At 48.8% G+C, this 54,976-nt stretch carries 59 protein-coding genes and 4 pseudogenes (2 of these 63 running past the window's edge); 26 read left to right on the forward strand and 37 right to left on the reverse strand.

Annotation, left to right across the window (positions count from 1 at the left end; translation table 11 throughout):
* From mobH to ACH5Y9_RS09725, 4 genes are all read left to right on the forward strand, one after another.
* A protein-coding gene (gene mobH, locus ACH5Y9_RS09710; protein ID WP_445369459.1) for a MobH family relaxase crosses the window boundary here: on the forward strand, positions 1-447 show its final stretch. Its footprint begins 1,959 nt before the window's first position; 447 of the gene's 2,406 nt are visible here — the last part of the coding sequence; the start codon falls outside the window, past its left edge; its stop codon occupies positions 445-447.
* Positions 444-2,288, forward strand: a complete 1,845-nt coding sequence (traD, locus tag ACH5Y9_RS09715) for a conjugative transfer system coupling protein TraD (RefSeq protein WP_445369460.1) — start codon at positions 444-446, stop codon at positions 2,286-2,288. The genes mobH and traD overlap by 4 nt, the downstream gene beginning before the upstream one ends.
* Positions 2,285-2,917, forward strand: a complete 633-nt coding sequence (locus ACH5Y9_RS09720; RefSeq protein ID WP_445369461.1) for a DUF4400 domain-containing protein — start codon at positions 2,285-2,287, stop codon at positions 2,915-2,917. Before traD ends, ACH5Y9_RS09720 begins: the two co-directional genes overlap by 4 nt.
* A gap of 128 nt (positions 2,918-3,045) precedes the next feature.
* Positions 3,046-4,185, forward strand: coding sequence for a hypothetical protein (locus ACH5Y9_RS09725; RefSeq protein WP_445369462.1), 1,140 nt, complete (start codon positions 3,046-3,048; stop codon positions 4,183-4,185).
* Between the two features lie 231 nt (positions 4,186-4,416).
* Here the strand turns inward: ACH5Y9_RS09725 and ACH5Y9_RS09730 are convergent, their stop codons facing one another.
* Both ACH5Y9_RS09730 and ACH5Y9_RS09735 read right to left on the reverse strand, forming a co-directional pair.
* On the reverse strand, positions 4,417-5,160 hold the full coding sequence (locus ACH5Y9_RS09730) for a hypothetical protein (RefSeq protein WP_445369463.1): 744 nt from the start codon (positions 5,158-5,160) through the stop codon (positions 4,417-4,419).
* Positions 5,161-5,276: 116 nt separating this feature from the next.
* Positions 5,277-5,930: an SOS response-associated peptidase gene (locus ACH5Y9_RS09735; RefSeq protein WP_445369464.1), complete on the reverse strand. Its 654-nt coding sequence runs from the start codon at positions 5,928-5,930 to the stop codon at positions 5,277-5,279.
* A 152-nt stretch (positions 5,931-6,082) separates the two neighbouring features.
* On the opposite strand from ACH5Y9_RS09735, the gene ACH5Y9_RS09740 reads away from it, so the two are divergent.
* From ACH5Y9_RS09740 to ACH5Y9_RS09750, 3 genes are all read left to right on the forward strand, one after another.
* A complete protein-coding gene (locus tag ACH5Y9_RS09740) occupies positions 6,083-6,592 on the forward strand; it encodes a LexA family protein (protein ID WP_445369465.1) in 510 nt (169 codons plus the stop codon).
* Positions 6,593-7,873: a Y-family DNA polymerase gene (locus ACH5Y9_RS09745; protein WP_445369466.1), complete on the forward strand. Its 1,281-nt coding sequence runs from the start codon at positions 6,593-6,595 to the stop codon at positions 7,871-7,873.
* A gap of 558 nt (positions 7,874-8,431) precedes the next feature.
* Complete coding sequence (locus tag ACH5Y9_RS09750) at positions 8,432-8,785, forward strand: hypothetical protein (RefSeq protein ID WP_445369467.1); 354 nt, start codon at positions 8,432-8,434, stop codon at positions 8,783-8,785.
* A gap of 234 nt (positions 8,786-9,019) precedes the next feature.
* Here the strand turns inward: ACH5Y9_RS09750 and ACH5Y9_RS09755 are convergent, their stop codons facing one another.
* The 3 genes and pseudogenes from ACH5Y9_RS09755 to ACH5Y9_RS09765 all read right to left on the reverse strand — a co-directional run bounded on the left by ACH5Y9_RS09755 (position 9,020) and on the right by ACH5Y9_RS09765 (position 10,673).
* The gene (locus ACH5Y9_RS09755; protein ID WP_445369468.1) at positions 9,020-9,451 is read right to left on the reverse strand and encodes a putative iron-sulfur cluster-binding metallochaperone; all 432 of its coding nucleotides are present in this window, start codon (positions 9,449-9,451) and stop codon (positions 9,020-9,022) included.
* A gap of 17 nt (positions 9,452-9,468) precedes the next feature.
* Positions 9,469-10,178, reverse strand: a pseudogene (locus tag ACH5Y9_RS09760) (MerT/CopZ fusion-like heavy metal transport selenoprotein).
* 87 nt (positions 10,179-10,265) lie between these two features.
* Complete coding sequence (locus ACH5Y9_RS09765) at positions 10,266-10,673, reverse strand: MerR family transcriptional regulator (protein ID WP_445369469.1); 408 nt, start codon at positions 10,671-10,673, stop codon at positions 10,266-10,268.
* 612 nt (positions 10,674-11,285) lie between these two features.
* On the opposite strand from ACH5Y9_RS09765, the gene ACH5Y9_RS09770 reads away from it, so the two are divergent.
* Positions 11,286-11,864, forward strand: coding sequence for a TMEM175 family protein (locus tag ACH5Y9_RS09770; protein ID WP_036276723.1), 579 nt, complete (start codon positions 11,286-11,288; stop codon positions 11,862-11,864).
* Positions 11,865-12,142: 278 nt separating this feature from the next.
* Here the strand turns inward: ACH5Y9_RS09770 and ACH5Y9_RS09775 are convergent.
* Positions 12,143-13,019 (reverse strand): annotated as a pseudogene (locus ACH5Y9_RS09775) (LysR family transcriptional regulator).
* Between the two features lie 117 nt (positions 13,020-13,136).
* On the opposite strand from ACH5Y9_RS09775, the gene ACH5Y9_RS09780 reads away from it, so the two are divergent.
* The 3 genes from ACH5Y9_RS09780 to ACH5Y9_RS09790 are packed head-to-tail and all read left to right on the forward strand — an operon-like array spanning position 13,137 to position 15,030.
* Positions 13,137-13,463 carry an EthD family reductase gene (locus tag ACH5Y9_RS09780; protein ID WP_033159460.1) on the forward strand — a complete coding sequence of 109 codons (327 nt, stop codon included), beginning with the start codon at positions 13,137-13,139 and terminating at the stop codon, positions 13,461-13,463.
* Between the two features lie 42 nt (positions 13,464-13,505).
* Positions 13,506-14,111 (forward strand): hypothetical protein, encoded by a 606-nt coding sequence (locus tag ACH5Y9_RS09785; protein ID WP_445369470.1) that lies wholly within the window; start codon positions 13,506-13,508, stop codon positions 14,109-14,111.
* A 34-nt stretch (positions 14,112-14,145) separates the two neighbouring features.
* Positions 14,146-15,030, forward strand: a complete 885-nt coding sequence (locus tag ACH5Y9_RS09790; RefSeq protein ID WP_020485763.1) for an alpha/beta hydrolase family esterase — start codon at positions 14,146-14,148, stop codon at positions 15,028-15,030.
* Positions 15,031-15,079: 49 nt separating this feature from the next.
* On the opposite strand, the gene ACH5Y9_RS09795 is transcribed toward ACH5Y9_RS09790, so the two are convergent.
* From ACH5Y9_RS09795 to ACH5Y9_RS09810, 4 genes are all read right to left on the reverse strand, one after another.
* The gene (locus ACH5Y9_RS09795) at positions 15,080-15,427 is read right to left on the reverse strand and encodes a Y-family DNA polymerase (RefSeq protein WP_081608005.1); all 348 of its coding nucleotides are present in this window, start codon (positions 15,425-15,427) and stop codon (positions 15,080-15,082) included.
* Between the two features lie 254 nt (positions 15,428-15,681).
* Positions 15,682-17,481: a hypothetical protein gene (locus tag ACH5Y9_RS09800; protein WP_445369471.1), complete on the reverse strand. Its 1,800-nt coding sequence runs from the start codon at positions 17,479-17,481 to the stop codon at positions 15,682-15,684.
* Between the two features lie 388 nt (positions 17,482-17,869).
* A complete protein-coding gene (locus tag ACH5Y9_RS09805; RefSeq protein WP_020485759.1) occupies positions 17,870-18,052 on the reverse strand; it encodes a hypothetical protein in 183 nt (60 codons plus the stop codon).
* 147 nt (positions 18,053-18,199) lie between these two features.
* Complete coding sequence (locus ACH5Y9_RS09810) at positions 18,200-18,817, reverse strand: recombinase family protein (RefSeq protein WP_292928321.1); 618 nt, start codon at positions 18,815-18,817, stop codon at positions 18,200-18,202.
* Between the two features lie 573 nt (positions 18,818-19,390).
* On the opposite strand from ACH5Y9_RS09810, the gene ACH5Y9_RS09815 reads away from it, so the two are divergent.
* The 7 genes and pseudogenes from ACH5Y9_RS09815 to ACH5Y9_RS09845 all read left to right on the forward strand — a co-directional run bounded on the left by ACH5Y9_RS09815 (position 19,391) and on the right by ACH5Y9_RS09845 (position 24,569).
* The gene (locus ACH5Y9_RS09815) at positions 19,391-19,828 is read left to right on the forward strand and encodes a MerR family transcriptional regulator (RefSeq protein WP_205454594.1); all 438 of its coding nucleotides are present in this window, start codon (positions 19,391-19,393) and stop codon (positions 19,826-19,828) included.
* 68 nt (positions 19,829-19,896) lie between these two features.
* Positions 19,897-20,602, forward strand: a pseudogene (locus ACH5Y9_RS09820) (MerT/CopZ fusion-like heavy metal transport selenoprotein).
* 17 nt (positions 20,603-20,619) lie between these two features.
* On the forward strand, positions 20,620-21,072 hold the full coding sequence (locus ACH5Y9_RS09825; RefSeq protein WP_205454527.1) for a putative iron-sulfur cluster-binding metallochaperone: 453 nt from the start codon (positions 20,620-20,622) through the stop codon (positions 21,070-21,072).
* A gap of 162 nt (positions 21,073-21,234) precedes the next feature.
* Complete coding sequence (locus ACH5Y9_RS09830; protein ID WP_445369472.1) at positions 21,235-22,176, forward strand: chromate resistance protein ChrB domain-containing protein; 942 nt, start codon at positions 21,235-21,237, stop codon at positions 22,174-22,176.
* On the forward strand, positions 22,173-23,564 hold the full coding sequence (gene chrA, locus ACH5Y9_RS09835) for a chromate efflux transporter (RefSeq protein ID WP_205454529.1): 1,392 nt from the start codon (positions 22,173-22,175) through the stop codon (positions 23,562-23,564). The genes ACH5Y9_RS09830 and chrA overlap by 4 nt, the downstream gene beginning before the upstream one ends.
* On the forward strand, positions 23,561-24,475 hold the full coding sequence (locus ACH5Y9_RS09840; RefSeq protein ID WP_205454530.1) for a DUF1259 domain-containing protein: 915 nt from the start codon (positions 23,561-23,563) through the stop codon (positions 24,473-24,475). Before chrA ends, ACH5Y9_RS09840 begins: the two co-directional genes overlap by 4 nt.
* A gap of 10 nt (positions 24,476-24,485) precedes the next feature.
* The gene (locus ACH5Y9_RS09845; RefSeq protein ID WP_445369881.1) at positions 24,486-24,569 is read left to right on the forward strand and encodes a chromate resistance protein ChrB domain-containing protein; all 84 of its coding nucleotides are present in this window, start codon (positions 24,486-24,488) and stop codon (positions 24,567-24,569) included.
* A gap of 74 nt (positions 24,570-24,643) precedes the next feature.
* On the opposite strand, the gene ACH5Y9_RS09850 is transcribed toward ACH5Y9_RS09845, so the two are convergent.
* The 12 genes and pseudogenes from ACH5Y9_RS09850 to ACH5Y9_RS09905 all read right to left on the reverse strand — a co-directional run bounded on the left by ACH5Y9_RS09850 (position 24,644) and on the right by ACH5Y9_RS09905 (position 39,564).
* Positions 24,644-24,982 (reverse strand): hypothetical protein, encoded by a 339-nt coding sequence (locus tag ACH5Y9_RS09850; protein ID WP_205454531.1) that lies wholly within the window; start codon positions 24,980-24,982, stop codon positions 24,644-24,646.
* Positions 24,983-25,217: 235 nt separating this feature from the next.
* Positions 25,218-26,591 (reverse strand): HD-GYP domain-containing protein, encoded by a 1,374-nt coding sequence (locus ACH5Y9_RS09855; RefSeq protein ID WP_205454532.1) that lies wholly within the window; start codon positions 26,589-26,591, stop codon positions 25,218-25,220.
* A 22-nt stretch (positions 26,592-26,613) separates the two neighbouring features.
* A complete protein-coding gene (locus ACH5Y9_RS09860; protein WP_205454533.1) occupies positions 26,614-27,222 on the reverse strand; it encodes a cation transporter in 609 nt (202 codons plus the stop codon).
* A gap of 56 nt (positions 27,223-27,278) precedes the next feature.
* A complete protein-coding gene (locus ACH5Y9_RS09865) occupies positions 27,279-30,422 on the reverse strand; it encodes an efflux RND transporter permease subunit (protein WP_205454534.1) in 3,144 nt (1,047 codons plus the stop codon).
* The gene (locus ACH5Y9_RS09870; RefSeq protein ID WP_445369473.1) at positions 30,415-31,410 is read right to left on the reverse strand and encodes an efflux RND transporter periplasmic adaptor subunit; all 996 of its coding nucleotides are present in this window, start codon (positions 31,408-31,410) and stop codon (positions 30,415-30,417) included. The genes ACH5Y9_RS09865 and ACH5Y9_RS09870 overlap by 8 nt, the downstream gene beginning before the upstream one ends.
* The gene (locus ACH5Y9_RS09875) at positions 31,376-31,852 is read right to left on the reverse strand and encodes a hypothetical protein (RefSeq protein ID WP_445369474.1); all 477 of its coding nucleotides are present in this window, start codon (positions 31,850-31,852) and stop codon (positions 31,376-31,378) included. The genes ACH5Y9_RS09870 and ACH5Y9_RS09875 overlap by 35 nt, the downstream gene beginning before the upstream one ends.
* The gene (locus tag ACH5Y9_RS09880; protein WP_445369475.1) at positions 31,845-33,128 is read right to left on the reverse strand and encodes a TolC family protein; all 1,284 of its coding nucleotides are present in this window, start codon (positions 33,126-33,128) and stop codon (positions 31,845-31,847) included. Before ACH5Y9_RS09880 ends, ACH5Y9_RS09875 begins: the two co-directional genes overlap by 8 nt.
* A 1,047-nt stretch (positions 33,129-34,175) precedes the next feature.
* Complete coding sequence (locus tag ACH5Y9_RS09885; RefSeq protein ID WP_445369476.1) at positions 34,176-35,486, reverse strand: Y-family DNA polymerase; 1,311 nt, start codon at positions 35,484-35,486, stop codon at positions 34,176-34,178.
* 50 nt (positions 35,487-35,536) lie between these two features.
* Complete coding sequence (locus tag ACH5Y9_RS09890; RefSeq protein ID WP_445369477.1) at positions 35,537-37,720, reverse strand: hypothetical protein; 2,184 nt, start codon at positions 37,718-37,720, stop codon at positions 35,537-35,539.
* A gap of 6 nt (positions 37,721-37,726) precedes the next feature.
* The gene (locus ACH5Y9_RS09895) at positions 37,727-38,755 is read right to left on the reverse strand and encodes a tyrosine-type recombinase/integrase (protein WP_096876916.1); all 1,029 of its coding nucleotides are present in this window, start codon (positions 38,753-38,755) and stop codon (positions 37,727-37,729) included.
* Between the two features lie 78 nt (positions 38,756-38,833).
* Positions 38,834-39,076, reverse strand: a pseudogene (locus ACH5Y9_RS09900) (Y-family DNA polymerase); the annotation flags it as partial.
* A gap of 2 nt (positions 39,077-39,078) precedes the next feature.
* Positions 39,079-39,564, reverse strand: a complete 486-nt coding sequence (locus tag ACH5Y9_RS09905) for a LexA family protein (RefSeq protein WP_445369478.1) — start codon at positions 39,562-39,564, stop codon at positions 39,079-39,081.
* A 104-nt stretch (positions 39,565-39,668) separates the two neighbouring features.
* On the opposite strand from ACH5Y9_RS09905, the gene lexA reads away from it, so the two are divergent.
* The 5 genes from lexA to ACH5Y9_RS09930 all read left to right on the forward strand — a co-directional run bounded on the left by lexA (position 39,669) and on the right by ACH5Y9_RS09930 (position 43,043).
* A complete protein-coding gene (gene lexA / locus ACH5Y9_RS09910) occupies positions 39,669-40,295 on the forward strand; it encodes a transcriptional repressor LexA (RefSeq protein ID WP_445369479.1) in 627 nt (208 codons plus the stop codon).
* Between the two features lie 9 nt (positions 40,296-40,304).
* On the forward strand, positions 40,305-41,711 hold the full coding sequence (locus ACH5Y9_RS09915) for an exonuclease domain-containing protein (protein ID WP_445369480.1): 1,407 nt from the start codon (positions 40,305-40,307) through the stop codon (positions 41,709-41,711).
* The gene (locus ACH5Y9_RS09920) at positions 41,704-41,940 is read left to right on the forward strand and encodes a TIGR02450 family Trp-rich protein (protein WP_445369481.1); all 237 of its coding nucleotides are present in this window, start codon (positions 41,704-41,706) and stop codon (positions 41,938-41,940) included. Before ACH5Y9_RS09915 ends, ACH5Y9_RS09920 begins: the two co-directional genes overlap by 8 nt.
* A gap of 20 nt (positions 41,941-41,960) precedes the next feature.
* Positions 41,961-42,626 carry an SOS response-associated peptidase gene (locus ACH5Y9_RS09925; protein ID WP_445369482.1) on the forward strand — a complete coding sequence of 222 codons (666 nt, stop codon included), beginning with the start codon at positions 41,961-41,963 and terminating at the stop codon, positions 42,624-42,626.
* 108 nt (positions 42,627-42,734) lie between these two features.
* On the forward strand, positions 42,735-43,043 hold the full coding sequence (locus ACH5Y9_RS09930) for a hypothetical protein (RefSeq protein ID WP_445369483.1): 309 nt from the start codon (positions 42,735-42,737) through the stop codon (positions 43,041-43,043).
* Positions 43,044-43,211: 168 nt separating this feature from the next.
* On the opposite strand, the gene ACH5Y9_RS09935 is transcribed toward ACH5Y9_RS09930, so the two are convergent.
* The 11 genes from ACH5Y9_RS09935 to ACH5Y9_RS09985 form a co-directional block, all read right to left on the reverse strand.
* The gene (locus tag ACH5Y9_RS09935; protein WP_064028467.1) at positions 43,212-43,802 is read right to left on the reverse strand and encodes an isochorismatase family protein; all 591 of its coding nucleotides are present in this window, start codon (positions 43,800-43,802) and stop codon (positions 43,212-43,214) included.
* Between the two features lie 69 nt (positions 43,803-43,871).
* Positions 43,872-44,573: an SDR family NAD(P)-dependent oxidoreductase gene (locus ACH5Y9_RS09940; RefSeq protein ID WP_064028469.1), complete on the reverse strand. Its 702-nt coding sequence runs from the start codon at positions 44,571-44,573 to the stop codon at positions 43,872-43,874.
* 99 nt (positions 44,574-44,672) lie between these two features.
* Positions 44,673-44,924: a putative hemolysin gene (locus ACH5Y9_RS09945; protein ID WP_064028471.1), complete on the reverse strand. Its 252-nt coding sequence runs from the start codon at positions 44,922-44,924 to the stop codon at positions 44,673-44,675.
* Positions 44,925-45,034: 110 nt separating this feature from the next.
* A complete protein-coding gene (locus ACH5Y9_RS09950) occupies positions 45,035-45,379 on the reverse strand; it encodes a hypothetical protein (RefSeq protein ID WP_445369484.1) in 345 nt (114 codons plus the stop codon).
* 71 nt (positions 45,380-45,450) lie between these two features.
* Complete coding sequence (locus tag ACH5Y9_RS09955; RefSeq protein WP_445369485.1) at positions 45,451-45,972, reverse strand: L,D-transpeptidase family protein; 522 nt, start codon at positions 45,970-45,972, stop codon at positions 45,451-45,453.
* An 85-nt stretch (positions 45,973-46,057) separates the two neighbouring features.
* Positions 46,058-46,312, reverse strand: a complete 255-nt coding sequence (locus tag ACH5Y9_RS09960) for a hypothetical protein (protein WP_445369486.1) — start codon at positions 46,310-46,312, stop codon at positions 46,058-46,060.
* A gap of 84 nt (positions 46,313-46,396) precedes the next feature.
* A complete protein-coding gene (locus ACH5Y9_RS09965; protein WP_445369487.1) occupies positions 46,397-46,786 on the reverse strand; it encodes a GFA family protein in 390 nt (129 codons plus the stop codon).
* A 28-nt stretch (positions 46,787-46,814) separates the two neighbouring features.
* Positions 46,815-46,985, reverse strand: coding sequence for a hypothetical protein (locus tag ACH5Y9_RS09970; protein ID WP_445369488.1), 171 nt, complete (start codon positions 46,983-46,985; stop codon positions 46,815-46,817).
* Positions 46,986-46,989: 4 nt separating this feature from the next.
* A complete protein-coding gene (locus ACH5Y9_RS09975) occupies positions 46,990-47,484 on the reverse strand; it encodes a GNAT family N-acetyltransferase (RefSeq protein ID WP_445369489.1) in 495 nt (164 codons plus the stop codon).
* Positions 47,485-47,493: 9 nt separating this feature from the next.
* A complete protein-coding gene (locus ACH5Y9_RS09980; protein ID WP_445369490.1) occupies positions 47,494-48,153 on the reverse strand; it encodes an HAD-IA family hydrolase in 660 nt (219 codons plus the stop codon).
* Between the two features lie 89 nt (positions 48,154-48,242).
* Positions 48,243-48,572 (reverse strand): hypothetical protein, encoded by a 330-nt coding sequence (locus ACH5Y9_RS09985; protein WP_445369491.1) that lies wholly within the window; start codon positions 48,570-48,572, stop codon positions 48,243-48,245.
* Positions 48,573-48,722: 150 nt separating this feature from the next.
* Between ACH5Y9_RS09985 and ACH5Y9_RS09990 the strand changes: the two genes are divergently transcribed.
* Positions 48,723-50,111, forward strand: a complete 1,389-nt coding sequence (locus tag ACH5Y9_RS09990) for an integron integrase (protein ID WP_064028493.1) — start codon at positions 48,723-48,725, stop codon at positions 50,109-50,111.
* A gap of 101 nt (positions 50,112-50,212) precedes the next feature.
* Here ACH5Y9_RS09990 and recD2 read toward each other — a convergent pair whose 3' ends face one another.
* Positions 50,213-52,408 carry an SF1B family DNA helicase RecD2 gene (gene recD2, locus ACH5Y9_RS09995; protein WP_445369492.1) on the reverse strand — a complete coding sequence of 732 codons (2,196 nt, stop codon included), beginning with the start codon at positions 52,406-52,408 and terminating at the stop codon, positions 50,213-50,215.
* A 6-nt stretch (positions 52,409-52,414) separates the two neighbouring features.
* Positions 52,415-52,963 (reverse strand): hypothetical protein, encoded by a 549-nt coding sequence (locus tag ACH5Y9_RS10000; protein WP_445369493.1) that lies wholly within the window; start codon positions 52,961-52,963, stop codon positions 52,415-52,417.
* 170 nt (positions 52,964-53,133) lie between these two features.
* On the opposite strand from ACH5Y9_RS10000, the gene ACH5Y9_RS10005 reads away from it, so the two are divergent.
* Together ACH5Y9_RS10005 and ACH5Y9_RS10010 are read left to right on the forward strand one after the other, a co-directional pair.
* Positions 53,134-53,673 (forward strand): hypothetical protein, encoded by a 540-nt coding sequence (locus ACH5Y9_RS10005; RefSeq protein WP_445369494.1) that lies wholly within the window; start codon positions 53,134-53,136, stop codon positions 53,671-53,673.
* Positions 53,674-53,711: 38 nt separating this feature from the next.
* Positions 53,712-54,020, forward strand: coding sequence for an integration host factor subunit beta (locus ACH5Y9_RS10010; protein ID WP_445369495.1), 309 nt, complete (start codon positions 53,712-53,714; stop codon positions 54,018-54,020).
* A gap of 199 nt (positions 54,021-54,219) precedes the next feature.
* On the opposite strand, the gene ACH5Y9_RS10015 is transcribed toward ACH5Y9_RS10010, so the two are convergent.
* Positions 54,220-54,876, reverse strand: a complete 657-nt coding sequence (locus ACH5Y9_RS10015; RefSeq protein WP_445369496.1) for a response regulator — start codon at positions 54,874-54,876, stop codon at positions 54,220-54,222.
* Positions 54,873-54,976 carry the end of a sensor histidine kinase gene (locus ACH5Y9_RS10020; protein WP_445369497.1) on the reverse strand. Its footprint extends 1,258 nt past the window's final position, so the window shows 104 of its 1,362 coding nt (coding positions 1,259-1,362); its start codon lies beyond the right edge, outside the window; its stop codon occupies positions 54,873-54,875. The genes ACH5Y9_RS10015 and ACH5Y9_RS10020 overlap by 4 nt, the downstream gene beginning before the upstream one ends.

A 54,976-nucleotide genomic window follows, 5' to 3' on the forward strand; every position in this document is an offset into this window, starting at 1 on the left:
ACACGGGAACAGAATGCCGAGCGCACGTCAAAAAACACTCCAAAGCCATCAGCGCTATCACCCAGTCCCCCAGGAATCAGCCAGGAAATTCCTCTCGATGCCAAACCCTTGCTGGACAACGCCACACCCAAGTCAGCTTCAGTGGTACCCCACAACCCAGAACACGTGACTGCCAAGTCGTCCAAAGCGAAATCGGACACGGGCACCCACAAAAAGCAGCACTACCGGCAAGCCATCAGACACTGGATGGACGAATTGCAACAAGCACCCGCGCGAATGGCAGTTACTGGGGATGACTCAACATGGCTTGAAGTGGACGAACAGTCGATATCGACTTTTCTGAGTAACACACCCGGCTTGACCCGCACCCAGTTAATGCGAGAACTTGCCAGTCATGGTGATTTCCGAAGTGTCGGTACCTGTTTACAACTGCGGCGTACGCCATGAAATCCGATTACGACTATCAGTTTCCCTGGCGGCCCATCTTCGAGGTCTATGCCATCTCGGGCTGGCTAGGCGGTGCCGGATTGGCGCATTTCACCAGTCGCTGGTCGGGCTTGCCGCGTGAGCCTTTCGATTGGTTGATGACGGCGTGCGGAGTCATGGCGTGTTGGCGGCTGTCGCCGGCAATCAGTCTCTGGTACCGCAAACGCCGGTTGCGGCAGTTTCGGTTTCAATACCTGGATGCCGAAAAGCTGGTAGCGATGGTGAAACAGCATCCCGAGGCCTTGTGGTTCGGCTGGGGATTCGATTGGGTGCAAAAGCATGCTCAGTTGGCCTATGAGATCTTGAAACGCGATGTCTCGACGCTGATTCCCAGCGATCATCAACGCATGGGATCGGCCTGGATACACGGTCTGGAAGTGTCCGAAAGCGATATTCGTCAGCCCTTGCAGCATACCGCCGGCCATACGTTGCTGGTCGGTACCACCGGCGCCGGTAAAACCCGCGCCTTTGACGTGTTGGTGACGCAAGCCGTGTTGCGCGGTGAAGCGGTGATCATCATCGATCCCAAAGGCGACAAGGATTTGATGGCCTGCGCCAAACGGGCTTGCGCCTTGGCCAAGCATCCGGATCGTTTCGTGTATTTCCACCCGGCGTTTCCGGAAGACAGCGTCCGACTCGATCCCTTGCACAATTTCAACCGGCCTTCTGAGATTGCCAGTCGCATCAGCGCCATTTCGCCCAGCGAAAGCAGTAACGATCCGTTCAAAGCCTTTGGCCAAAAATCGCTGGATAACGTCATCCAAGGCTTGATGGTCATCGAGGAGCGACCAACATTGGTCAAGCTGCGCCGTTATTTGGAAGGTGGTCCTTCGACGCTGGTGATTCAGGCCTTGGAACGCTATTTCGATAATAGCCTGGGGCAGTGGCGACACGAGGCGCGATCCTTTTTCAAAAAAGCAGAGGACATTGACTCCAAAGCGGCATGCTTGGTGCGATTTTACCGTGAGGTCGTCCAATACCGAGTGCCAAACCTGGATTTGGAAGGCCTGTTGTCCTTGTTCGAACATGACCGGGCACATTTCAGCAAGATGGTCGCCTCCTTGATTCCGATCATGAACATGCTGACCTCGGGTTCTTTAGGCCCCCTGCTCTCCCCTAACCCTCATGATATAGACGATCTTAGGCCGATCACCAATACCGGCCACATCATCGAAAAAGCTCAGGTCGCTTACATCGGTCTGGATTCATTATCGGACGGCATGGTGGGCAGTGCCATTGGCTCGATTCTGTTGGCCGATTTGGCCGCCGTCGCGGGTGATCGCTACAACTACGGCGTCTCGGATAGACCGGTGAACGTGTTCGTCGACGAGGCGGCCGAAGTCATTAACGATCCCTTCATTCAGGTGTTGAACAAAGGCCGAGGAGCCAAAATTCGCTTGTTCATTGCTACCCAGACTTTTGCCGACTTTGCCGCCCGTACTGGTTCTCAGGACAAAGCCCGCCAGGTACTGGGCAACGTCAACAACCTGATCGCGCTCAGGATCATGGACAGCGAGACCCAGCAGTACATCACCGACAATCTGCCGAAAACGCGATTGAAATACATCATGCGCACCCAAGGCGTCGCCACCAGTGCGACCAATCCCACCGTGTTTTCCGGCAATGTCGGCGAACGGCTAATGGAAGAAGAAGGCGATTTGTTTGCGCCCCAGCTATTGGGGCAACTGCCTGACTTGCATTACATCGCCAAGTTATCCGGCGGCCGCATCGTCAAAGGTCGCTTGCCGATACTGCGGTCGGCACTGGACCGACAACAGAATCGCCAAGGTGCGAGCTCATGACCCGCAATCTGTTGTTCAGTCTGATGCTTTGGTTACTGGAAGTGATCCTGGTGGCCAGTTTCGTGTCCGACCGCTGGACGCGGGAACTGCAGCGTGCCGAAGATCAGATGATGATCGGCTATTTTGGCGCCGATAAAGAATCACAGATCAGCCATACCGCGCAACACTGGTTTGACCGTTTATTCGTCAGCACCGGTATTCGAGACAGCGTCTTCCGCTATTTCATCCCCACCGAGCGCGAGCGGCAGATGTCCAAAGGCTTCGAGGATGTGGGGCGTAACGATTTGTTTCCCTTTATCGAAAGCCGGCTCAACGTACTGTGGGACACGATCTTTCAAATGATCAAGCGCCTGACCACGGCCTGCATCTGGTTACCGTACCTGGCAGCTGCCTTGCTGCCGTTTGTCGTCGACGGACTGGTGCGGCGCAAGATCAGCCAGACCAACTTCGATTACCCCAGCCCCATGGCGCATCGCTACAGTCTTTATTTGATTCTGGGCGCGCTGTATCTGTTGTTGGTCAGCTTGACCTTGCCGTTTCCAATGCCACCGCAAGCCATCCCGGTAGGAATATTTGTCGTGGCTTACGCCGTCAACGTGCTGTTGGCCAATACGCAAAAGCGGGTGTAGGTGTTCCATGAATGTCATCTGTTTTCTGCACGGCATGATCAACACACATCCGGCGCATAACCCCAGGCTCAGGCAAAACCTGAAACTTGTTTTACCCCTCAACCTCAACACAACCCAGGAGCATTATCATGTTAAACCGTTCTATTAACGACACCGCTACGTCGGATCCTTTCGTTGAATTCATTACGTTAACCGCCAAGAAAGTCGCCCTGAACCCAACGTCGCCTGAGCTCGATTCACTTTTTCGAGCGTTTATTGAGTCCTGTATTGCAAATGGCCAGGACGATATTTTGGTAAGCGCTTTACGACAATCGGAAGGTTTGCACGTATTTTCGGTATTAAATGAGCGTATTGTTTCGCTCGCCGAACGGATTCGGGTGAGATTGCCGTCTATGCCGAATGCAGAGTCGATCGTATTCGCCATGCCGATGGTCATCGAGCCCTATCATGGAAAGGCTTTACCTAAGCGTATTGAAGACCCCGAACGCATTAGACAATTGCTTCAAAGCCATGGGCTGATCAACGATAGACAAGCCCTCGCCATTCACGACGAATTATTCACCCTTGAAGACATCAACTGGTTACCAAGCCAAATTCGCCAGCTCAACCAGCAGTTGATCGAGCAAGCCGAAGGCGAAATTCCAACATCGGAATCACGCCGTTCTTTTGTTATGAAGCCCTCGGAGAGTCCGGAGGGGGACCTCATTTTGCGATTCCTGGTGGGTGTAGTGATTAGCGATCAGGCATTAACGCCTCTTTTTTGTGAACAGCCCAAATCGGATGACTTTGGGGGATTTGCCGAAGAATGGTCAGAGGCCTTTAAAGAGGAGATGGATGAACAAACCGGTCACAACGTCTGGGAGATTGAAAAACCCAATCCGCTCAGTATTGCCGCCTCGCGCGGGATTCATTTACTCAATGAGCTTGATATCTTCTATAAGCTAAATATGAAAGCCCAAGAATATCCCGTGTCAAAAGTCCTGCTCAGTAAACACGGTGTCGATGGCATACCCACGGAAATACGGGCGGCTTTTTTTGATCGTGAAAAAGAATTGTCAACCGTTTACGTTTGGCCGCTCTTGACAACCGATGACGCTAAGTCAGTATTCGAAGACATCAACGGGCTACTGACCAATCTCAATATTCCTCACGTGATTGACAACAATCTTCTTCCTGCCATCGAATTCACGGGGAATTTCCAACACTATTGTGAATCGATGTCCAGGCAATTGGAACCAGAGGAGCCTCAAACGTTCTTTATATGCTGAGTCATTTGGGTTGAACATGATGATGGCAGCCTGATGGCCTTGGAAGAAGGTCAGATGTAGCGCCCAGAATTTACATGAAATGGCTTGAATCAGCTGGCATACCCTCGAGGTCATGGTCAAAAGCCGGGCTGCGAGGATTATTGCTTGTTAAAAAGTCACTCAGTGGTGCGATTAGTGCGCCTTCGAGAGACTGCAGCCACAAGCATCATGATTGACTAGTCGGAAAAACAACTAAAGATCGCATTCCCAAAGCAAAAAACCATCGACAACATCCTGCGTTGATTGATGACGCTTGGCGTTAATCAGCGACATGAAGGACTCATTCAGAATCTGCAATGCTGCCGGATCGTCGGCATTAACGTATCGGCTTGATCTTCCCTGTCCGTTCTCGCAACTCTCAGGCTGCCAATTTTGCGGATAGGAATTAACTTGATAGCCATGGCTAGCCAGTATCTCGGCAACAAAGGGTTCTCCGCTTTTGACCGTCCACTTAACCTTTTTCAATGTGTGCAGCCCACCCAGCAAAACCAATATCGGCTTTTCGCGCGAGAACTCGGACAACCGATTGGCCATGTTTACGTCGCGGTCTTGATCGGCGTCAATGGCCTCGATGCCCAAGCATGGAAATTTCGATTTGAGCGTGACCAGAAAATCAATCAGTTTTCGCATGCCAGGATGATCGATGGCATACGGTATTTTAATCTCCGCTACCTGTGCTTCGCCCTGGGTTACAGCATCGATGACGGGTTGTTGATTGCGGTTAATTTCGAGTCCGACAGTCAGGCATTGATGTCTTTCCAGCGCCGCATCAACCAGTAGAGCGAAAAGCTGTGTTGATTCCGGTTTCTGGTGGCTTTCGCCGATGATGACGATGTTGCCGGGTTTGATATTGTCATGGATAGTCGAGAAATCATTCGACCATCCAAGACTGGGTAGCAATACAACATAAATACCAAACCAGCATCTTTTCAGCATCTAAATGGCTCCTAAGATATAAAAATTAGCCTCTTCGTCCTTTAACTCCTCCGCTAATTACAACAGGGTATAACTATAAAGTTCAGCTTTGAACGGCCAAACTACATGACCAGAAGCTATTCCATACACCGCTCATCATCATGTCTTGGATTGTTTACATAATCGCTGATCGGTGTTGTAGTCATATCAGCGTACGCCTGATTATCCAGTAATTGAAACACGTCATTGTCAGTGGCGGATTTATCCAACCAATCCCGGTAATGGTTTACAGGCATGATCACCGGCATACGTTCATGAATCGGTTGCATCAGTTGCGTTGCAGCGGTCGTGATGATGGTACAGGAATAGAGTGTTTGCGCTTCGTGCTCCCAATGTTCCCAAAGTCCAGCAAAGGCAAATAACTGATTGTCTTGCCGGTGGATATGAAACGCTTGTTTATGCGTTTCCAATTTCTGCCACTCATAAAAACCTCTTGCGACGACTAAGCTGCGTCGCTTATGTAAGGCAGCACGAAAACTGGGTTTCTCTCTAATGGTTTCAGCACGGGCGTTGATCAGATGATGGCTGTGTTTATCATCTTTTGACCATGACGGCACTAACCCCCAAAACAGGTTTACCGATTTTAGTGATTTATCGTCTAGCTCAACGATGCACAGGATTTTTTGCGCAGGGGTAATGTTGTAGCTAGCTTGAAAGCGAGGCAAGCGTGGCAACTCAAAATGTTCAGCAATGCTTTCAGGGGTTGCTGTGAGCTGATAACGACCGCACATTGCCCATGCCTCCGTGATAAATGACTGACGTTATTAAACGTCAGAAATGCGTAACAACCAAACTCATTGAGCAACAAGAACAAATACAAAACAATTCCGTTTTTGAGGTACACTGCTTGCCCTCATCAGAACCACGAATTTGGGATATAAGCATGAGCGTCATTTCTATATCAAGCTATCAACCACGCAATACGAAGCCATTGAATAGTGCTGCACTATGGTCTGACGATCTGGAACTGCCGATTCTGGAACCTCAACAGCAACTGAGTACGCTTGAATTACCGTTATTCACGTCTAAAGTGCCTGCGGGTTTTCCATCACCGGCTGATGATCATTTGGAATCGACGATAGACCTCAATCAACATTGCATCAGTAATCCACCAGCCACCTTCTTCGTTAAAGTAAAAGGTCATTCCATGACCGGTGCAGGCATCAACGATGGTGATATGTTGGTCGTTGATCGTTCATTACGTCCTAACAACAATAGTATCGTGGTTGCGGTGATAGACGGTGAAGTGACCGTTAAAGCGTTGGATACTTCTACCGATGAAATTTGGTTACGCTCAAGAAATTCTGACTATCCCGATTTCCAAATCAAAGAAGGCATGGAGTTGCATATTTGGGGTGTCGTCAAAAACGTGATTCGTTCGCTACCGGTATAGATGACTCCAGCACCCATATTCGCGATTGCGGATTGCAACAATTTTTACGCAAGCTGTGAAAGGGTTTTTCAGCCCAAATTAAACGGTAAACCGGTTGTAGTGCTATCCAATAATGACGGTTGCGTGATTGCCAGAAGTAACGAGGCCAAAGCGCTTGGCATCAAAATGGGTGCCGCTTATTTCAAAATTGAGCCGTATGCAAAACAAGAAGGCATTGCCGTATTTTCTAGCAATTATGCGTTATACGGAGACTTTTCTCAGCGAGTCGTTCAAACCTTATCACGCTATGCGCCAAGAATTGAAGTCTATTCCATTGACGAATGCTTTTTGGATTTTACCGGACTACCACAAAACCTGACGGAGTATAGTTTAGAGATTTGTGCGATTGTAAAGCAATGGACAGGTATACCGATTTCCATTGGCATTGCGCCAACTAAGACCTTAGCGAAGTTAGCCAATCGGTTAGCGAAAAAAGGTCATTCCAAACATGGGCCCGCTCTGGACTGGCGCGATATTGCTGATCCCGATGCAGTGTTAAAAACCATTGCGCTGGATGACCTTTGGGGTATTTCCAGACGTTGGAAAGACAAACTCAACCAAATTGGTATTCATCATGCATTAGCACTCAAGCAATCTGATCCAAAACAGCTACGTCAACATTTTGGTGTGGTGATGGAACGCATCGTTACCGAGCTAAACGGTATTTCCTGCATTGCCTTAGAAGAAATGCCCGCACAAAAAAAACAGATTCTGACTTCGCGCAGCTTTGGTGAACGATTGACTGACTATGATGATTTACGCGCAGCGGTGACACACTTTGCTTCTCGTTCTGCGGAAAAATGCCGACAACAGCGATTGACCACGCACGTATTGACGGTGTTTATTCATACCAGTCCGTTTGATACTCGCAATCCGCAATATTCCAACAGTGCGACCATAGCGTTTGATCGTCCAACCAATGATACCGCGCAATTGATTGCAGCCGCTCAACAAGGTTTGAAGCGGATTTTTAGACGCGGCTTTTCTTATCAACGTGCCGGTATTCTATTGCCTGACTTATGGTCAGCAAATGTCGCGCAGCTGTCGTTATTTGACAGTGGTGAAAACAACCTGCGATCTGATCAGCTGATGACCGCACTGGACGACATTAACCGCAAACATGGTAAGCGCAGTGTTTGCTATGCGAGTGAAATGCTTAGCAAGCGCTGGCAGATGCGGCAGCAATTCAAATCGCCTTCTTACACCACCAATATCAAGGAATTGCTGACGGTTCAAATTTGAAGAAAACCTTATGCTTTTGTAAGCGCTATTTCGATCCTCACCCGACATACGTTTTTCGCCAATGCAGACGCAAGCCCAAGCATCTTAGAGTCTCGCTTCTTCGAAGACGACTTTCGAGGCCTCCGGCAGCAGGCCAAGACTAGCCGAAGAATAATCTATGATCACTGACTGCAAACTAGCTCATTGTCACCAATGATTTGGCTTGGTGTTGGGTCAAAAATCTAACCTATTATTGAGAGTCCAAGCGTTAAGTACGGAATATTACGTAAGATTAAGATGACTCGAACGCCTGACCTAGGGATGTGGTGACAGTCAACATGTTAGCTTTACGTTGGGCGTCACACACGGACATGAGACATCGAACAATCATGACTCTGGTTGTTGTAGTGGTGACGCTGCACATGGTCGTCGCTATCGGTACCTATGTTCTAACCTTTGATCAGCTGCGATTCTCCATTAACGATCATTGATAGCACGTAAACATAGCCTGAGTTGGGTTACGCTATCCTTATTTATGCCTTTGAAAAAACCCGATCAAAATAAGTTGGAGGAAATATTATGTCCCGTGAAATTTTACAGGCGATAGCTGATATTTATAAAAGGCATGATCCGGAAGACGCCGATTTTTATACGTTGGAATGGGTGCAAGACAAGTGTTCTTATTTTTACAAGTCGCCAAAAGAATTGCTGGCAATTTTGCAAATGAGCCAAGACCGGGGGATCAACACTGAAGGTGCGCTGTGGTCAAAAGAGGACGGTTTAGCAGCCCATCGCGAGATGAAGTATAGCGGACCAGTTGATGCATATTCTTACGAGCTAATGGAGAAAAGCGGTGAACTGGCTAGACTAGAGGCTGCTTGTAAGGCTGAGGAAATTGCGAGGAAGCTAGCCATTGAAAGCTTGCAGTACTAATGCGGGTAGTAGCGAAAGCCCACTCCGGACCTTGCTAGCCGAAATGTAATTCTCCGCTTTATGGTCGGCAGCAGCCTCTCGCACCTCTCCAAAGCAGCCAGTCGGTCGAAGTTAGACTCTGTGAGCCGTAGAGCCACAAAGCCGCCGTTGGCGATCTCAACCTATCGGCCATAAGCGGTCTTTGAAAAAAACAAAAATTAGTTTTCTCAATGGCCGGTTTATAGCGGTTAGCAGTCAGTTGTTTTGCCCAGTTTCTAAATTCTTGAAATTCGCCAAACAGCACTGGCCTGACGGATTCCTGATTTCGCAGGCGCATTCGCCGGCTTTGGTACGTTGCATGACAAAAGCTTTGATCGGTTCTGCCCGTCGATCTTTTAACGCCGATAGATACTGTTCGGCGTCTATGTCAAAGCAGTAACAAAGCTCATCGTTCTGAATCGCTTGATAGTTTCGTAAGTGCTGTTTGGGAATGGTGTTGCCTGCGTTGGCAAAGTAAGCAATCGGACAGGTTTTTGCCGGACAAAAATAATAGCTGTCAATGACGATTGACTGATTCTCGGGAAACCGTACCTGATGGTACAGCGTCGGCATGTCGACACTTTTGCACGAGGAGCCGCATTCAGGACAAATCTGTTTGGTACTACTGGAACTGCAGCAATCAGACATAGACGCTATCCTCTGCCTTATTGGCTAATAGGTGTGACCAGGGAACCCGGATAACCGGCATCCGTCGTGGCTTTGATCAAGGCGGCGCTATTGGTTTTTTGGCCGTCGAAAGTAACCTCGGCGGTTTTGGTATCGTAATCGACAACCACTTTTTGTACGCCTTCGACTTGCTGCAAGGCTTTTTTGATAGTGACGGTACACATGCTACAAGTCATATTCTCTAACTTCAGCGTTACCGTTTGTTGTTGGTTTGGCAGTGCTTCTGTGATTTCAGCATAGGCCACTGGCATCCACAAAGTGGCCGGTAACAACAAACTTATCAGTAATAATCCAGATTTAATGGTCATATCGAATCCTCTCAAGCTATGAAAAAAGGCGCTACCCAGGGAAAAGCTAGCAACATCAAAATGAATGTGGAACCCAGCCAAAACAGCAGGCGCTGTCGGCGTTGGTTGTCGGTTGTGGAGCAGATTTCACCTACCGCACAGCGATCAGGCGTTAGATAGAGTTTTCGATAGCCTAGTCCTACAAAAATCAGGGTCAGGATAATGAAAAATGGTCGGGCCGGTTCCATAGCCGTCAATGTGCTGATCCACGCACCGCCAATACCCAACGACAACAGCAAAAATGGGCCGACACAACAGGCCGAAGCCCCTACAGCGGCCAATATGGCGCTGATACCCAACCATGACGGGGTGTTAGTGGGGGTTTCTGGGTCTGTATTCATAGCAATCTCCTAAGCCAAACCATGCTCAATGTTGGTATGGAGTCTAAACCCTGTTGTTTAGAACAGAGTCAAGTGCGTGATTTAGAATCAAGGTTGGGATGATGCATCATCGCTAAACGCATCGAGAATAGCGCAACGAGCGGCTGGAGCTGTCTGCTGACAGTCGTTGACCAGGCTTTCCAATACCTGACGGAGAGTGGTTAAATCCCTGATTTGTTGATCGATCTGCTGGCATTTTTGCTCGGCGACTTGTCGAACATCAGCACAGTGCGCCCCATCAAGCGATAGCAAGGTGGCGATTTCTTTCAAGGTAAATCCAGCCTGTTGAGCGCGTTTGATAAAACGTATTCGGGCAATCGCATCAGCTGAATAAACTCGATAACCGCCATCGGGTTTCGCTGGCTCTGTCAGTAAACCAATGCGTTGATAGTGACGGATGGTTTCAATGGTGACTTCGGTTTGTTTGGCAAGTTTGCCGATGGTTAAAGGCGACATCTCATTGAACCAAATGTTAAAGGGATTTTATTGTCCCTCAGTTTTTCCACTTATCAGCTATTAACAAATAACTATGAATATTATCTTGAATGGCGGCTAATTGTCAGATGCCTGCCTATGGGGTAATTGGGGTCACATGGACAGCTTAGGGTCGCCTGGCGACCATCAGCTCTTCAGATTCATCGCCCGAAAGCCGTCATTGAATTCCGATACCCGAAAGCGGTCGTTCGTCACTGATTCCTAACGACCCAAACTTGACGGTCGCACTTCTCCAAACCAGTCAGTCAGCTAAATCCAGCGCCTGGGAACTGGAGATCTACAAAGCGGCCATTGGCGACCGCATCCAACGGCCAATTTTGCGACATCCACATATAGAGGGTGCCTGCCAATATCGAGCCCTCGCCATTTCGGCAAACACAGAGTGAGAAATCAATAAACACCTTTCCTTCGGTTTTACTTACACCCATTTTTTGCGGGACAAGTGATTACTGAAGGTGGACATGATAGCGATTATGTAAGAGCCCAATTGAATTTTGTATTTTAAAAAACTGTGCGTAACCATAGGCTGTAATAATAGCTACCCATCACTACAGTACGTTAACGAGGTAAGACATGGGTAAAGGTCGGCTGGAGGCATTCAGTGATGGGGTACTGGCCATCATTATCACCATCATGGTATTGGAATTGAAAGTACCCCATACTGCGGACATCAATGCGCTGATTCCTTTGATTCCTGTGCTTTTAAGCTATGTGTTGAGCTTCGTCTATGTAGGCATTTACTGGAATAACCATCACCATTTACTGCATACATGCCAAAAAGTCACTGGTTCGATATTGTGGGCAAACCTGCATTTATTGTTCTGGTTATCGTTATTTCCGTTCACAACTGCCTGGATGGGGGAAAATCACTTTGCGGCTATACCAACGATGGCTTACGGCGTGGTTCTATTGATGGCAGCAATCGCTTACATATTATTACAATACCTCATCATCGGTTCACAAGGGACAAATTCGCTATTAAAAAGAGCTGTCGGTAGCGACTGGAAGGGTAAATCCTCACCATTGATTTACTTAATAGCGACACTAAGCACGTTTTGGTCGCCATGGTTAGCTCAAGGGCTTTATGTGCTGGTCGCATTGCTATGGTTAGTGCCAGATCGCCGTATTGAGAACGTGATGTATGAATATTAAAAGGATTTTGATTTGCCAAGCAATTGACCAAATAAAACTGGGCTTTTCATTGTAACCTTCAACAATAAATTGAGTTGGTGAAGGTCTGCTCAAGCCTATTTGCAGGTCAGCTATTGAGAAACATGTATGACGGCTTTCTGGCCGATTGCTTCAGCACCCATTAAAACAATGGCTTGCGCGTCAATTTTTCTTGAAAAACTGCAATAATCAGAGGTTTCCTAACCCCTTTAAACGCCATAATCGGACTTTTGATTTAGTTTTGCCTAACCAGTGATTTTTTAAAAACTCATCCGCAGACTTTTCAATACTTCTGCCACTTCGGGTTTTGCGGCCGATGTGGGTGGGAATATAGCGCAGATGGTGCGACGAATTTCCGGATCTGACAGATAACGAACTCGAATCTGATCTGCATTTTTGGTGATGGTGAATTCCGGCATTAGCGCAACACCGATGCCGGCGCGTACCATACTCAGTATCCACTCTTCGCTATTACTTCTATAGGCAGCATAAAGATTGACCTGCCGTCCCTGGCACACACTCCTCAGTGTTTCACGCAATTCACAGTTCAGGCGATCCAAGTAAGGTTCAGCTTGTATGGTCGCTAAATCAATTTGTTGCATTTGATTGAAACGGTGTTTGTCGTTGAAGACAACGACATAGCGTTCTTCGTAAAGCTTTAAAGACTGGTAATGCTCTGCCAGTAAGGATGTTGGTGCGCTGATAACTAAATCCAGGCCATCTTCATCAAGTTGATTCAATAGATTGCATTCACTGTCGACAATTAATTCCAGTTCTACATGGGGTCGTTCTTGCTGAAAGTTAGTGAAGAATGGACTTAAATGGTGTGCGGCAATGGTCGTCATCACGCCGATGCGAAGTGGCACAGTATTTAAGCGGTCTGAAACGCACAGCCTCAGCTTTGAGAGCTTGCGTCTTGCGCACTATTTCACGTATAGAAGGTTCGACCAAACGTCCTAAAGCCGTCAACCGACATCCGCTGCGGTCTCGGCTAAATAGCTCACCGCCAAGTTCTTCTTCCAATTTCTTAATTGCTTGGGTCAGCGAGGGTTGGGCCACATAGGTTGCTTGTGCAGCGCGAGTGAACGAACCTTTATCGCAGACGGCGAGAAAATAGCGAATTTGTTGCATTTCCACAGTTTGCCCCTTTTTGAATAGGAAAAACCTATTGTTTCATAGAAAATTGGTATTTTACTATTTTCCTAACTCATTATTTAATATAAACGTCCAATCAAATAAATATTCAATATTCCTATGAAAACTGCAAAATTAATCGTAATGTACCCTACGCCAACAGATTTAAAAACTTTTGAACGTCGTTATGCTGATGAGCATGTGCCGATGGCTGTCGAAAAGCTGGCCGGCAAAACACGATTTGTCGCCTCATTGATTCTTTCCAATGTAGACAAATCTGCAGCGCAGTTTCATCGAATTGCCGAGGTTTATTTTCCATCGCTCGCCGAATTAAAGGCTTGTCTGAATTCACCAGGCGGTCAAGAAACAGCTCAGCATGCCGTTGAGATTTCTAGCGGTGGTGAGCCGTTGTTTCTGATCTCCGAGGTGGAAACCTTTGATTTCTAATCCGACCATCGGATTTAACATAATCACAGTGGAGGCAAATCAATGTCTAACTCAATCAACAAACTAAAAAAGGTGGCTTATAAGCGCATTAGGTGGCTGGGTCTGCTGCCTGTTGTCTTTTGGGTCGGATTAATGCCAACTATTGCCCAAGCGCATCGAGGTGCGCCTGACGAGGCCGATGCTTGCGTTACGAGGGTTGGTTTTGAACGAGTCCATTTCACGGCCTATACCCCGACTCTGTCAGGGGATCGGGAATATTGCAGCATCATTCCCGAAATCGGCCCAACTAATTTGGTGTTCGACTACGAAGGTAAAAGTCTGCGCAATGTCAGCGTGGAATTCGAAATCACCAAAGAACCTGAAGGGCAAAGGGTTTTTTATCAGCAGCCGAAAAAAGTTAAAAACGGTACTTTCGATAGTATGGTCGATTTTAGTCAATATGGTGCTGGTAATTATTTGGCACACATCGCTATTGTCGACAAGGATAAGCGCCTGGATACCCATATTCCGTTCTCCGTCGGGCTGGAGTCGGTGCCGGGTAAAAACTATACGCCGCTGCTGATAACGATAGCCAGCCTGTCTTTGCTGGCTTACGGCTTGTTCCGGGCCGCGTTAAAGCATACGCCCGAGCAAAATCCGGAAGCCTAAACCCAGCGCCGAACCCATCAAGGGAGCCATCAAAATGAATATTGCACAGTTAAAGTCCTATCTTCTTGAAAGCAATCGTTGGCAAAAAGTCTTGTTCGGATTGCCGGTAATAGCGCTGGCCGGCATGCTTTGGCTGGATCATAGCGGCGTTCCGGTGGAACTAGGGCAAACCGTTTACCGACCGGATATGCCGCGCGGCACTTGCCAGCCTGACCTATTGAGTGGCGATACCGGAGAAACGTACGGAGAAGAAACCGAAAACGGCATAAATTACAACGTCCGCACCCCTAAGAATTATGATGCATCGATAGCCCATCCTTTATTACTGGTATTTTCACCGGCGGGTGCGAATCGCGCCAAAACGGAGAAGATGACAGGATTCACCTTACCCGCAACCCGCTCCGGTTTTATCGTTGCTTATGCCGATCATCCCGAGCTTTCGCCGAGCACCACCGTGGAACTGGGTACGATCCCCCATGCGATGGCTAAAAAATGGTGTATCGATGAAAAACAGGTCTATGTAACCGGTCATTCCGATGGCGGCACCTCGGCAATGGCTTTAGCTTTTATGACCGGCACCCGGCACATTCCTACAGCAATCGCCCCCAGTGCCGCCGGCGTAACCTATGAGGACTTACGCGACCGCAAATGCCCGGAACCCTTGCCGGTTATGATTATACACAGCAGCAAGGACCGGCTGTTTCCGGGTTACGGACAGCAAACAGCCGGCTGGTGGGCGGCCTGTAACAAATGCGAGCCGATTCCCGATACGATCGGCAACGGTTGCGTGGCTTATTCCGGTTGCGCCAATGGCGTAAAAACCGTGTATTGCGAAGGCGACAAACCGCATGCGCAATGGCCGGAACAGCGTAGCGATGCCATCATCGATTTTTTCTTGCATCACCATACCAATATGTAACCGGCGGCTGCGAGACAATGAACACTATCAATTCTGATGGCTTACTGTATCAAAAAATCAGCTGTTGCGGGCCAATCCCCCAGACCTCGTTGACCGGTACGATACGCATTAGCTTTTCCCTGCGCAACTGGTCCGATACATCCAATACGCCGTGAGTTTTGGGCCATTTCTTGGCGGCGAAGTTAGCCAGTTTGGCCAAGGTCTTGGTCGGCCCCATGCCGACACAGACTGGAATGCCGGTCGCGCGGAACACCGCTTGCTTGATGCGCTGTCCGTAAGCAATCGGGTCGGATTGACACGGATAGACGCCGGTCAAATCAAGAAACGCTTCGTCAATTGAATAGATTTCCATGCAGGGGGTAAAGGTCCCCAGGGTCGCCATGACCCTGGTTGACATGTCCGCATTTATGTGAAATTAAAAAGCAAGCTATTTTTGAAAACAAACAGTTATCATTTTGACGAACGTCAAAAATTGGTTAAAATTTTAATAAAACCGACTTTTCAACAGAATCGGCCATTATGCCGCCAGACGAATCAAAAGCGCCAATGGCAAATGTCCAGCCAAAAGCAGCTGTAGGGGGGTGAATTTACGAGTCGCGCCAATCGCTAAAGTGCGGTGCATGCTGTTAACCGCCTACGGGCTAGAGACATTCACAAAGGGCTACGGGCAACTATTTTGTCACCTTCAACTTTGAGAAGGAATTTTGTTGCGCCGTGTTTATCCTGTACCAACGATTCTACAGAACGGATATTCGCGTCAATTTCACTTCTAGTATATGTAATTTCTTCTATCAATTTGTCTTGCCACTTTAATAAATCCAGTTTTCGTTCATTAAGCGTTTGCGCAGTATTGGTAATTGCTGAAAGGCTGCGGATTTTTTTATCCATTTCAGCAATGGTCTGCTTCACCAATTCGCCATCAACATTTAGCACTGCAAGTGATTCATCAATATTCTGTTTACGGCTTTTTGCAATTTCTTCAGTTCTAGGAAATGCAAGCAAAAGCTGCCAACCACATGCGCGTGCTCGAATGCAAAGGAACAGTTGCTGATATAGGTTGAAAAGTTCATTCTGATGCTTCTTTATCAACGCCTTTATCCCTTCCGTACCAAATATATGACCATCTTTTAGATTTTCGATTTCATGATTTTGATTTTTAATATCCTTCAACAAATGATTTCTAATAGAAAGCAACTCACCTTCATATTTTTCAATTTGGTGTTCATAAGAATCTCTTAACTCACCAGCCAAAATTGAAGGGGCTATTTGTTTGAAATAATCGACCGCTCCTGTTATATCTGTTTCTCGTTTATCTTTCTGATGCTTATGAATATCATCAACTGTTTTTTTAATTTCAGTCAATTTTTGGCTTATATCTGCCAAATGTTTTTGAGCGACAATTACAGATGCAACCTGAAATAATGCGCCCGCATTAACAATTTTCTCGAGGTTCTCTGGAGAGAGTAGTTTCGCCTGCTCTGTAATACGACCGTTAGAACCTATAACATAGCCTCTTAATTCATCGGTGCTATTTTTTACTGGTGTCAAAGAGTCCAGCCGAATATTCACCTCTACATATTGCGTCGTAGCAATATGCATCTTGGTGACCATGCTGGGAACTGCTTGCAATAGTGGATTAAAACTGCTAATTCCTGTGCCGTCAGATTCTGAAACAGGTTGCCAATTTACGGGAGAGTGTTTTGAAATTTTAGCCAAGGCAAATGTCAGAACAGGTTTATCAGCATCTTCCCCGATAATAAGCGGTGAATCACGATTTACGACTAATTGACTATTGGTTGACGCACTGACATTAGCGATTTGTAACGTTTTCTTCCTGTGGTTTTCGATGTAGTTGAGCACTTTCCACCGAAGATATGCAATGTGTAAAACACAGGGAATAGTCACTTCAAATGCCGGGTCAGCAACACCTTTAGCAATTAAGCCTACGCCAACTGGTACAGCGATTGTTCTAATAGCAGTTGCAAAAATTGTTGCAGTTCCTACACCAGTTGTAACTATGCCGCCCGTAGTTGCGTATGTATCCCTAGCCTTCTTTACAGCGGCTTGTTGATTAACCGGACTAAGAGCTTCCCAACCATAAGGAAGGCAAATTCTTAATAAATTTGATTCATTATCAAGAATTCTTCCTTTAGTTGATGGAATGCCTATCTTCTGACAAACATCAAATAAAACCTCATCATAATCAGGCCCCACCCCTCCGCGAGCTATATTGCTTACCGAATTTCCGCCATAAAGTCGAATTTCGCTCGCGATTAATTTGGTATATTTTGTGTGATCTGGACTATGCCTTTTGTAGATATCATCAGTTACAAGATAATTCGAAAGCTTATCGGTTATATAGCTAACCAGAGGAGCCAAATCCTCGTTACTGCAACTTGCTAGTAAGCTATATAAGTCGCCTGATTTGATTTTTGAAAACACGTCATTCATTGAATTTTTCTTATCCCATTTAAACCAGAAGTCGATAGCCTGCTTTGATTAGCGATAGCGTATCCGGAGGAATTGTTGGCTTCGAAATGTGCTGTTACGCAAGCTAATCTACATTTTGAAGGGCAGCTTATTTGCCTTTTCCTGTCACCGCAAATTAAATCTTATCTGACAGCTCATAGGGGTCGATCGCGACATTTCGCCACTTTCAAAAGCTATCATTCACTACTGACGTAATCGTCTCGGAATCGGTGGCTGGATTGGGGTGGAATATGCAGGGCGCCCCAGAATTCGGAAAAAATCGTCCGCCAAGGGGATGAGGTGTCCGGTTGTGCGAATAGACGTTGAGCCGGAATCGGCAAGAAATGCACGAACCCAGCTAACTCTGACGCTATTTCTCCGTTCGTACAGACACCAAGTCGATGTGTGCTCCAATCTGACACCCTCTGATTGGCGTTAGACACAGTTCGTCGAATTTGCGCATGGTACGCTTATCCATGACGCCAGCCTCATGCAAGCCTTCGGCGGTTTCATGTACGGAGACCATCAAACGGCTACGGTATTCTTTTTTCATTGCAGATCACCTCTATCAATATCTGGTTTGTCAATGCGCAGTCCAGTGCCGCTTCGTCATACTTCTGCATTGCCAGTCGCCAATTTCCGCAAAGCAACCCTTGCCTTGCAGGGGCATGAAAGCAGACCACTTGAACAGGATTATAATTTAGTGACTGCCCTTATGCTCTGCCCATATGCGCTTGACCTGGCTTTGGCTACATCCAGCCAGCTCAGCGGTCCGTTTGATAGTATGTCCTGCTCCACGCAGCGCAACGATACGCTGATGTGTCGTGGTATCAGGGATGCGACCCGCATACTTACCGGCGATCTTGGCAAGCTGAACACCTTGGCGCTGTCGCTCTCGGCGAGTCTCATAGTCATCACGTGTCATTTGCAGGGCAAGTTTAAGTAATAATTCCTGCACCGACTCCAAAACGATCTTGGCCACACCGTCGGCCTCAGCCGCAAAATCGGATAAATCGACTAGGCCCGGCACAGCCAGTCTTGCTCCCTTGGCCCGGATTGATCCAACCAGTTGCTCGGCTTCGGCCAAGGGAAGCCGACTGATGCGGTCAATTTTCTCAGCTACGACGACTTCGCCTGATTGTAGGTCTGCAATCATTCGTAGTAGCTCGGGCCGATCAGCACAGGCACCCGAAGCCTTTTCACGGTAGATGCCGGCGATGTAATACCCTTCTGCCCGAGCACTGTGGACGATTTCGGTTTGACGGGTAAGGTCTTGTTCTTCGGTACTGACGCGAAGGTAGATACGAGCAACTTTCATGGTTGGATGGCCAAAATGGGTATACTTAATTTAGCCCAGTATAAATCATATGGCCAATAATTAGAACCGCAATGTAATTTGGCCATCACCTACTTGGCTATCTATTTTGGCTACTACCGCTGTCAGAAGACGACTGCAAGAATATCAGAAGCCAACTTCATTACTTAAGATACCTTTTAATATAGGTGGGTTGGCTAGAAATCTTTCGGGGAGAGAGTGCGAACATAGGGTTCGACCTTAAAACAAAAATAACTAAAAAATAAGCCGGCATGTCGCAACTGACAGAATTACTTATTGTTGATTAATCTGCTGACATCAACTTTGACCATCCGCTGACTGCAGCTTTGAAAAGTGACAATCGTTTTATCGAACCAAGGGGGTACTTATTTATGTGTACCTATTTAGATACGCTACATAAATGAATCCAATCCTTTCTGTTAGATTTTTTGCAACTGTCGGATACCACAATTAGTGAAAAATTAGTGACGCAAAAAGTGAAAAATCTGGACGCCTAAAGGCTAGTGATTGGAAAATGCATGACAATAAAACTCCTTTGATCTAAGGCTCAATAAAATGCCGACTTTGACCATAGGCAAACTTGCCAAACAAACCGAAGTCACCATTGAGACTATCCGTCACTATCAACGCATTGGTTTACTGACGGAACCAGAGAAACCCGATGGTGGTTATCGATGTTATTCAGATGATGCGATTACTCGAATCCGCTCTATCAAACGCGCTCAACAAGCTGGATTTACCTTGAAGGAAATTGCCGCCTTGTTATCTCTTGATGGAGCACATTGCGCGGACATACGACAACTCGCCGAGCAGAAATGCCAGCAGATCGATCAGCAAATCATGGATTTAACGGCTCTCCGTCGGGTATTGGGAACTCTGGTCAACAACTGTCAGCAGACAGCTCCATCCGCGCGTTGCGCTATTCTCGATGCGTTTAGCGATGATGCCATCAACCAAACCCTGATTTTAAGTAAGACACCACCGCCCACTTGACTCTGTTCTAAACAACAGGGTTTAGACTTTTTGTCAACATTGATGCTTGCTTGGTTGAGGAGATTCGCATGAAAACAGACCCTGAAATACCCATTAACCTACCGTCATGGTTAGGTATCGGTGCCCTCTTGGCCGCTATAGGGGCTTCGGCCTGCTGTGTCGGGCCTTTTTTACTTTTATCTTTAGGCATTGGCGGGGCCTGGATGAGCACGTTGACGGGATTTGAACCGGTCCGTCCTTTTTTTATCATCCTGACTCTGGTCTTTATGGCATTTGGGTATCGCAAACTTTATCGGACACCTTCCTGTTGTGAAGAAGGTGCAAGCTGCGCCATATCCGACATCCAACGCAAACAACGCCTAGTGTTTTGGCTTGGCTCCGCGTTCATTTTGCTGCTACTTGCCTTTCCCTGGGTGGCACCCTTTTTTATAGCTTGAGAGAATCGATATGACAATTAAAACCAGTTTGTTAATTTTGAGCTTGTCATCAAGCACACTGTGGATGCCGACGGCCTATGCTGAAACAACTGTTGCACAGCCAAACCAACAGCAAACGGTGACGCTGAATATAGAAAACATGACCTGCGCTATGTGTACAGTGACCATCAAAAAAGCCTTACAGGAAGTCGAAGGCGTACAAGCAGTGATTGTCGATTACGATTCAAAATCTGCCACAGTCACTTTCGATAGCAAAAAAACCGATAGTGCAGCCTTGATCAAAGCCACGACGGATGCTGGCTATCCGGGTTCCATGGCCACACCTGTTTCTCGATAAAGTCGAGGATATGGTCTATGTCTGATTGTTGCTGCGCAAATACACCCATTAAAACCAAACAAATTTGTCCTGAATGCGGCTCCACTTGTAAAAGTGTCGGTATGCCTACGCTTTATCATCAGGTCAGGTTTCCCGAGAATCAGGCAATCATCACTGACAGCTATTTTTTTTGCCCTGCCAAAACATGCTCAGTTGGGTACTTTTCCAGTGCGGGTAACATCATTATTCCAAAACAGCATTTCCGAAGCTATCGAGCCATTCAAAACGACGCGCTTTGTTACTGTTTTGATATTGACGCCGGGCAGTATTTATTAGCGTTAAAAGATCACCAGGCAGAACCGATCAAAGCTTTCGTCATGCAACGCACTCAAGCGGGGGAATGTGCTTGTGAAATTAGAAACCCGTCAGGCCAATGCTGTTTAGCAAATTTTAAATATTTTGAAAAAAGTCATAGAGACACGCTCATATAGGGATAACTTCAATCTGATACGCACAAGCCCAAAACTTATGCTATAGATTCACTCCGAAGTCTTAGCGTACGATTTTTGCTTTCTCCCCTGATAGGAATCAGCAAAGTTAAGTCTTGCAGATACTATTTGTAATAAACTCTACCATAGAGTAGTATTTATTACATGAATAACTGGTCTTTACTTATAACAAGCCTTCCTACCGAAAACGCAACGGTTCGTATGCGCGTGTGGCGATCATTGAAGGCCTCGGGCGCGGCCGTATTGCGTGACGGTGTTTATTTGATGCCGGAACTGGTGCCCTGCCGCGAAACATTAGATGCCATTGGTGTTGAAGTGCGGGAAAGTGGCGGTACCGCATTGGTTTTGCGGATTGAGGAGCCAGTCGATGGCAATTTCTTAAGCTTTTTTGATCGTAGTGAAGAGTTCTCTGCGCTATTGGCGGATATAGCCAAATCACGTGATAGCCTGACTGCCAAAAATGCTCAAGATATTCTCAAACATTCTCGAAAACTCCGTAAAGCTTTTACTAGCCTCTCTGCCATCGACTTCTTTCCAGGTGAAGCACAGCGACAAACCGAGGCCGCCCTTAGGGAACTCGAACTTTCAATTGTACGAATACTATCGCCGGATGAACCGCACTCGGTTGAAGGTTCAATCACACCTTTATCAATCAGCGAATACCAAGGTCGTAGCTGGGCTACACGCAGCCGGCCATGGGTAGATCGCCTAGCCTGTGCCTGGTTGATTCGCCGCTTTATTGATGCTCAAGCGCAAATTCTTTGGCTAGCTTCCCCCAATGATTGCCCTGCTGATGCACTGGGTTTCGATTTCGACGGCGCGACCTTCAGTCATGTTGATGGTCTAGTCACCTTTGAGGTTTTATTAGCCAGTTTCAATCTTGAAAATCCTGCGCTCAAACGACTGGGTGCGCTGGTGCATTTTCTGGATGTGGGCGGTGTGCAACCGCCGGAAGCCGTTGGTATTGAAAGCGTACTGGCAGGATTACGTGATGCCATCCTGGATGATGAGCAATTGTTAACCGCCGCCAGTGCGGTGTTTAACAGTCTACTGGTAACGTTTGAGAAAGGGGTAAGCGGTCAATGACTCAATCTGAAAAACACTCAGCCAATCACACCTTAGCTAAACCCGATCCGGTTAGCTTTGGAGAGGCATTCCTATTCTGGCTAAAACTCGGCTTTGTGAGCTTCGGTGGCCCAGCCGGGCAAATTGCCATCATGCATCAGGAACTCGTGGAAAAACGCCGCTGGATTTCCGAGCAGCGTTTCTTACATGCGCTGAATTACTGCATGTTACTGCCAGGCCCCGAAGCGCAACAGCTAGCCACCTATATCGGTTGGTTAATGCATCGCAGTTGGGGCGGCGTTGTTGCAGGCGGTTTGTTTGTTTTACCATCACTGTTGATTCTGATTGGCCTGAGCTTCATTTATATGGCCTATGGTCATCTCACTGGAATTGCCGGCATTCTTTACGGCATCAAACCGGCTGTGACGGCCATCGTGATTTTCGCTGCGTATCGAATAGGATCACGGGCGCTCAAGAATGGGGTGCTGTGGACAATGTCGGCACTCGCTTTTCTGGCGATTTTTTTATTCGACACACCTTTTCCTTTGATTGTGCTGATAGCAGCCATCTTGGGCGCAATCGGCGGCAAAGTAGCCCCTCGGAAATTTGCGACCGGCGGCGGACATGGTTCGGCCAAACAAAGCTACGGTCCGGCATTGATTGACGACGACACTCCGACTCCAGCCCACGCCCTGTTCAGTTGGGCTGGCTTGTCAAAAGTGATACTGGTTGGCCTGATCCTGTGGGGCGGTGCCATCGGTTTTCTGTGTGCCCGCTATGGTTGGGATGGTGCGCTAACCCAGATGGGCTGGTTCTTTACTAAGGCGGCGCTGCTGACCTTTGGCGGCGCCTATGCAGTTCTGCCCTACGTTTATCAGGGGGCAGTTGAGCATTTCCACTGGCTGACAGCGCATCAGATGATTGATGGTCTAGCTCTCGGTGAAACCACGCCAGGCCCATTGATCATGGTGGTGACCTTTGTGGGTTTCGTCGCTGGATGGACGCAGAAAATTTTCGGCTCCGATCAACTGTTTCTAGCGGGAACCATCGCGGCAACAGTGGTGACTTACTTTACCTTTCTACCCAGTTTCCTGTTCATCCTGGCTGGCGGTCCATTGGTGGAATCAACCCATGGCAATCTGAAATTCACCGCACCGCTGACCGGCATTACTGCTGCCGTGGTCGGCGTAATTCTCAACCTAGCGGTATTCTTCGCCTGGCATGTCTTCTGGCCGCAAGGCTTTGCGGGGAGTTTCGATGCCATTTCAGCGGTCATTAGCCTTTGCGCATTTTTGGCACTGTTTCGTTACAAAGTGGGGGTAATCCCGGTGATCGCTGCTTGCGGCGGCACCGGTCTGTTGTTTAGTTTCATCAAAATCTGGCTTGCCCAGCAAGGAGTTGTTCTATGAATACCATGCGTCAATCTCGCGTTTTAGCGCTGTTAATCTCATCACTACTGGGCGGCGTTGCCTACGCCCAAGAACCCAACCAGCATGCGGGAACTCTGGATACCGCCAAGATAGAGCAACTGACCGGTGCCAAAGGCAAGCTTGATACTATTGAGAATGTCTTCAAAGTCACCGTACCACGCAGCGATTTGGCTGTGAACGTTGCAGGCGTAAAAATGACAGCGGCAACGGGATTCACGTCATGGGCTGCGTTTGCGCCGACAGGCGACAAAACCATGGTGATGGGTGATATGGTTTTACAGGAAGATCAGATCAATCCGGTCATGAGCACGGCGCTGGAAAATGGTATCGAAGTCACCGCATTGCACAACCATTTCCTCTGGGATACGCCGAAAGTGATGTTCATGCACATTGGTGGCGCTGGTGATCCGGATAATCTGGCAACGGGTATCGGCAAGGTGTTTGCCAAAATCAAGGAAACCAGTAGTGCTAAACCCCATGTAAAACCCAAGTCATTTGATGCCGCCAAGACCTCGCTCGATCCTAAGCCTATTGAAGCCATTATTGGTTCGCCCGTCGAGAAAGCCGGCGAAGTCTATAAAGTCACCATTGGCCGCAGCACGCAAATGGATGGGCATACGGTTGGTAAGACCGTGGGTGTGAATACCTGGGCGGTGTTTGCCGGCAACAATGACAAGGCTATCGTCGAAGGCGACTTTGCGGTGCTGGAATCTGAACTGCAAGGCGTGTTAAAAGCACTTCGCGGTGCCGGTATCGCTATCACCACAATCCATAACCACATGGTAGGCGAATCGCCACGAATCGTATTTTTGCATTACTGGGGAGAAGGTAGCGTCGACGTTCTGGCCAAAGGTTTTAAAGCGGCGCTGGATACTCAGTCGAAAACTTGAGGCTACATCCATGAAATGGGTAACCCGCGAACGCCCTAAAATTGATCGAATTGCCAGCCCTTGGTTGATCGCACGCTTCATCGACGATTACTGATAGGATGGGCCGCGTTACCTTGGCCCATCTTGCATAGGTTAATGTGCTTCGATATTGACAAAAAGACTTACTGCTTACATCTGACGATGCATTGCCGCCATACTCAAATTGGCTTCAGCCGCCTTTTCATAGGCATTAATCAACACTCGACAGTGGCTTACCAAGGTGTCGGCCTGCTTGCCGTAAAGATAGCTTTTAGCTTGATATTGGCTAAGCAGTTTTTTGTGCTCTTCCACTTTTAGCTGTAGTTCTTTCGCGGCTTCTTCGTAATGTTTGGCCAGTGCTTCGTGATCAGCTTTAGTCGTTGCACTTTGTACGGCTTGAGTCATATCCATCGGATGAGGGTTCATCTCGCTGCATGCGACCAAGAGGCCGGCACCCAACACTAAAGTAATCAATAGTTTTGTTTTCATAGACTTTCTCCAGATTTAGTTTTTATTAATCGTTAATTTCGTCCTGTTTTTATAGCTCATGGAGTGATAACAAATTTGATATGACATCAATCCATTCTATAAATCTTTATATTTCAAGCACAAATAGTGCCATCATTAAAATCAATGAGTTAAATTCATCTTTACATCCTCTCACGGCTAATTGCGCAATACCGGTGCAAACAAAGGCGTTAACGCACCGCATTGGGTCAACTTCCTAAGCCGATGTGCGTGCAACTTCATATCTTGCCTTCCGAGCCTTAAAAGCTGTGTTCAAGAAGTGTTCGCCAACGAGGCGTTGTAGCATTGCCTCCAGTTGAGATTCGCCTAAATCATTCACCTCTTGATGAAGATGCGGAGCAATCTTGGCAAAAATCGTTACCAGTTGAGGGTCAAAGTGGCTACCACCCTCTTTTATAAGCTTAGCAATAGCATCGACCGCAGACCACGCATCCTTATAGGGACGTTGCGAGGTCAGCGCATCAAACACGTCTCCGATAGCGAATATTCGCGCGTTCAGTGGAATGGCATCCCCTTTAAGGCCTTGCAGATACCCACTGCCGTCATATTTCTCATGGTGAAATTCCACGACATCTCGCGCACCGGTTAACCAGTGAGATTTGTTTAGAATTTCCACGCCTAATGCCACATGCGTTTTCATGACATCGAATTCATCCACTGTCAGTTTTTCCGGTTTCAATAAAATCGGATCGCGGATGCCAATCTTGCCGACATCATGTAAAAAGGCTCCTGCAATTAGATCGCGCATATTTTCTTCAGGCAGTCCGATGGCTTCGCCAAGCCGAAGTGCGTAGTACGTCACCCGATAGTTATGATGGTTAGTTTCCGAATCGCGCTCTGCGATGGCACAGCCCAGTACATTCATCAGTTCAAGATTGCCTTGCAGTAGTTCGCCGGAAAGCCTAATCACGCCTCGATTAAGGGCCAGGACAATCGGATACATCAAGAGGCTGGTAAAGAAAATGCCTAGAGTCACGAACGCCAGCATACGGATTAGGTTTTGCTTCAATGTGGCGAACGTTTCCGGATCAACCTGATAAACTCCCTCGAAATAACCCATCGGCGAACCCTGTTCGCCTCGTAGCGGAACCAGCGTCACTAGCCACAACTGTCCATGAATAAAATGTAGGTCATGGGTAAACTCGTCAGCCTTTGGAAATTGATGCCTATATTGATCGATGAATTGCTCGACCAATTCCTGTCCTTGTCGAACGACTTCGAGTTTTAATTGTTCGTTGCGGTCATACAGTTCGACAATCAGAAAATGCTGGTTAACCAGTTGTTCAGCCAGCTGCCTCAGATGTTCGGTTGATTGGGCATCGAGTTGTTCCAGGTTATGAGCAGATGCTCCGCTGAATAGCGCTGATTCCTTCAGCGCAAGGGCATGAACTAACTGCTCGGCCCTCTTGATCTCCAGCCATGAAATGGAGCCGCCTACCGTTACACTCAGGAACAACCAGCCTAAAAACAATCGGGTCAGAATTTTTCGGTGGATAAAGCGATTAGTGGACATCGCTTGTGGCGATATCATCCTTTTAGTCTGATAGCGGGGAGATTGCTTGGCTTTCATAATTCAGAACAAACTGTCAAGGCTATCCATGCAATTCTTTGAGCGCGGAACGGATAACGCGAAAAGAAGAATTCAGCAACAGCATAACAAGACAGGATGCGACGAAAATATCCGCCCATCCCGATTCAAAGAACCAAACCGCCCCCGCCGTGATAAATACCGATAGATTTGACGCTATGTCATTTCTTGAACATTCCCATACCGAGCTCATGTTGATGTCTTCGTTTCTGTGCTTCCATAGCAAAAATAGGCATAGCGAGTTTGCAGCCAGGCCGGCCAAACTGAAAACGCCCATGATCTCGTAAGATGGCAGTACGGGCACAATCAGCCGCGAAATGATTTGCGCCAAGACCACACACGCCCCGATCAATATCAAACTACCCTTAAATAAGGCCACTTTTGCCTTGGTGGTCGCTTCTTTGGAAACGGCGTAAAGGCTTAAACCATACGTTAGTGCATCACCGAGATTATCCAGGCTGTCCGAGAGCAAAGCCGTCGACTTTCCGTAAACAGCCCCGCCCGCAATGACGACAAACATAACAGCGTTGACAACGAGAACAGCTTTAAGCGTGCCGCGTTGCCGTTCGCGTAATTTCTCAATTGCGCAGTTATTTTCACAACATGAAGCCATATCAAATTCCCTCGTGAACCTAACAAATTGATGAAAGCATAAGTAACCTCTATGGGCTATGAGTGTCGAAACCGTTCTTGAAACTGCAACACTAGGCTGTAAATCACCGGGAACACCAAAAGGCTTAATATCAACACGGTGAGCATGCCACCCAACGCGGGGGCGGCGATACGTTGAGTCACATCAGCACCGGTTCCGGTCGCCGTCATGATGGGTATCAAACCTATGATGTTGGCCAGTGAGGTAATGGCTACCGGTCGTACCCGTAGAGCCGTTGCCGCTTCGCTAGCCGCTCGGATTTCCTCGCCGGTCAATGGCCCCTGTTTTTGCGCCCGCAGCTTATCAAGTTCAATGTCGATAAAACTCAGCACCATCACCCCGGTTTCCGCCGCCGTACCGGCCAGGGCGATGAAGCCGACATAGACGGTAATCGACAGGTTGTATCCCAACCAGTATATGAACCAAATTCCACCAATCAGGCTGAATGGAATCGCCAACATCACGATAGTCGGCTCGGTGATATTTCGAAAGGCGGTATACAGCAGGATAAAAATCAGCAGTAGCGTGATGGGCACCACGATGCGCAATCGTTCCGCCGCCCGTTCCATGTATTCAAATTGACCGGACCAAGTGACGGTATAACCTGCCGGTATCGTGACATTTTCGGCTAAGGTCTTTTTTGCCTGCTCCACATAACCACCGATGTCAGAGATTTTAAGGTCGACATAAATCCAGGCGTTGGGCCGTGCATCCTCGGTTTTAATCACATCCGTACCGCGTTTAAAGTTGATGTCTGCCACCGATGTTAAAGGAATCTGGCTGCCTGTCGGGGTGGAAATCAACACTCGTCGCAAAGCTTCCGGGTTATCCCGCAGATCGCGCGGATAGCGCAAATTGACCGGATAGCGCTCTAGCCCTTCGACGGTTTCAGTGATGTTCATGCCGCCAATCGCACTTTGAATCACATCCTGTACATCGCCGACCGTTAAGCCGTAACGCGCGGCGGCTTCGCGGTTGATGTCGAAATCCAGAAAATAGCCGCCGACGGCCCGGTCACCGTAGGCAGACAGCGTATCCGGCAGGGTTTTCATCGCCTGCTCGATTTGCAGCGACAGGGATTGCAGCACATTCAGATCGGGACCGGACACCTTGATGCCCACCGGGGTTTTGATGCCGGTAGACAGCATGTCTATCCGGGTTTTAATGGGCATGGTCCAGGCGTTGGCCAATCCGGGAAAATGAATGGACTTGTCCATTTCATCCATCAGTTGCCGGGTGGTTTTGGTTGGATCAGGCCACTCTTCTCGCGGCTTTAACTTAATGGTAGTTTCTACCATCATCAACGGCGCGGCATCGGTGGCGGTTTCGGCCCGGCCAATCTTGCCGAACACATGATGCACTTCCGGAAAGGTCTTAATAATCTTGTCGGTCTGTTGCAAGACTTCCCTAGCCTTGGTGATGGATATGCCCGGAAAGGTGGTGGGCATGTATAAAATATCGCCTTCATCCAGAGGTGGCATAAACTCGCTACCCAGTTTGGATAAGGGATAGAGCGTAGAGGCCATCAACAGCAGCGCCACGATGAGCGTGGCACCCCGCCAGCGCATCGCTACCCTTAAGACCGGCGAATGAATGGCATGTAAAATCCGATTAATCGGGTTTTTGTGTTCGGGGATGATCTTGCCGCGCACAAAATAGCCCATCAACACTGGCACCAACGTGATGGTCAATATCGCGGCAGCGGCCATTGCATAGGTTTTGGTAAACGCCAATGGGCTGAACAAGCGGCCTTCCTGTGCCTGCATGGTGATGATCGGCAGAAAGGACACGGTAATCACCAACAGCGAGGAAAACAGCCCTGAGCCGACTTCGCGGGAGGCATTACCGATGACCTCCCAGCGTTCCTCGGAAGTCAGCTTGGCTTGTTTTTTCTCAGCCGCTTCAGCAAGATGTTTGTGAGCATTTTCGACCATCACCACGCCACCATCGACCATGTCGCCAATCGCCAGCGCGATGCCACCCAAGGACATGATATTGGCGTTCATGCCTTGCCATTTCATCACGATAAAGGCCATCAAAATGCCTAGCGGCAAGGTGATGACAATCACCAAGGATGAGCGCAAGTGCAGCAAAAACAAGGCCACCAGAGCACAGACGATGATCAGTTCTTGGCTCAGCGCATCTTTCAAGGTATCTACCGCTCGTTCGATCAAACTGCCGCGATCATAGACGGGAACAATTTCTACGCCTTCCGGTAAACCTTTTCTTAGTTCATCCAATTTCTTCCGCACGTCCTCGATGGTTGCCAGGGCATTTTCGCCAAAACGCATCACCACCACGCCGCCCGCCACCTCGCCTTCGCCATTGAGTTCGGTCACGCCTCGGCGCAGTTCGGGGCCAATCTGGATATGTGCGACATCCTGCAAGCGTATCGGCGTACCGTTGGCATCGACACCCACCGGGATGGTATTTAGATCGGCGATGGATTTGATATAACCCAAGCCTCTGACCATGTACTCGGTTTCGCCCACCTCCAGTAAACGTCCGCCGACATCGTTATTGGAGCGTTTGATGGCCATCATCACGGTGGATAACGGAATCTCATAGGCTTGCAGGGCGTTGGGATCGACTTCCACCTGATATTGTTTGACGTAACCGCCGACCGAAGCCACCTCGGAAACGCCGGGAACTGTCTGCAAGGGATAGCGTAGATACCAGTCTTGAATCGAGCGCAGTTGCGCCAGATCATGCTTGCCGGTCTTATCCACCAAGGCATATTCGTAAATCCAGCCGACACCGGTGGCATCCGGACCAAGTGCTGGCGTGACGCCTTGCGGCAGACGATTTTTGACATAGTTGAGATACTCCAGTACCCGCGACCGCGCCCAATACATGTCCGTGCCGTCTTCGAAAATGACATAGACGAAGGACAAACCGAAGAAGGAATAGCCGCGTACCACTTTGGCATGCGGCACGGCCAGCATGGCGGTGGTCAAGGGGTAGGTGACCTGGTTTTCGACCACCTGCGGAGACTGGTCGGCATAGTCGGTGAAAATAATCACCTGCACGTCGGACAAGTCCGGTATGGCATCCAAAGGCATGTTCTTGAACGACCAAACTCCGCCGATGGCCAGGATAATCGCCCCCAGCAATACCATGAAGCGGTCTTTCAACACGCTATTGATGATGAAATCAGTCATGGTTATGCGCTCCCTGCTCAACTGGCAACGATTCGGTTGCGGATGGCTGTGCTGCCGAAGGTTCCACCATTTTAGCCGTGGCTTCGTTCAGCTTGGACTCGGAATCGATCAGAAATTGCGCCGAGGTGACCACTTCCTCGCCGGCATTCAGACCGTCAATAATGGCAATATCGTCATTGGACGATAAACCCGTCGTTACCCGGCGCGGTTCGAATTTACCGGGACCGCGCACCACCAAAACCTGGGTTTGCGCGCCGGAACGGATCACCGCTTCGGAAGGAATCACCACTGCATCCAGTTGTTTGCCGGCTTGAATGGTGACTTCGGCGAACATATCGGGCTTTAACAGCAAGTCGGCATTATCGAATACCAGTCGCACTTTAATAGTCCGGGTCTTGGCTTCGGCATAGGGATAGATAAACGCCAGGCGACCTCTGAACGTCCGGCCTGGAACACCGGCCAAGCGCATGTGAACCGGGTCGCCTTCTTTAACCCAGGGTAGTTCGTACTCGTAAATTTCGGCATATACCCAGACCGTGGATAGATCGGCGATCATGTACAGCTCTGTTTCCGGGGTAACATATTGGCCTTCGCGAGCACCGATGTTGATGACGATGCCGTCTGCTGGAGTATGAATATGCAAGCTCTTTTTGATGGCTTGGCTATCCGTCAGCTCATGAAGTTGATGCGCCGGCACATCCAGCAGATTTAAGCGTTCGCGGGAGCTTTTGACCAACTCTTCCGCACCTCGGCGGATGTCTTCGATAGGGCTTTTTTCCAGCACCTTGAGATTGTTTAGCGCCAACACATATTCCTGCTGGCTGGCCACCAATTGCGGAGAGTAAATGCTCAGCAGTTCCTCATTCTTCCGGACCCTTTGCCCGGTCTTATCGGCACGTAAGGTTTCGATCCAGCCTTCAGTTTTGGGGTGCAGACGAACAATATGCTCTTCGTCATAGGCTACCCGGCCAACGGTCTCGGACCACATGCGAAAGCAAGGTTTGTTTGGCTAGCGCGGTCCGCACGCCGATATTTTGTACCGTGGCGGCATCGATCCTCACGGCACCGGCCGAATCGTCAGCTTTTGCCTCGTCCTCGGCATACACGGGCAGATAATCCATGCCCATATTGTCTTTGGCCGGAATCGGTGACGTGACCGAGGGATTCATCGGGTTGCGGTAAAACAGAATTTTGGGTTGCTTGGCCGCATTAGCGTCGGCATAAACCGGCTCATAGTCCATGCCCATCGCATCCTTGGTTGGCACCGGGGACGTTGCCGATGGATTCATGGTATTTCTGTAAAATAAAGGCTTCTTGCCTTCTACCGGTTGAATCGCTGATTTCTGTTTGGGTGATTGCGCCAACCAATAGCCACCCGCCAAGCCTATCCCCAGCATCACCGCTGCGGTTAATAACAGTTGTTTATTCATAAATGTTGTCCTCGCCCACATTCGCGCAGAGTTGCGCCAATGCTTGTTGGGCTTCCGTGAAGGCTTTCCAGTATTGGGTTTCGTATTCGAACAAGGTAATCTGGCTGCGTACCAAGTTCAAAAAATCGACTTTGTTGACCTGATAACCGGCCAGCATGGAGGCGACGGTTTGCCGGGCCTGCGGAATGATGCCGGTATCGAACAAAACGAATTGCTGTTTGGCCCGCTGGTAATCGCTATGGCTTTGGGTAATTTCAGAGCGAACCGTGTTCCATCGATCTTGCAGCGCATAGCGTTGTTGCATCAGTTCGCTGTTGCGCTGATCTATCATCTTGTTCTGCTTACTGCCGGCAAAAATCGGCAGATTCATGCTGACGCCCAAACTGAGCAGATCGGAGCGCCGGCTACCATCCGGCATGTTATTGCGGGCGCCATACGCTGCTTCGACATTAAAATCGGGCAATACGTCTTTTTGAGCCAGTTCCAGTTTGGATTGCGCCGTGTTTATGCCTTGGCGGTCGCTTTCCAGCAGAGGCCTCGACGTTTCCGCTTGTTGATACAGGCGGTCCTCCTGTCTGATTTCCGGTAGCTGTATTGAAAGCGTGGCGGGTAATTGCACGGAGTTGTTGGCGGGTTGATCCAGCAAGGCGTTGAGTTTGGCCACAGTGCTGCGCCGCATCCCGGTCAGAGTGATTTTTTGATCCAGCAATTTGGATAATTCCAGCTGGGCCAGCAATACATCCTGTTGCAAGCCTTCGCCGACTTCGTATTTGCTTCTGGCGATGTCGACAAACTGCTGTAATAAGGTGTGATTGTTGTTCACAATCTCCAGCGTCCGGTCCAGATAAAAAACCTGCCACCACAGGGTTTTGACATCGCTGAGCAAACGTAGTCGCAGTTCATCGGCATTGAGCGTTGCGGCTTCCGCTTCATACATCGCCGCCTGCTCGCGTAGCGCCAATTTGCCGGGAAAAGGAATGGCTTGGGAAAGGCCGAAACCGATTTGCGTCATGTCTTCCGGCCGGGTGCTGAAACTATTGGTCGGCAGGCTCATGGCATTGAAGCTGATCTGCGGGTCGGGCAGACTGCCTTCCTGCGATGGAATGGCGGCCATCGCCTTGGCACGGGCCAGCATTTGCGCTAGGTCGGGGTTGTCCTGAGCGACTTTTTGGGTGGCCGCCTCAAGCGTCAATAGAGGGTGCTCACCTGCGATGGTCACGCGGCAGACGATAAACAGCGTCGCCATCAGCAGACGCTTTAAATGAACAGATCTCATGATTGTCCTCATAAGCTCGTTATAGCAATGACGATCAACCAACAGGCTGACTTAGCCGATGTTGATCGTCTTAATGGCGATGGTTGTTTTTACGGCAAAACACCGCCGTTGAACAGCTTAGAGGGTAATAATCGGCGGTTTTATATCCGGGGGGACAAACAACGAAACCGATGTGGGTAATTCTCCAGCGCTATAGCGGCTAGAGATATGGGACGGGATAAACCTAAAGGATGATGTAATTGCGCAATCGACGCAAACATGAAAGCTGCAACTGGCCAAGTGAGGCTTGGCAGTAACGGAGTGACAATGATCGGAATGAGATGAAGCTGAAAACCCTTCGTCGCCCATTTCGTCGGCAGCAGCAACGATTTGTACAATCGATAACTGCCTTGTGAGTTCAGAATAATGAGCAAACGCAACCACAACAGGCATAATTGCCATGATGAGGGTTAACATTATGGTTAAGCGTAGGTTCATCGTGTTGCGGATTTAACGAATCAAGGTTATCGACCGGTTTTTGTTGCATTCAGACTGATAATACTATCGGTATTTGCAGAAAGTACAACTTTTTTAACCCATCGACTGATAACAAGGTGGTAATTGAAACCAAGCTTGTTACCCTCGTTTGATAGAGCGGATCGAGTCTAGGAATACGTTTTCGCCATTCTCAGCTAATGCGGTTCCTAGCCGATGTTATCGGGCTGTTCTCAACTAATGTGGGCTCATTCTCACTTAATCTGGTTCCTGACGCCCGGATATTCTCAGCTAATGTGGTCCCGAAAATCCGATGTAATCGGTTCCTGTAATTTATGTTATCGGGCCGCTACAGATATTGGCAGGCACCCTCTATATGTGGATGTCGCAAAATTGGCCGTTGGATGCGGTCGCCAATGACCGCTTTGTAGATCTCCAGTTCCCAGGCGCTGGATTTAGCTGACTGACTGGTTTGGAGAAGTGCGACCGTCAAGTTTGGGTCGTTGCTTCCCTTTCACTACCCATCCTGTAAGCACATCAGGTATCTTTTTGCCCACTCTGAGTAATGATTAGCTAGCTGCATTTTACAATCGCCAACTCATCCCACTGGGTTGTATAGCGTTTTGACATGCGTTCGGGCTGGAACTGCCAGCTTTTGTTTAATCCTGTGGCGGCTATAGATATGGACTTAGGAAACCGATGGTTGATTTTATCGAAGCAGGCCATTAACTCTCGCTCCTTTGAAGATTTTGGGTTGGCAAACAAATCCGTCTGACCAGGCATGGTATTGGGGTAAAGGCCACTTAATTGGATTCCGCATTTCTGGTAACGGTAACCCTCCTTGTAAATACCCTGCAACAACTGCTTGGCAACATTGATCAACCTGCGTGTATCTTGCGTGCCTATTGCCAATTTCAAAGTTGCTGAACGTTGATATTGAGGTTCTTGTGGATTAAACGGGTTAGTCCTGATAAACACGGTTAAACGATCTGCTGTCGAATCCTGTGCTCTGAGCTTTTCCGCTGCCCGGCTGCAGAACTCGGCTAAAGCTTCCGATAATTCCTTCAAATTTTCTAAAGGCCGCTTAAAACTTCGGGAACACATGAATTCTTGTTTGTCCTGCGCTATTTCTGCAAGCTCCAGGCAGGAAATGCCATTTAATTCCATGATCGTTCGAGCCAAAACAACACTAAACTGCGACTGCATTCGTTGAACGGGCTGCTGCGCCAAAGTCCAGACGGTGTGAATGCCGAGTTGCGAGAGCTGCTGGCTTAGGCTTGAACCGATACCCCAGACTTCATTGACCGGTAACAGGCGCATTAACCGCTCCCGCCGTTGAGGGCAGGACAAATCCACAACACCGTTGGTTTTAGGCCATTTTTTAGCGGCAAAATTTGCCAGTTTCGCCAACGTTTTAGTCGGCCCCATTCCGACGCAAACTGGGATGCCGGTATTTTTCTGGATCGATTGTTTAATAGTGAGACCATAACCGATAGGGTCTTGCTGACAAATCCCGGTCAAATCTAAGAATGCCTCGTCAATCGAATAAATTTCGGTGCTCGGTGAAAATGTCTCTAATAATGACATCACTCTGGATGACATGTCGCCATATAACGCGAAATTTGATGAAAATAGATGGACATCATGTTTTTTAACCAAGTCGGCCACTTGATAAAGCGGCACCCCCATTTTGACACCGAGGGATTTTAAAGCCTTGTTCCTAGCGATAAAGCAACCATCGTTATTGCTGAGTACGCCTACCGGCTTATCCCATAAATCCGGACGGAATACGCACTCGCAACTGACATAAAATGAGTTGCAGTCCACTAAGGCAATCAGGGGTCGCGGCGGCAGTGCAGAAAGGGAATTGCGTGGGTCGGACATATGAATAAGCTTTTTAAGTGGCGCCAAAGTATACTTTTTGTTCTAATTTATTAGGGAACTTCATTCCCATGAATTTGCTGCGGCGTTCTGCCATCCAGGGTTGGAACATTTTTTAGCTTGTCCAGCATGGCTTCCAGCTTCTGAAGGTCACCCTTGACGATCTGTTGTTCCTCGGGCGTTAATGGCACCTCCTCAAGATAACGGTGCAAAAACGCTTTGGCCGCCAGTGCTTCACCCTTGACCGAATCCTTGGGTATATTGAAGTCGCAGCCAGCGCAGGCCATACGGTGTGGGCAGGTACTCCAGAAGGGGTTTGAGCAATAAGAGGAGCCTAAATCATAATATCGGTAAGGCTCACCCTTGGCTGCGGCTCCACTGACCACGGCTGTATGGTCGATAAGTACTTCGATTAGGTGTGACATCTGATCAGCTTTCGCAAAAGCGCCGGCTAACTGCGTAGGTTTCGTGCGAATATAGTACAAAGTAGATTTTGGACTGCGATGGCCTGACCATCGCATCAAATCAAATAGGGACATCCCTTGAGGTACGCTAGCTAAGGCAGTGACAGCCGAGGCCCGTCCCCTGTGGCTGCTGATTTTGCCTCTGCTGTCCTCTACAGGCAATCCGGCTTTGGCGCATAACATCGGGATGATCGTATCATTGATTGCCGAGTGTCCAATCGTCTTGCCACGGTACTGAAACAAAAACCGTACGCGTTCACCTGTCTTGGGATCGATTAAGAAACCTTGTTCAGGCCGAATTGCTTCCCATTCAGTGATAAACTGCCGGACGATTGCACTCACCGGTTTTGCGAAGGCGGTGAAGGTTTTGCCGGCCGGCACATCTAAATAGCATAATGTACCGGCGGCAATTGTTGTGCCGGTCGTTTCATCAATAATGGGATCATTTTGGGCTCGCGCACAGCCGACGCGAAGGCGGATGATTTCGTTCTGCCGCAGTCCGGCATGAGTCCATACGACGCTGATCGCCCGCAACATTTCTAAGGGATACCAAATCTCACTCAGTTTATCGTTCGCTTCAAGATTGAGGCTGGCCCATACCAATTTGAGCCAAAAATTGTCGTCTATGGCTCGCGGATTGGGGCCGCATAATCTCAAGATTGAATTCGGTGTGGCCAAATGATAATACGGATTAAACTTCAGCCGGACCCAGCCCCAATGTTGAATGTCACGGAAGAAACGCCGCATGGCATACAGTACGGAGCGTTTGGAATTAGCGCCAAGCGGCGTTCCTAGATTAACTCGCCCAGTATAGTCGAACGAATGAAGCTGCCATTCGCCAACCTTGAGCCGATTTAGGGCTGCGAGAAAATCAGCACAGGTTTCGACCGTCCAATCCGCCGGACTGGTGATTTCTGGATGAATTTGGGCTAGCCACAGGCCAGCACGCAGAATATAGCTGTAGTTAGACTCCCGTGTTTTAGGTTGCAAGGTCGATGTTTCCCGCCATCGCCGGCAATAATCGACCCATTGCGGCGCAATACCACCACCGCTTTTTTCCTTCCATGAGACATAATTGCGCATCCGGAGTGGCTCGGGCAGGATTCCCAGTGCGGCCAACCCGTGGGAGAGCTTGCCGATACCGTGAGCTTGGGCGCTGTACTTTTCACGGGTGCGTTCCAAGAGTTCGGTATCGAAACTTTCTAGGTAGGGGTTGCGGTTTTCCAGCATTACCGCTGCCAGGATGGATGGAAAATTCTGTTGCAGATTAACTTTGCCATACCCAATTTTCTGTAAAGCCTGATGTAAACGCCCACATTCGCGTTCGAAAAGTTCTTCTCCGAAAATCAATCGCCCAAGACCGGATAAATAAAATATAGGGCCAATGCAATGGACGAGGCGGAAATCGCAAAGAAGATAAGCATTCGCAGTGATGAAAAGTCGTGCGCTTGAGTGGATTAATGGGTGGCGGACTAAATCAATCCAAGCCTGCTGACTCCAAGCCCAGTAGGGCTGCTGAGTTCGCTGAATCTCTTGCAGGATGGCGGTCTGAGCTTTGGCGTGCCTTTCTAGCAGGCTTTGCTTCGAACTCAAAGCCGCCACATCCCGTAGCGGCAAATAAAGCCTTGGCACAGCAGTTCTAACCCTCATGGTATTACTCCAACTGACCAATGAACATTCTTCAGTTTCCGATAGATATGGACTTCGATCATACTGAGCCAAATCAAGAGGCCATTGCCAATTCTTCGCACTTACAGAATCTAATTGAGCCATAGGGCATTACTCCATCTTCGCAAATAAAGCCGCGTCGATTTTGGCATCGGCATAACGGATGGCCTCAGTCATCCGGTTTAGTAGGTCTGCGCCGGAAAGATGAAGGTACATCAATGTCGTTTGCGGGTTGCGGTGTCCCGCATAGGCACTCAGCTCATGCAGTTTCCAGCCAGCTTGTGCGAGGTGAGTCAAACGCAGATGGCGCAAGCTATGCGTACTAAAGCCCTCGACACCGGCCTGTTTTGCCAAGCCTTCGACAATCTTGCTCCAGGTCCATTTCGAAATTGGCTGACCAGCGTTGCGGCGTGATTCGGAGAAAAATACTAATCCGGCTTGCTGATTGATCCGATGACGATAAACCAAATATTCGCTCAATGCATTTCCAGCAGTAGCGGCATAACAGACTGTTCGAGGTGTACTGCTCTTTGTGGTTTCGGGTCGAATACGAATGAGGCGATGAGCAAAATCGAAATCGGTGACACGCAAGTTCACCAATTCTTCACGCCGCAAAGCGCCATAATAAGCTAGCGCGAACATCAATCTATTTCGAAGAGATTCCTGAGTAACCGCTTCGATGAGTTTTTTCCAATCCTCTTCCGAGGGAATAGCAGGTAGTAGTTTAAGTCGCCGAATCAAGCCGTGCGCAAATCCAGGATGGTAGTCGCTATTTCGATTCAGATAAGTGCCACGAGGGACTGGATTAAAGTCCCGAATATCTTGGTAAACCAAATGGTCATACCACAGGCGAACTGCCGTAAGGTACTGCTGCATCGTAGCATTCGAGTGGCGGTATGACGTTTTTCCATCCTGAGCATCGCCACCCAGATACCGAACATAAAGGGAGACGTGCTCCAGCGTGGCTTTTTCGGCTTCCACTCCCAAGCCTTGGCAAAATCTAAAGTAATTGCTGAGTGCGCGCGCATAGGCGTCGAGCGTTGCGTCGGCACGTCCCAAGTTACCCAGCAGAACCAGCCATGATCTACCGTACGGGTTTTCAGAAAGAAAGGGGTAACGTTCCCAAACGAGATTAGTCATGAACGTGTAACTCCACTCGGAACTAAATCTGTTCACCAGATTATGGCACCAATAATTTTGATTCCAAATAACTTACTACAAGGTATAGTTTGATGAAAAGAGTTGGATTTGATGCTGATTGACCAGATGTTGGACCTGAAATAAAGGGACACCCATTTTGATGCCTAAATCTTTAACCTGCTGGCTACGCGCCACCACACAGCCGTCGTTATTGCTGAGCACCATGACCGGTTTGTCATTGAGGTCCGGCCGGAACACCCGCTCGCAACTCACGTAAAAATTGTTGGCGTCCACCAGCGCGATACGTGGTTGTTCGGACATGCTTACACCGGATGAATCACATTGGTGACCGTTCCCCAGAACACGGTTTCCAGGTCCTCGGTCAAGGGAATATCCGGATACGCCGGGTTTTCGGCTTTCAATCGCCATTGGCCGTCAGTAACCATTAGACGTTTCACCGTCAACTCACCATTGACCGCGCAGATCACGATCTTATCGGGCATCGGCTCCTTGGAACGGTCGACCACCAGAATGTCATTGGGATGGATGCCGGCACCCAACATGGAATCGCCTTGGGCGCGCACAAAAAAAGTCGCCGCCGGCTTTTGAATCAGCAATTCCTCCAAATCCAGGGTCTTTTCCACATAATCATCGGCCGGCGATGGAAAACCCGCGGCTACTTTGCTGATGAACAGCGGCAATCGTCGTTTCTTTTCCGGTTTGGCAAGATGAAACCAAGCCAATCCGTCACGGATTGGGGGTAACGGTTGTGCGGGGTTGAGGATCGAAAATGGTAATGATTCGGTCATGGGCATCACGGTGAACGACAAACTATTGATGACATAAGACTACCATCGAAAACGCAAACGTTCTATGATTGTTCTTAATTTAGTTGAGCCGTATTTTTTGCCACATGAGCGCCTTAACCCGAAAACAACAGGCCATTTTGGATTGCTTGCTGGACAACCAGGCGCAGTTTCCACGGCCACCGTCGTTGAACGAACTGTGTCAGGCACTCGGCTTGAGATCGCGGGGCTCGTTACATTTGAACCTAAGGGGATTGATCGACGCCGGTTTTGTTGAAACTATGGGGCACAAACATCGAGGGGTTCGGTTGACGGAAAAGGCCTTCGCATTGCGTGAATCTGGCCAACATCGGCCTCACGCGTTGCCCTTGGTAGGCAGCATTGCCGCCGGCAAACCGATCGAAGCGATTGAGCATACCGAATGGGTCAATGTCCCCGATCAAATTCGCACCGAACAATCCTGTTATGTGCTCAAAGTTAAGGGGGATTCCATGATTGAAGCAGGCATACTGGATGGCGATTGGGTGATCATCGAACAACGCAGTTACGCCGACAACGGTGACATTGTCGTCGCGCTCATCGACAATCAGGAGGCTACCTTGAAATATATCGAGCAAACAGGGGATGAGGTGTTTTTGATTCCCGCCAATTCCAGCATGGAAGCCATGCGTTTCCATCCATCGCAAGTCAGCATTCAAGGCGTACTGGTGGGCCAGATGCGCAGTTACCGTTAGGACTGGACTATGCAACCATTAGCCTTTGTGGACCTGGAAACCACCGGTGGTTCTGCCACGAAAGACCGTATTACCGAGATCGGCATTGTCCTGGTGGATGACGATGGCGTGCGGGAATGGAGCCAACTGGTACATCCGCAAATGCGAATTCCGTTGTTCATCGAACAGATGACCGGCATCAGCAACGCCATGGTCGAAAACGCACCCAGCTTTGAACAAGTGGCCAAGGACGTGGATGCCTTATTGCAAGGCCGGCTGTTCATTGCCCACAACGCCCGCTTTGATTATGGCTTCCTGAAAAATGAATTTAAACGGGTTGGCCTAGTGTTTAAACCCCAGGTGTTATGCACGGTCAAATTATCGCGGGCGCTTTATCCGCAGTACCACCGGCACAATCTGGATAGCCTGATCGAACGCCATCAGCTGACAGCCAAGGAACGCCACCGCGCACTAGCGGATGCCCAATTGATTCATCAGTTTTGGCAGCATGCGAATCAGCAGTTTTCTGCCAATGCCATCGAAGCCACGGTAAAAAATCTGGTGCAACGTTCCAGCCTACCGTCGCAGTTGGATCCCAACCTGATTCATGAGCTGCCAGAGGGGGCAGGCGTATATTTGTTTTATGGCGAGAACGATTTACCGCTGTACATCGGCAAAAGCGTCAATATCCGCCAGCGCGTCCTATCGCACTTTGCCGCAGACCATCGCCACGCCAAGGAAATGAGCTTGTCGCAGCAAACCAAGCGTATTGACTGGATCGAAACCGGCGGTGAACTGGGCGCGTTATTGACCGAGGCCAAGCTGATCAAACAAATGACACCGGTGCATAACCAACGTCTGCGGCGTAAAAATGCACTGTGTGCTTGGCAACTCGAGCAAAAACAGGATCAGTTGTTGCCGCGTCTGACTTGGGCCAACGATCTGGACTTTGGCGTGCAGGACAATCTGTACGGTCTCTACAGCAACCAACGCGATGCTCAAAAAGCCCTTCGCAGTTTGGCTGAGCAACATCAGCTTTGTCTGGGTGTGCTGGATCTTGAAAAAATCGGTAATGGCAAACCGTGCTTTGCACATCAACTCAAACGCTGTCGGGGCGCCTGTGTCGGCAAGGAATCCGGCTTGGAACATGCCGCGCGGTTACTGACCGCCATGAGCAAACTCAAACTGAGCAGTTGGCCTTACCCGGGCGCCATTGGTATTCGAGAGGAAGACGATTTGCACGTGATCGATCACTGGTGTTATCTCGGCACGGCGCACAGTGAAGAAGACATCCGCGAACTGCTGGAGCAAGGCAGACCAGCGTTTGACCGAGATACTTATATGACGTTGGTTAAAGCGTTAAAGAAAACTCAGGTCGTGCATTTACGCTCGAAGCCACCCCATGAATCCATCCGCAGGAGACATTCCGATGCCTGATTCAACTGTACGCCGCTTGAATCCGAACAAATTGCTGTTGAGCAAATGGACTGCCGCTAAGCCCCAAAACAAGGAAAAGCATTTTCTGGTTACCCAGCTAATCAAGCCCGAATTGCCGGATTCGCCTATCGAACACATTGAATTGGAAGCGATCTATTCACACCGCAGCTTTATCCTGCCCTGGCGAGACTTGGCCGATACTGGGCAATGGTTACAAGGTTGGCAGTAAACCAGATCGGGTAGAAAAGCATGTGCGGACGATTTCAGCTAACTGCGTCACCTGAAGAAATTGCCGAACATTTCCAACTCTCGCGCCTGCCCAAATATCAGCCCAGCTACAACATCACGCCGGCGCGGAGAATTCTCTGTATTGTCGAATTGGAGGACAAATCGCTAAAGGCGGTGAATTTGTTCTGGGGCTTGGTGCCGTCCTGGTCCAAAGACACCAAAAACAGCCATCACCTGATCAATGCGCGTGCCGAAACGATTCGCGAAAAACCATCCTTCCGGGCCGCATTTCAAAAACGGCGCTGCCTGATCGTCGCACAAGGTTTTTATGAATGGCAGAAATTGAATTCGGGCAAGCAGGCTTTTCATATTCATCGTCAGGACAATCAGTTATTCGTCTTTGCCGGTTTATGGGAACAGTGGCAACACGTAGCCGAAACGCTGTATTCCTGCACGATCATTACCACGGCAGCGAATGAGCTAATGCAGCCCATTCATGAGCGAATGCCAGTGATCATGCCGGCAGGCTGTTATCACTACTGGCTCAACAAAACCTCTAATACAGATGACGCCTATGACTTACTTGAAAACTCAGCTTACGCCAATATGGTTACAACGCCGATCGGCGATTGGGTGAATAATCCTAGACACGAAGATATTCGATGTATTGAGCCAACAGTGAAGTAGAAAATCATAAGCTGCTTTTTGAGTTATGACAGATTTTGCTCTAACAGAGACTATGCTGCTATCGTTTCAATTCAGAATGAAATGACAATTTAATCCGAGGAGCAGTCCGTGACGAAAAGGGTAATTTTCTGTTTGCTAATAATCCTGACCGAATCCGCCACAGCAGCGATTGGGGGCGGTGACAACATCGATTTCGCACCACTCCCCAATGAGTTTTGCAATGACGATGCTCGACAAAAACATAAAAACCTCTTGAGTCAATACCCCAAAGACGAAGGAATCATCAAACTCAATGCCTATTTCATTGGGCTTTGCCAATTGGTAGTAGATGGAAAAATATCGGAGCATGACGCCAGCATTTTTTGGGCAGAACAGCGAAACGAATTACTTCAGAAACGGCAAACACTAAAAAAATAACGCGGGTTTGGTGAAATTGCTTTTAATGATCTGTTCGACGCTATCGACCCCAAGTTGACATTTGAAGCATTGCGCTCAATGTCGGGTGGGCTTCAAATAGCAGCCATTCAACGCAAAGCTAAGCCGACCGCTGGAGCGTAGCGGAAGCGGGTCGGTTTGAGCGAAATGTTAGGCTATTGGTGGAAGCACATCTTGAAATAATATGCCAAGCAGTTGGTTACCTTCGACACCGCTCCAGTCCTGAGCCAGTTCAGCCAGCAGCGTGTTCGTCGCGGTGAGAATTACGCCTTCGCGTTCCATGCGCCGCCGAGCCATCTCTTCGGAAAGTTCGTAAGGCGATCCCGAAGCGTCCATGACTGCTTGCACTTGGTAGCCCTCGCGCCGCGCACTGATTGATGGAAAAACCAAGCATACGTCGGTGGTCACACCGGCCATAATGAGGTTCCTGCGGCCTGTCGCTTCGACTGCTTTTTTGAAATGCGGGTCATCCCAAGCATTAACAATACCGGTACGCTGAATTCGGGCCGTGAACGCCTCAGGACAAATCTGTTCGAGCTCCGGGAGCAAAGGCCCCTGGACGTTCTCTTCCTGCGAACTGGTAAGAACGACAGGGATATTCAAAGCCTTGGCTGCTTTGGCAAGGGCTAAGGTATTCCGCTTGGCCACTTCAAGCGGGATATTTTTAATCAGCTTCATTGTTCCGACTTGATGGTCGATAAGTACCACAGCACTGTCTGCGGATGAAAATGTACCGGTCATTTGCGATTTTCCTAAAAAGGGTAACTATAAAAATATCAACCAATTAATGCGTTAACATAGGCAAGAACCCTACCACGTTTCGCCGAAGGGTCTGGCTTCGACCTCGAAAGACCACGCCGAACGGGGTTGGGTACAAAGATGCTCTATCGTTGCTGCGATGTCGGCGGGATTGACAAAAAAGTCGTCGTTTTTGTCGGGCATTTTTTCCCGCGTAGCCGGAAGGTTTACAACGCCATCGATAATAAGCAGCGAAACATGGATTCCAAAAGGCCAAAGATGGCGCGCCATGGATTCCGCCAACGCGCGTTGCGCCGCTTTAGCGGGTGAAAAAGCGGCGGTTCTTGCGCCGCCACGCCGTGAAGCGGTTGCGCCCACAAAAACAATATTACCCGAGCCATTTTCTTTCATCGCGGGGATAACTTGCTGGGCGGCATACAGAGCGCCAAGCGCATTGACTTTCCAGTTGGCCTCGAAAGAGGCGGCGGTAATTTCTTCAATCGTACCCCACGAACCCGCACCCGCATTGTAAATTAAGCAGGTTACCCCGCCTAACTGATTGCGTACCTGAGCGAACGCTGCTTGCACGTCTTGTTCATTGGTGACATCGCAGGCAATAGCAATTGCATCGTTCAGCTCGCCAGCCAATTTCGATGTGAACTCTAAGTTACGCGCTAGAAGTGCGACACTATGTCCGGTTTCCGAAAACTTACGCGCGATGGCTGCTCCGTTTCCTTCACCAACGCCGATAACAACACAAACAGGCTTATTCATTTAGGAGAACCTCGTAAAATTTTCAACATATCAGGAGCAAAAAATTAAGCCGTACCGCGAAGCGGGTTAGACTTGAATGAACTGTTAAGCTGATACCGGTTACTTCTGCGGGTTGTCACGGCGGAGCAACTCCCACTCCTCCACGATCATGCCGTCAGGCAGATGGCACATGCCTTTCTCCCCAGACGCTTCTTTGACAATTTCAAGTTTGCCGCCTTTTTTCATGCAATATTCGGAAGCAGGATTAGCGATTGCCACAGATGGGCTAGCTTGCTTGGAGCTACAACCGCTGAGCAATGCAAGCGCAAAGATGCTGGAGAACAATACGCACTTCTTGGAAGAAATCTTCATGGGGCCTCTCGATGTGTTGGCAGCCTAACGATAAGGGTAACTTGACGGCAAAAGCGTAGCGACGATAGGAGCGTAGCTTTTGACGTTCAAGTTGACCCGCTGGTTAGCACTCATTTCGCGACCTCTGCTGAATAATGCTCAGTGTGTTGATCGGAAAGTGGTTCAACCTTGAAGCTATAGTCCACAAGCTCTGGGTTGTCTGATGTAACAACGATTCTGAACCGGTTTGCCTCAAACCAACCCGCGCCAGTTGCCGATGCGTCTCGAACCACCAGTCCCTTGGGAAGAGTAAACAGAACCTTGTTTGAACCAAATAAACCAACCTTGATGTCCTGGGACAACACGCCGATTTTCCCATTGGCCACTTCGGCGCAACCTTGGAGAACAACATAAAGCAGCAACCCACCAAGAATGAGGTTTAGTGTTATCGAGAAAATAAGCGCAAATGTCTTCATGACCTTTGAATGCTAACGTCACCGCTGAGCTGCGCGCATTAGTGCGTCGGCTCCAGCGGTTTGATGGGCACTCAGGGCCTTAGCTCGATTACCGTGCCGTCTTGCACCGTCTGCCATAACTCCTCCATTTCCTCGTTCGTAACCGCGATACACCCAAGCGTCCAGTCTGCAAGCCGATGCAGCTTGCCCAGCCACCCAACGCCATTACGTAACCCATGAATCATGATATCTCCTCCAGGGGCTTCTCCCTGTTTCCGTGCTGCCTCCGTGTCAGCGGGGCTTGGGTACGAGACATGCAAGGCCCGGAAATACCCGCTATCAGCTTTGCGGTAATCGATTATGTACTGCCCTTCGGGAGTCTTCTTGTCGCCTTCGCTGCGTTTCGCGCCAGCGGGCACTCGGCCTAAAGCCACTTTGTAGGTCTTTAACAGCTGGCCTTGGCTATAAACCGCTAGTTCGCGCTTGGATTTTTCCAATACTACGAGATCTGCCCATGCTTCGCTAGGTAGTGGGTTCTCTAGATGGTTCGCCCAGACAAGAACAGCGCCAATAAGTGACAGAAAAACAGCCGAAAAGGTGAGCCGTCGTTTCATTCCGTTCCTTCTGTCCAACGTGGAGTTAACCCACCGCCCCGTTTTTGGGCGGCCTGGTTGAATGTAAGGGTGGGCATCATTTGAACTACACAGCCAGTTCAGATGGAATAGAACTGACGACTCCAATGGCTAACCATAGTGCGCCCATTGTTGAAATGTGCAGGCCACCGGTACCCAGAAGTTGCAGCAATATTCCAGTAATGCGGATTTCCGCTTCATCAGTGGAAACGAAGACAATAAAACCAGCTGGGGCGACGACTACAAAGAAACCAAGGCAAAACAATCTCCATTCAACTAACCAGTGGAGTATGGTTTTCAGCCAAGCGAGAAGGTTTCTCATGAGGATACGGTGCCTGCCAGCAATGATGCCCAACGTAAAGCTAAGGGCCGGGCGCGATAGCCACCGTCCCGCTTGAGCGCTATGTTATGCGTGATGTTTGATTTTACTTCCATACACTTTTTTGATGGGAATCAATTCCAAATCTATTCCTTCCAAGCACCGGACATTGACCGCCCATCCATCGAAAGGCTTCGAACCTTCGAGAATTTCTTCAGGCGTTGGATCACTTGGGCGTCTGAACGGGAGGATGCCGCACGTGGGACAAAAGAAATCTTTCGCCGTTTTGCTTCCCCATTGATACAAAACAAGGTCTTCCCATGGGGTAAGCAAATTTAGTTTCTCTTTCGGAATCCGATGATTCAAGGCTCCACGTTTTTTACAAATAGAGCAATCGCAAACACGCACGTGATCTATTTCAGCCTCAATTTCGAAGCGAACCCTTCCGCAATGGCACGAACCGTTGTATTTAGTCATTACACATAATTCTCCGTGAGGCATAACGTTACGGTAAGGGGCGTGCCGCCAACGAAAGCGAAACGAAGCCGCCGAACCCTGGATAAAAACCAAGCTTCAAAACAGCCAACGGGCGGCGCGTCCCTTTGACCGACTTGTTAGGCTCGGCAACACCCGCCAAAGCCAAATTGCTACCTGAAAAATGGCTGATTAAAAACATAAGATTATGCATTAACCCGCTGTATTTCTTTTGCCATTTTGACCAATTCAAAAGATTCTCCATTTGATAAGCACTGCTTAAATCTCCCAAATTCAGAAAAACCACCTTTTTTGTAAAATGGCTCACCAGAAAGTGTGGCTGTCAGATACAAAGCCTGAATGCCCCTCTGTAAACATTTATTTTCGCATGTGGCCAAGAGGAGCGTGGCAACACCTCTTCGGGCAAAATCTGGATGCACGAAAAAGCCCCTTATTTCTGCTTTTTGGGGTTCAGAAACATCAATTGCCCAACCTCCGCAACCGATGATTTTCTTTTCGTACTCGGCGACAAGAAAACTGCCGGCGGCAATCAATTCTTCTATGCCCCTTACTAACTCCAACGCCGTTTCAATTTCTGCTTGTTTATAGTATTGCGACTGAAGTATTCGGGCAGATTTGGAAATTAGTGCCCGAATATGGGCGAAATTTTCCAAATTAGCTTCATAGATGCGTGGATTCATAAACTCTTGTTAGGCCAAAATACTGTGTTGGATATTGCTAGAAAAATGAGCGAGTAGTTGCGGAAGCTGCGACATGTCGTCAAATGGAGTTCCGCCTTGGTATGACACGGTTTCACCATTTGGCACATACTGGAATGCTTTCATTCCAGCAGCTTCGGCAGCTTCAATCCCCGCGTCACTATCTTCTACAACTACGCATTGGCTGGGCATAAAGCCCATTGCACTTGCTGCGTATTGGAATAGGCCTGGCTCCGGCTTCCAAGAGCCAACCTCATACGAGCTGAAGATGTCATCTCCAAAGTAAGGCGCGAGGCCGCTAACTTGCAATGCCTGACGAATTTTCAAAGGCGGCCCGCTTGAGGCAATGCACTTGGGGAAGTTCGTGGCTTCGAGCATTTCAAGAACGCCGGGCATAGGTTTTAGCTCACGAGAGAAGAGTTCCACAACACGCTGGCGATAATGCTGTTCAAACGTGTCTGGTAGAGACTGGCAAAGCCGACTTTCAATATCAACAAGAATTGAGGCTAGCTTTTTGCCGCGATACCGCTGGATCAATGACTCTACAGTATCATTCAATTGTGGAAGCAGATCGAGAAACGCTTGATTGCAAAGTCCCTCACTGTCAACGAGCGTACCGTCCAAATCAAAAATTATACAGATATTAGCCATTTATCGAGAAGCCTAACGCCCAGCTAAGGGGCTGGTTTGGAGCGTAGCGGAAAACCAGTCCCGCTTGAGCTGATTGTTATGTGCGACCACTATGAAAGGGCCTCTTTAGAACTCATTGTAGGTTCAGTATTGCCAAATGCTGGGGATCTATCACCATCATAAGGCTCCAGATTTACCCATGACTGAATAATATTGATTTCGTTTTCCATAAATATGGTTGTCTTGATTGAATGCACCAAATAGCGAATTGGGTTGTTTTCTGATGCCAACTGACCAACACCACGCAACCTTCTCCAACCATGATCATCAAATCTTTGCCCAACAAATAGATTAGGGAAAGGAGTATCTGAAACAAATGATGCAACTGGCTCATGTTCGCCAGAGATATCACAAACAAATAGCTGATATTCAGATTTCACGATTACTCCTTTCTAGCACATAACAAGTTATTAGATAGTTCCGTATATCTACCATAAAAGCTGCGCTGCTCAAATAAATTTGTGATTAGCAAGGATTTTTCCTTTCTGTATATCATTCACACTATATCAAAATCAGCTTTGGAGGTTGCCATGTTAGCCGTTCCCGCATCTCTTAGCCAGGCATTTGAAACACAACTCCATCAGCGCAATGTACCCGAACAACAGCGCCGAGATTTTCATAAATGGTTTCGGTTTTATCTGGACTTTTGTAACAAGTACGGAGCAAACCCAAAGCTCACTGCAAGCTTTGCTCCATTTGACGAAAAGTTGAAAAGTAAAGGTCAGTCTGAAACACAACGACAACAAGCTCGCCGAGCCGTAGCCATCTATTACCGCATGATCGGCGCGATTAAATCAACATCAACGCCTTCCAGCGATTCATTACCTGATCAGTCATTAACATCGAAGCGATTAGCTGAACCCTATCAGAGTCCTGTCAACCAGACCGTTACGACACGACCCGTACCAGAAACCACGAAGCCTTCGCCTGTCGACGAGTCGCCAAAGTTAACCGGTGCCACTTGGGTGACGGTGTACGAACAACTGCAAGCCGCTATCAAGGTTCGTCATTATTCAAACAAAACTTGGCAAGCGTACCGTTACTGGTTGCAGCAATTTCAAACCTACACGAAAAGCAAAGATGCCCGTTTGCTGGACATGGACGATGTGAAATCTTTTTTGAGCCATCTCGCCATGAATAAGCAGGTTGCCGCTTCCAGTCAGAATCAAGCTTTCAATGCGTTACTGTTCTTGTTCAAACATGTATTGCTAAAAGAATTCGGAAAAGTCGAGGGTGTGGTGCGGGCCAAGCGTCGTCCTTATATTCCTGTGGTGTTATCGCGCCCGGAAGTTGATCGAATTATTGGTATATTGGAACCGCCTTATGACTTGGTCGCCAAGTTGTTGTACGGTTGTGGCTTACGCCTATTCGAGTGCCTGAAACTACGAGTGCAGGATTTAAATTTTGACCTGCAGGTATTGACAGTGCATGACGGAAAAGGCCAGAAAGATCGAACGCTACCAATGCCGGAGGTCTTAACAACTGAATTGGCTGCTCAAGTAGAGCGAGTCGCCGCCTTGCATGAACAAGATGTGGCAGCGAAGACTGGCGGTGTGTTCTTGCCTAAATCGCTGGATGCCAAATATAAGAACGCCGCTAAAGAATTTGCCTGGCAATGGTTGTTTCCGGCGAAATCCCTCACGTTGGTTCCGTCCAGTCAAGAATATCGGCGTTGGCATTTGCACGAATCCCATGTGCAACAGGCCATTAAATTGGCGGTGCGCAGAAGCCGAATTGCGAAACGTGCGTCGGCACATACGTTTCGCCATAGCTTTGCCAGTCACCTTTTGCAAGCCAATGTCGATATTCGTACCATTCAAGAACTATTAGGTCACAGTGATTTGCGAACGACCATGATTTACACGCATACCGTGCCTAGTCGGACGATCAAGGAAGCGAAAAGCCCGCTGGATTTCTGAAGCTAAACCGTCGGCGGCAATGTGCCAGTTTGCAGTCATTCCTCAATGATTGTTCTGTGGCCGCTTGTGGCCGATCTCGACGAGTACAGCGTAAACAATAGTCACGTATTTTCGTTCAGCCTAGCCGACAAATGAGTGATCCTGCGCTGTGATTGCTGATTCTTCACAGCCATCGCCAGCGCTTTGGGCTGGGCAATCACTACGACCAATTGTTTGCCACGAGTGACGCCGGTATACAGTAGATTGCGTTCCAGCAGCATAAAGTGCTGCATGGCCATCGGAATCACTACCACCGGATATTCAGAGCCTTGCGATTTGTGCACGCTGGTTGCATAAGCCAGTGTAATTTCGTCCAGATCGCTGAATTCGTAGTCGACCTCCTGATCGTCGAATAAGATCTTGACCTGGCTTTCCTCAAGATCAATGCTTTTGATCACGCCAATGTCGCCGTTGAAGACTTCTTTGTCGTAGTTGTTGATCCGCTGAATGACTTTATCGCCCGGCGCATAGGTATTCCCGAAACGGGTAATCTTGGGTTCGCTGTGCCCATTTAACCGTGTTTGCAATTCGATATTCAACGACCTCGCTCCCAGACCACCACGATTCATGGGCGTCAGAATTTGCACGTCGTTGACTGGATGAAAGTTGAAGCGCTGCGGAATCCGTTCGAGGACGACTTGCATCAATTTAGCGAAAATTTCCTCGGGTGTTTCGGCGTAAAGGCAATAAAAGTCGCTGAGGCTTTCAGTTTTATCCACTACCGGCATTTGCCCGTGGTTAATCCGATGCGCATTCGTGATGATTTTGGAAGTACTGGCCTGGCGGAAAATTTCGGTCAGACGCACGGTGGCAATTTGACCAGAATCAATGATGTCGGCCAGCACCGATCCGGGTCCGACCGAAGGTAATTGATCAACATCACCGACGATTAAAACCGCGGCTTCCGTCGGTATGGCTTTTAACAACTGATTCATCAGCACCACGTCCATCATCGAGGACTCATCAATCACCAAGCAATCGAGGTCTAGCGGGTTTTCGTCGTTATGCTTGAATGCGAACTGCGTCGGATCGAACTCCAGTAAACGATGCACCGTTTTTGCTTCCATACCAGTCGATTCAGTTAAGCGTTTTGCCGCTCGTCCCGTCGGCGCACACAAACCGATTCGCACCCGTTTGGCTTTGAGAATCTTGAGCAGACTGTTGACCAGCGTGGTTTTACCGACACCAGGCCCACCTGTGATCACCGAGACTTTATGCTGAAGCACTAATCGAACCGCAGACGCTTGCGACTGCGACAAGGTCATGCCAGTTTGCTCTTCCACCCAGGGAATGGCTTTATCGGCGTCAATTACACCCCAAGGTGCATCGCCTTGATTTAATCGGTTCAGGTTGGCGGCACAACCTATTTCAGCGCGGTGTAAAGGCGTCAGAAAAATGAATTCGTCGCTGCCATCCATTTCGGCGATCAAATTGCCTTCGGTTAATTCCGCCGCAATCGCTTGGTCAATAATCGGCAATGGAATTTCAAGTAATTTCGCCGCCATTTCGCACAGATTGCTCCGAATAGCAGCGCAGTGGCCTTCGCCAGACCATGCCTGCAAGACATGTCGGACACCCGCTTGGGCGCGCAATAGGGATTGCGGGCCGATGCCGAGCTTCTGTGCCAGCGTGTCAGCCGTCTTAAAGCCGATGCCGTGAATATCCAGCGCCAGACGATAGGGATTTTCGCGAACTTTCTCGATAGCCTGCTCACCGTAGGTTTTGTAAATTCGCACCGATCGCGAGGTGCCGACGCCATGGGATTGCAGAAAGACCATGATCTCCCGAATCACTTTCTGTTCAGCCCAGGCACTGGTTACACGCTCCTGGCGTTTCTTACCAATTCCCGGTAATTCCAACAGACGCTCGGGTGTCTGCTCGATCACATCGAACACCCGCTCACCGAAGGCTTTGACCAGCTTCTTGGCAAAATGGGGACCGATACCTTTGACCATCCCGGAGCCGAGGTATTTTTCGATGCCGTCCAACGTGGACGGCGGCACGATTTTTAATGAAATGGTTTTGAATTGCTGGCCATGTTGGCGATCGTTAACCCAGCAACCCAGGCATTCGATGTATTCACCCGCTGTGACGCTGGCAGCCGAACCGATTACAGTAATCAGTTCCCGATAACCTTTGACCTTGACCCGCAACACGCAAAAACCCGAGGCCTCGCTATGGAACGTCACGCGTTCGATACTGCCTTGCAGGTTTTCGATGGGATTGTCGGCAGACGATGACGCCATCTGGGCGATCATTGACCGCTATTCCTCATCCTGTTCGATAAACAGTGACGCTTGCGTGGGATTCGTGTCATAGCCCGTACTATCGATGACAGGAAACAACTGCTGATAATGCACCAGCCAAGTATGCTGTTCACTGATCTTGACCGTGGCGGTTTTGGGGTTCAGCCGAATCACTACGCCAAACAGTTCTTGATGGTTACGGTCCTTGAAGCCTACGCGGGCTCCAATGTGCAAAGCGCTGCGGGGAATCCCGGTAGTGTGCGGTTTGGGTTGAATCGCTGTATCAACACCATCCAGATTGATGTAATAAAAAGGGATGTTCCAGTTTTTCTGGTCTTTGACGTTTCTCACCAGGCAACGGGTCTTTTGAATCTTCAAGATCACGGCATCGATCAAGCCGTTGGCTTGTGGGTCGAAATAACTAATCGCTTGGCCGACTTTCAATTGGGCTTTTATCTGCTCTACCCGAACCGGATTGATGAGTTCCTGATAAATGGCAGACTGTAATCGATGTAAATCAAAGAGTGATGCTTTATTGAGCGCTTCAAGTATTGCAGTGTAGTCCATGGCTGACGTCCCCCGTTACAGCGTTTTACCACGATATAAACCACTTTTATAGTGCTAATCAGCGCCATTGAACTTGTCATGCAAATGCCTTACCCACGCAAAAGCCCTATGCAGTGCGTTATACTTTCACTGTTAGCATTCTGGCAGGACGATTCATTTAAGCAGGCGTTATGGACTATCTAAAACTTTGCGTGGGCGAGCGCTTCGATCATGCCCTGCCGGCAGAAGGCATGAGTATTATTCTGGCGAATGGCACGCCGTTGCTGACCTTTAATTTTTCCGTTACCCCGCGCGACATCCAAGCCTTTCTCAATGGCGCTGCCGCGTTTGCATTATTTGCCGAAGGCAGTCTGCTGTTGGTATTGTTTAATATCGAGGACTTTCTGGATTGGTCGGACTTGGCATTTACCATTCATCTAGCCGGTGATGAGACGATTGATGAGGGTGATGCTTTTTTGCCCATAAACTTGGTGTTGGTCGATGCCGACACCAAAATTGTCAAAGGTCTACGCATCGTGACAGTTTCACCGGATTTCAGGTCAAGATTGGCCGAATTGATTCGAAAACAAGCCTCAGAGCCGTTTGATACCCTAGCGTATTATCGTGCCATTGGCCGTCTTTACGAAAGATACCCCGCCGCAAGCGATTTACTTAAACAAGCCGTGATTATTGAACAAGGTGGCAAGACACTACCCGCAAGCCATGGCTAGCGGCATTCATGGACATTTAACCCAGACCCGGTACGAGAATGACGAAATCCCAACTCATCGAAAACATCAGCCTTAGATTGCCTCATCTACTGCAACGTGACGTTGAAATGGCCATTAACATCACCATCGACGCGATGACCCACCATTTGGCCCAAGGTGAACGCATTGAGATTCGTGGATTTGGTGGATTCTCTGTTATTCAACGAGCCGCTCGGATAGGGCGTAACCCCAGGACAGGCGAACAAGTGAGCTTGCCCATTCGGTATACCACGTACTTTAAGCCGGGGCTGAATTTACGTGAGCGTGTGTATCTTTCTAAAAACCGTTTTCCTTTGATTAAGGACTAGCTTCCAGTCATTCTGATTTAATACCACCATCTATACCGATTGCGAAGTTCACTGATTTGGCTTGAATAATGTCGGTAGCATGGGATTTTGGCGGTTGAGAATTCTCACAATTGACCCTTAGCGACGGTCGATTTTTTTGGAGGCTTCGTCTGCTGTAATTCGCTTAACCAACATTCGATATTGTAAATAATGCATATCATCAGTCAACAATTCGAGATAATTCCAATGGATAAAGCACGTTGAATTTAATGGCCAGTTTTGTCAATTCAATATCGCTGGCAACGCCGAGCTTACTTTTGATCAAATAATGACAATTGCCGACGGTTTTGGCGCTGATGTTCAGTACACGAGCAATGTCATCGTGGCTTTGCCCTTCCATTAGTAAACGCAAAATTTCAAACTCGCGTACTGTCAAGGTTTGTAGAGCAATGCGTTCGCTGCCCAGTTTTTCCAGTGCCAGTATTTGAGCGATGTCGGGACTTAATACGTGGCGTCCTGAATATACATCATGAATGGCACGCAACAACACCTCAGGTTCGCTGCTTTTGCTTACATAGCCCAAGGCTCCAGCATGCACGGCTTGCTCGGCAAAGGCAGGGTTTTGGTGCATGCTGAAAACTAGGATTCTTGCGTCGGTGCATCGCTGTTTAATGCGGGAGATCAGCTCAAGACCGCTGCTACCGGGCAGGGAGATATCGGTGATCACTAGGTCAGGTTGGAATTGCTTAAACAGTTGATAGGCTTGAACGGCATTTCCAGCTTCCGCGATCACTTGCAAGCCGTTCTGTTTGGCTAATAATGCGCGGTAGCCTTCACGGACAATGGCATGATCGTCAACCAATAAAATGCTGATCATGCCGCGTGCTCGATAGTGACCGCCATCGGTAAGCAGACCTTAACGATTAAACCGTGTGGGTTGGCAATGGCCAATTGCAGTCGCCCCTGTAAGGCAGTGA

Source organism: Methylomonas sp. BW4-1 (assembly GCF_052474385.1).

What these genes read in the sequence shown, in the direction of transcription:
- ACH5Y9_RS09720 (WP_445369461.1), top strand. Translation starts at nt 2,285, where the DNA reads ATGACCCGCAATCTGTTGTTCAGTCTGATGCTTTGGTTACTGGAAGTG.
- ACH5Y9_RS09810 (WP_292928321.1), bottom strand. Translation starts at nt 18,817, where the DNA reads ATGAAAGTTGCTCGTATCTACCTTCGCGTCAGTACCGAAGAACAAGAC.
- ACH5Y9_RS09905 (WP_445369478.1), bottom strand. Translation starts at nt 39,564, where the DNA reads ATGACCGAATCATTACCATTTTCGATCCTCAACCCCGCACAACCGTTA.
- ACH5Y9_RS09770 (WP_036276723.1), top strand. Translation starts at nt 11,286, where the DNA reads ATGGGTAAAGGTCGGCTGGAGGCATTCAGTGATGGGGTACTGGCCATC.
- ACH5Y9_RS09785 (WP_445369470.1), top strand. Translation starts at nt 13,506, where the DNA reads ATGTCTAACTCAATCAACAAACTAAAAAAGGTGGCTTATAAGCGCATT.
- ACH5Y9_RS09895 (WP_096876916.1), bottom strand. Translation starts at nt 38,755, where the DNA reads ATGACTAATCTCGTTTGGGAACGTTACCCCTTTCTTTCTGAAAACCCG.
- ACH5Y9_RS09845 (WP_445369881.1), top strand. Translation starts at nt 24,486, where the DNA reads ATGAAATGGGTAACCCGCGAACGCCCTAAAATTGATCGAATTGCCAGC.
- recD2 (WP_445369492.1), bottom strand. Translation starts at nt 52,408, where the DNA reads ATGATCGCCCAGATGGCGTCATCGTCTGCCGACAATCCCATCGAAAAC.
- ACH5Y9_RS10010 (WP_445369495.1), top strand. Translation starts at nt 53,712, where the DNA reads ATGACGAAATCCCAACTCATCGAAAACATCAGCCTTAGATTGCCTCAT.
- ACH5Y9_RS09965 (WP_445369487.1), bottom strand. Translation starts at nt 46,786, where the DNA reads ATGACTAAATACAACGGTTCGTGCCATTGCGGAAGGGTTCGCTTCGAA.
- ACH5Y9_RS09830 (WP_445369472.1), top strand. Translation starts at nt 21,235, where the DNA reads ATGAATAACTGGTCTTTACTTATAACAAGCCTTCCTACCGAAAACGCA.
- ACH5Y9_RS09855 (WP_205454532.1), bottom strand. Translation starts at nt 26,591, where the DNA reads ATGAAAGCCAAGCAATCTCCCCGCTATCAGACTAAAAGGATGATATCG.
- ACH5Y9_RS09890 (WP_445369477.1), bottom strand. Translation starts at nt 37,720, where the DNA reads ATGGCTCAATTAGATTCTGTAAGTGCGAAGAATTGGCAATGGCCTCTT.
- ACH5Y9_RS09840 (WP_205454530.1), top strand. Translation starts at nt 23,561, where the DNA reads ATGAATACCATGCGTCAATCTCGCGTTTTAGCGCTGTTAATCTCATCA.
- chrA (WP_205454529.1), top strand. Translation starts at nt 22,173, where the DNA reads ATGACTCAATCTGAAAAACACTCAGCCAATCACACCTTAGCTAAACCC.
- ACH5Y9_RS09945 (WP_064028471.1), bottom strand. Translation starts at nt 44,924, where the DNA reads ATGAAGATTTCTTCCAAGAAGTGCGTATTGTTCTCCAGCATCTTTGCG.
- ACH5Y9_RS09955 (WP_445369485.1), bottom strand. Translation starts at nt 45,972, where the DNA reads ATGAAACGACGGCTCACCTTTTCGGCTGTTTTTCTGTCACTTATTGGC.
- ACH5Y9_RS09885 (WP_445369476.1), bottom strand. Translation starts at nt 35,486, where the DNA reads ATGTCCGACCCACGCAATTCCCTTTCTGCACTGCCGCCGCGACCCCTG.
- ACH5Y9_RS10015 (WP_445369496.1), bottom strand. Translation starts at nt 54,876, where the DNA reads ATGATCAGCATTTTATTGGTTGACGATCATGCCATTGTCCGTGAAGGC.
- ACH5Y9_RS09815 (WP_205454594.1), top strand. Translation starts at nt 19,391, where the DNA reads ATGCCGACTTTGACCATAGGCAAACTTGCCAAACAAACCGAAGTCACC.
- ACH5Y9_RS09790 (WP_020485763.1), top strand. Translation starts at nt 14,146, where the DNA reads ATGAATATTGCACAGTTAAAGTCCTATCTTCTTGAAAGCAATCGTTGG.
- ACH5Y9_RS09735 (WP_445369464.1), bottom strand. Translation starts at nt 5,930, where the DNA reads ATGTGCGGTCGTTATCAGCTCACAGCAACCCCTGAAAGCATTGCTGAA.
- ACH5Y9_RS09800 (WP_445369471.1), bottom strand. Translation starts at nt 17,481, where the DNA reads ATGAATGACGTGTTTTCAAAAATCAAATCAGGCGACTTATATAGCTTA.
- ACH5Y9_RS09730 (WP_445369463.1), bottom strand. Translation starts at nt 5,160, where the DNA reads ATGCTGAAAAGATGCTGGTTTGGTATTTATGTTGTATTGCTACCCAGT.
- ACH5Y9_RS09920 (WP_445369481.1), top strand. Translation starts at nt 41,704, where the DNA reads ATGCCTGATTCAACTGTACGCCGCTTGAATCCGAACAAATTGCTGTTG.
- ACH5Y9_RS09870 (WP_445369473.1), bottom strand. Translation starts at nt 31,410, where the DNA reads ATGTGGTCCGAGACCGTTGGCCGGGTAGCCTATGACGAAGAGCATATT.
- ACH5Y9_RS09725 (WP_445369462.1), top strand. Translation starts at nt 3,046, where the DNA reads ATGTTAAACCGTTCTATTAACGACACCGCTACGTCGGATCCTTTCGTT.
- ACH5Y9_RS09960 (WP_445369486.1), bottom strand. Translation starts at nt 46,312, where the DNA reads ATGAGAAACCTTCTCGCTTGGCTGAAAACCATACTCCACTGGTTAGTT.
- ACH5Y9_RS09865 (WP_205454534.1), bottom strand. Translation starts at nt 30,422, where the DNA reads ATGACTGATTTCATCATCAATAGCGTGTTGAAAGACCGCTTCATGGTA.
- ACH5Y9_RS10005 (WP_445369494.1), top strand. Translation starts at nt 53,134, where the DNA reads ATGGACTATCTAAAACTTTGCGTGGGCGAGCGCTTCGATCATGCCCTG.
- ACH5Y9_RS09805 (WP_020485759.1), bottom strand. Translation starts at nt 18,052, where the DNA reads ATGAAAAAAGAATACCGTAGCCGTTTGATGGTCTCCGTACATGAAACC.
- ACH5Y9_RS09850 (WP_205454531.1), bottom strand. Translation starts at nt 24,982, where the DNA reads ATGAAAACAAAACTATTGATTACTTTAGTGTTGGGTGCCGGCCTCTTG.
- ACH5Y9_RS09940 (WP_064028469.1), bottom strand. Translation starts at nt 44,573, where the DNA reads ATGAATAAGCCTGTTTGTGTTGTTATCGGCGTTGGTGAAGGAAACGGA.
- ACH5Y9_RS09780 (WP_033159460.1), top strand. Translation starts at nt 13,137, where the DNA reads ATGAAAACTGCAAAATTAATCGTAATGTACCCTACGCCAACAGATTTA.
- ACH5Y9_RS09975 (WP_445369489.1), bottom strand. Translation starts at nt 47,484, where the DNA reads ATGAATCCACGCATCTATGAAGCTAATTTGGAAAATTTCGCCCATATT.
- ACH5Y9_RS09860 (WP_205454533.1), bottom strand. Translation starts at nt 27,222, where the DNA reads ATGGCTTCATGTTGTGAAAATAACTGCGCAATTGAGAAATTACGCGAA.
- ACH5Y9_RS09825 (WP_205454527.1), top strand. Translation starts at nt 20,620, where the DNA reads ATGTCTGATTGTTGCTGCGCAAATACACCCATTAAAACCAAACAAATT.
- ACH5Y9_RS09980 (WP_445369490.1), bottom strand. Translation starts at nt 48,153, where the DNA reads ATGGCTAATATCTGTATAATTTTTGATTTGGACGGTACGCTCGTTGAC.
- ACH5Y9_RS09970 (WP_445369488.1), bottom strand. Translation starts at nt 46,985, where the DNA reads ATGTTTTTAATCAGCCATTTTTCAGGTAGCAATTTGGCTTTGGCGGGT.
- ACH5Y9_RS09915 (WP_445369480.1), top strand. Translation starts at nt 40,305, where the DNA reads ATGCAACCATTAGCCTTTGTGGACCTGGAAACCACCGGTGGTTCTGCC.
- ACH5Y9_RS09795 (WP_081608005.1), bottom strand. Translation starts at nt 15,427, where the DNA reads ATGTCAACCAGGGTCATGGCGACCCTGGGGACCTTTACCCCCTGCATG.
- ACH5Y9_RS09925 (WP_445369482.1), top strand. Translation starts at nt 41,961, where the DNA reads ATGTGCGGACGATTTCAGCTAACTGCGTCACCTGAAGAAATTGCCGAA.
- ACH5Y9_RS09765 (WP_445369469.1), bottom strand. Translation starts at nt 10,673, where the DNA reads ATGTCGCCTTTAACCATCGGCAAACTTGCCAAACAAACCGAAGTCACC.
- traD (WP_445369460.1), top strand. Translation starts at nt 444, where the DNA reads ATGAAATCCGATTACGACTATCAGTTTCCCTGGCGGCCCATCTTCGAG.
- ACH5Y9_RS09875 (WP_445369474.1), bottom strand. Translation starts at nt 31,852, where the DNA reads ATGAATAAACAACTGTTATTAACCGCAGCGGTGATGCTGGGGATAGGC.
- ACH5Y9_RS09750 (WP_445369467.1), top strand. Translation starts at nt 8,432, where the DNA reads ATGTCCCGTGAAATTTTACAGGCGATAGCTGATATTTATAAAAGGCAT.
- ACH5Y9_RS09755 (WP_445369468.1), bottom strand. Translation starts at nt 9,451, where the DNA reads ATGTCTGATTGCTGCAGTTCCAGTAGTACCAAACAGATTTGTCCTGAA.
- ACH5Y9_RS09745 (WP_445369466.1), top strand. Translation starts at nt 6,593, where the DNA reads ATGACTCCAGCACCCATATTCGCGATTGCGGATTGCAACAATTTTTAC.
- ACH5Y9_RS09740 (WP_445369465.1), top strand. Translation starts at nt 6,083, where the DNA reads ATGAGCGTCATTTCTATATCAAGCTATCAACCACGCAATACGAAGCCA.
- ACH5Y9_RS09935 (WP_064028467.1), bottom strand. Translation starts at nt 43,802, where the DNA reads ATGACCGGTACATTTTCATCCGCAGACAGTGCTGTGGTACTTATCGAC.
- ACH5Y9_RS09990 (WP_064028493.1), top strand. Translation starts at nt 48,723, where the DNA reads ATGTTAGCCGTTCCCGCATCTCTTAGCCAGGCATTTGAAACACAACTC.
- ACH5Y9_RS09950 (WP_445369484.1), bottom strand. Translation starts at nt 45,379, where the DNA reads ATGAAGACATTTGCGCTTATTTTCTCGATAACACTAAACCTCATTCTT.
- lexA (WP_445369479.1), top strand. Translation starts at nt 39,669, where the DNA reads ATGAGCGCCTTAACCCGAAAACAACAGGCCATTTTGGATTGCTTGCTG.
- ACH5Y9_RS10000 (WP_445369493.1), bottom strand. Translation starts at nt 52,963, where the DNA reads ATGGACTACACTGCAATACTTGAAGCGCTCAATAAAGCATCACTCTTT.
- ACH5Y9_RS09880 (WP_445369475.1), bottom strand. Translation starts at nt 33,128, where the DNA reads ATGAGATCTGTTCATTTAAAGCGTCTGCTGATGGCGACGCTGTTTATC.